47 protein-coding genes and 1 pseudogene are annotated in these 51,670 nt (G+C 45.0%); 36 read left to right on the forward strand and 12 right to left on the reverse strand.

The window, feature by feature from the left end:
• The 4 genes and pseudogenes from R7E29_RS10620 to R7E29_RS10635 form a co-directional block, all read left to right on the forward strand.
• Nucleotides 1-71: pseudogene (locus R7E29_RS10620) on the forward strand (elongation factor Tu); the annotation flags it as partial.
• 331 nt (nucleotides 72-402) lie between these two features.
• Nucleotides 403-591, forward strand: a complete 189-nt coding sequence (locus tag R7E29_RS10625) for a (2Fe-2S)-binding protein (protein WP_005381360.1) — start codon at nucleotides 403-405, stop codon at nucleotides 589-591.
• A 93-nt stretch (nucleotides 592-684) separates the two neighbouring features.
• The gene (bfr, locus tag R7E29_RS10630) at nucleotides 685-1,161 is read left to right on the forward strand and encodes a bacterioferritin (RefSeq protein ID WP_005381359.1); all 477 of its coding nucleotides are present in this window, start codon (nucleotides 685-687) and stop codon (nucleotides 1,159-1,161) included.
• Between the two features lie 206 nt (nucleotides 1,162-1,367).
• Nucleotides 1,368-2,645 carry a malic enzyme-like NAD(P)-binding protein gene (locus tag R7E29_RS10635; RefSeq protein ID WP_005381358.1) on the forward strand — a complete coding sequence of 426 codons (1,278 nt, stop codon included), beginning with the start codon at nucleotides 1,368-1,370 and terminating at the stop codon, nucleotides 2,643-2,645.
• A 112-nt stretch (nucleotides 2,646-2,757) separates the two neighbouring features.
• Here the strand turns inward: R7E29_RS10635 and metJ are convergent, their stop codons facing one another.
• On the reverse strand, nucleotides 2,758-3,078 hold the full coding sequence (metJ, locus tag R7E29_RS10640; protein WP_005381353.1) for a met regulon transcriptional regulator MetJ: 321 nt from the start codon (nucleotides 3,076-3,078) through the stop codon (nucleotides 2,758-2,760).
• A 225-nt stretch (nucleotides 3,079-3,303) separates the two neighbouring features.
• Between metJ and R7E29_RS10645 the strand changes: the two genes are divergently transcribed.
• From R7E29_RS10645 to metF, 3 genes are all read left to right on the forward strand, one after another.
• Entirely contained in the window at nucleotides 3,304-4,464 is a 1,161-nt protein-coding gene (locus tag R7E29_RS10645) for an O-succinylhomoserine (thiol)-lyase (RefSeq protein WP_213886935.1), read from the forward strand.
• 15 nt (nucleotides 4,465-4,479) lie between these two features.
• On the forward strand, nucleotides 4,480-6,888 hold the full coding sequence (locus R7E29_RS10650; RefSeq protein WP_213906792.1) for a bifunctional aspartate kinase/homoserine dehydrogenase II: 2,409 nt from the start codon (nucleotides 4,480-4,482) through the stop codon (nucleotides 6,886-6,888).
• Between the two features lie 262 nt (nucleotides 6,889-7,150).
• On the forward strand, nucleotides 7,151-8,053 hold the full coding sequence (metF, locus tag R7E29_RS10655; protein ID WP_005381345.1) for a methylenetetrahydrofolate reductase: 903 nt from the start codon (nucleotides 7,151-7,153) through the stop codon (nucleotides 8,051-8,053).
• A gap of 70 nt (nucleotides 8,054-8,123) precedes the next feature.
• Here the strand turns inward: metF and R7E29_RS10660 are convergent, their stop codons facing one another.
• The 3 genes from R7E29_RS10660 to argE form a co-directional block, all read right to left on the reverse strand.
• The gene (locus tag R7E29_RS10660; protein ID WP_005382791.1) at nucleotides 8,124-8,663 is read right to left on the reverse strand and encodes a PadR family transcriptional regulator; all 540 of its coding nucleotides are present in this window, start codon (nucleotides 8,661-8,663) and stop codon (nucleotides 8,124-8,126) included.
• A 425-nt stretch (nucleotides 8,664-9,088) separates the two neighbouring features.
• Entirely contained in the window at nucleotides 9,089-11,722 is a 2,634-nt protein-coding gene (gene ppc / locus R7E29_RS10665; RefSeq protein ID WP_005381336.1) for a phosphoenolpyruvate carboxylase, read from the reverse strand.
• Between the two features lie 272 nt (nucleotides 11,723-11,994).
• The gene (argE, locus tag R7E29_RS10670) at nucleotides 11,995-13,131 is read right to left on the reverse strand and encodes an acetylornithine deacetylase (RefSeq protein ID WP_213906791.1); all 1,137 of its coding nucleotides are present in this window, start codon (nucleotides 13,129-13,131) and stop codon (nucleotides 11,995-11,997) included.
• 144 nt (nucleotides 13,132-13,275) lie between these two features.
• Between argE and argC the strand changes: the two genes are divergently transcribed.
• The 4 genes from argC (at nucleotide 13,276) to argH (ending at nucleotide 18,509) form a co-directional block, all read left to right on the forward strand.
• Nucleotides 13,276-14,280 carry an N-acetyl-gamma-glutamyl-phosphate reductase gene (gene argC / locus R7E29_RS10675; RefSeq protein WP_213906790.1) on the forward strand — a complete coding sequence of 335 codons (1,005 nt, stop codon included), beginning with the start codon at nucleotides 13,276-13,278 and terminating at the stop codon, nucleotides 14,278-14,280.
• A 21-nt stretch (nucleotides 14,281-14,301) separates the two neighbouring features.
• Complete coding sequence (gene argB / locus R7E29_RS10680; protein WP_005381333.1) at nucleotides 14,302-15,093, forward strand: acetylglutamate kinase; 792 nt, start codon at nucleotides 14,302-14,304, stop codon at nucleotides 15,091-15,093.
• 84 nt (nucleotides 15,094-15,177) lie between these two features.
• Nucleotides 15,178-16,392, forward strand: coding sequence for an argininosuccinate synthase (locus R7E29_RS10685; RefSeq protein ID WP_005381332.1), 1,215 nt, complete (start codon nucleotides 15,178-15,180; stop codon nucleotides 16,390-16,392).
• A gap of 242 nt (nucleotides 16,393-16,634) precedes the next feature.
• Nucleotides 16,635-18,509 (forward strand): argininosuccinate lyase, encoded by a 1,875-nt coding sequence (gene argH / locus R7E29_RS10690; protein WP_017633526.1) that lies wholly within the window; start codon nucleotides 16,635-16,637, stop codon nucleotides 18,507-18,509.
• Nucleotides 18,510-18,703: 194 nt separating this feature from the next.
• Here argH and R7E29_RS10695 read toward each other — a convergent pair whose 3' ends face one another.
• The 3 genes from R7E29_RS10695 to R7E29_RS10705 form a co-directional block, all read right to left on the reverse strand.
• Nucleotides 18,704-18,985 carry a DUF3624 domain-containing protein gene (locus R7E29_RS10695; protein ID WP_025768083.1) on the reverse strand — a complete coding sequence of 94 codons (282 nt, stop codon included), beginning with the start codon at nucleotides 18,983-18,985 and terminating at the stop codon, nucleotides 18,704-18,706.
• Nucleotides 18,986-19,357: 372 nt separating this feature from the next.
• Nucleotides 19,358-20,830: a dihydrolipoyl dehydrogenase gene (locus R7E29_RS10700; protein WP_054577260.1), complete on the reverse strand. Its 1,473-nt coding sequence runs from the start codon at nucleotides 20,828-20,830 to the stop codon at nucleotides 19,358-19,360.
• A 182-nt stretch (nucleotides 20,831-21,012) separates the two neighbouring features.
• Nucleotides 21,013-21,741 carry a redoxin family protein gene (locus tag R7E29_RS10705; RefSeq protein WP_005382781.1) on the reverse strand — a complete coding sequence of 243 codons (729 nt, stop codon included), beginning with the start codon at nucleotides 21,739-21,741 and terminating at the stop codon, nucleotides 21,013-21,015.
• 169 nt (nucleotides 21,742-21,910) lie between these two features.
• Here R7E29_RS10705 and oxyR point away from each other — a divergent pair, with 169 nt between their 5' ends.
• Complete coding sequence (oxyR, locus tag R7E29_RS10710) at nucleotides 21,911-22,822, forward strand: DNA-binding transcriptional regulator OxyR (protein WP_005381326.1); 912 nt, start codon at nucleotides 21,911-21,913, stop codon at nucleotides 22,820-22,822.
• A 53-nt stretch (nucleotides 22,823-22,875) separates the two neighbouring features.
• Here oxyR and R7E29_RS10715 read toward each other — a convergent pair whose 3' ends face one another.
• Nucleotides 22,876-25,437 carry a penicillin-binding protein 1A gene (locus R7E29_RS10715; RefSeq protein WP_005381325.1) on the reverse strand — a complete coding sequence of 854 codons (2,562 nt, stop codon included), beginning with the start codon at nucleotides 25,435-25,437 and terminating at the stop codon, nucleotides 22,876-22,878.
• Between the two features lie 144 nt (nucleotides 25,438-25,581).
• Here R7E29_RS10715 and pilM point away from each other — a divergent pair, with 144 nt between their 5' ends.
• From pilM to rplI, 14 genes are all read left to right on the forward strand, one after another.
• The gene (gene pilM, locus R7E29_RS10720) at nucleotides 25,582-26,598 is read left to right on the forward strand and encodes a type IV pilus biogenesis protein PilM (protein ID WP_017821733.1); all 1,017 of its coding nucleotides are present in this window, start codon (nucleotides 25,582-25,584) and stop codon (nucleotides 26,596-26,598) included.
• Nucleotides 26,582-27,157 carry a PilN domain-containing protein gene (locus tag R7E29_RS10725; RefSeq protein ID WP_054577259.1) on the forward strand — a complete coding sequence of 192 codons (576 nt, stop codon included), beginning with the start codon at nucleotides 26,582-26,584 and terminating at the stop codon, nucleotides 27,155-27,157. The genes pilM and R7E29_RS10725 overlap by 17 nt, the downstream gene beginning before the upstream one ends.
• On the forward strand, nucleotides 27,150-27,743 hold the full coding sequence (locus R7E29_RS10730; RefSeq protein WP_054577258.1) for a type 4a pilus biogenesis protein PilO: 594 nt from the start codon (nucleotides 27,150-27,152) through the stop codon (nucleotides 27,741-27,743). Before R7E29_RS10725 ends, R7E29_RS10730 begins: the two co-directional genes overlap by 8 nt.
• Complete coding sequence (locus R7E29_RS10735; protein WP_005382766.1) at nucleotides 27,733-28,248, forward strand: pilus assembly protein PilP; 516 nt, start codon at nucleotides 27,733-27,735, stop codon at nucleotides 28,246-28,248. The genes R7E29_RS10730 and R7E29_RS10735 overlap by 11 nt, the downstream gene beginning before the upstream one ends.
• A gap of 25 nt (nucleotides 28,249-28,273) precedes the next feature.
• A complete protein-coding gene (locus tag R7E29_RS10740) occupies nucleotides 28,274-30,019 on the forward strand; it encodes a type IV pilus secretin PilQ (RefSeq protein ID WP_054577257.1) in 1,746 nt (581 codons plus the stop codon).
• 187 nt (nucleotides 30,020-30,206) lie between these two features.
• Nucleotides 30,207-30,725, forward strand: coding sequence for a shikimate kinase AroK (gene aroK, locus R7E29_RS10745; protein ID WP_005381319.1), 519 nt, complete (start codon nucleotides 30,207-30,209; stop codon nucleotides 30,723-30,725).
• Nucleotides 30,726-30,757: 32 nt separating this feature from the next.
• Nucleotides 30,758-31,858 (forward strand): 3-dehydroquinate synthase, encoded by a 1,101-nt coding sequence (gene aroB / locus R7E29_RS10750; protein ID WP_005381318.1) that lies wholly within the window; start codon nucleotides 30,758-30,760, stop codon nucleotides 31,856-31,858.
• Between the two features lie 52 nt (nucleotides 31,859-31,910).
• The gene (locus R7E29_RS10755; RefSeq protein WP_033907307.1) at nucleotides 31,911-33,422 is read left to right on the forward strand and encodes an SPOR domain-containing protein; all 1,512 of its coding nucleotides are present in this window, start codon (nucleotides 31,911-31,913) and stop codon (nucleotides 33,420-33,422) included.
• 69 nt (nucleotides 33,423-33,491) lie between these two features.
• Nucleotides 33,492-34,331 (forward strand): Dam family site-specific DNA-(adenine-N6)-methyltransferase, encoded by an 840-nt coding sequence (locus R7E29_RS10760; protein WP_005382762.1) that lies wholly within the window; start codon nucleotides 33,492-33,494, stop codon nucleotides 34,329-34,331.
• Nucleotides 34,332-34,423: 92 nt separating this feature from the next.
• Nucleotides 34,424-35,095, forward strand: a complete 672-nt coding sequence (gene rpe, locus R7E29_RS10765; RefSeq protein WP_042523676.1) for a ribulose-phosphate 3-epimerase — start codon at nucleotides 34,424-34,426, stop codon at nucleotides 35,093-35,095.
• A 244-nt stretch (nucleotides 35,096-35,339) separates the two neighbouring features.
• Nucleotides 35,340-35,729, forward strand: a complete 390-nt coding sequence (gene rpsF, locus R7E29_RS10770) for a 30S ribosomal protein S6 (RefSeq protein WP_005381299.1) — start codon at nucleotides 35,340-35,342, stop codon at nucleotides 35,727-35,729.
• Between the two features lie 8 nt (nucleotides 35,730-35,737).
• On the forward strand, nucleotides 35,738-36,040 hold the full coding sequence (priB, locus tag R7E29_RS10775) for a primosomal replication protein N (RefSeq protein ID WP_005381298.1): 303 nt from the start codon (nucleotides 35,738-35,740) through the stop codon (nucleotides 36,038-36,040).
• 16 nt (nucleotides 36,041-36,056) lie between these two features.
• Nucleotides 36,057-36,284, forward strand: a complete 228-nt coding sequence (gene rpsR, locus R7E29_RS10780; RefSeq protein WP_000090472.1) for a 30S ribosomal protein S18 — start codon at nucleotides 36,057-36,059, stop codon at nucleotides 36,282-36,284.
• Between the two features lie 33 nt (nucleotides 36,285-36,317).
• On the forward strand, nucleotides 36,318-36,770 hold the full coding sequence (gene rplI / locus R7E29_RS10785; protein WP_005382760.1) for a 50S ribosomal protein L9: 453 nt from the start codon (nucleotides 36,318-36,320) through the stop codon (nucleotides 36,768-36,770).
• Between the two features lie 77 nt (nucleotides 36,771-36,847).
• Here the strand turns inward: rplI and R7E29_RS10790 are convergent, their stop codons facing one another.
• Complete coding sequence (locus tag R7E29_RS10790; RefSeq protein WP_005381276.1) at nucleotides 36,848-37,612, reverse strand: DUF481 domain-containing protein; 765 nt, start codon at nucleotides 37,610-37,612, stop codon at nucleotides 36,848-36,850.
• A gap of 221 nt (nucleotides 37,613-37,833) precedes the next feature.
• On the opposite strand from R7E29_RS10790, the gene R7E29_RS10795 reads away from it, so the two are divergent.
• Both R7E29_RS10795 and alr read left to right on the forward strand, forming a co-directional pair.
• Entirely contained in the window at nucleotides 37,834-39,234 is a 1,401-nt protein-coding gene (locus R7E29_RS10795; RefSeq protein WP_005382759.1) for a replicative DNA helicase, read from the forward strand.
• Between the two features lie 13 nt (nucleotides 39,235-39,247).
• The gene (gene alr / locus R7E29_RS10800) at nucleotides 39,248-40,324 is read left to right on the forward strand and encodes an alanine racemase (protein WP_031780779.1); all 1,077 of its coding nucleotides are present in this window, start codon (nucleotides 39,248-39,250) and stop codon (nucleotides 40,322-40,324) included.
• Nucleotides 40,325-40,362: 38 nt separating this feature from the next.
• Here the strand turns inward: alr and R7E29_RS10805 are convergent, their stop codons facing one another.
• Complete coding sequence (locus R7E29_RS10805; RefSeq protein WP_042523680.1) at nucleotides 40,363-40,782, reverse strand: secondary thiamine-phosphate synthase enzyme YjbQ; 420 nt, start codon at nucleotides 40,780-40,782, stop codon at nucleotides 40,363-40,365.
• 306 nt (nucleotides 40,783-41,088) lie between these two features.
• Between R7E29_RS10805 and pgi the strand changes: the two genes are divergently transcribed.
• A complete protein-coding gene (gene pgi, locus R7E29_RS10810; RefSeq protein WP_005381270.1) occupies nucleotides 41,089-42,741 on the forward strand; it encodes a glucose-6-phosphate isomerase in 1,653 nt (550 codons plus the stop codon).
• Between the two features lie 100 nt (nucleotides 42,742-42,841).
• On the opposite strand, the gene R7E29_RS10815 is transcribed toward pgi, so the two are convergent.
• Nucleotides 42,842-43,303, reverse strand: coding sequence for a chemotaxis protein CheX (locus tag R7E29_RS10815; protein WP_005381269.1), 462 nt, complete (start codon nucleotides 43,301-43,303; stop codon nucleotides 42,842-42,844).
• Between the two features lie 9 nt (nucleotides 43,304-43,312).
• A complete protein-coding gene (gene zur / locus R7E29_RS10820) occupies nucleotides 43,313-43,777 on the reverse strand; it encodes a zinc uptake transcriptional repressor Zur (protein ID WP_005381268.1) in 465 nt (154 codons plus the stop codon).
• A 321-nt stretch (nucleotides 43,778-44,098) separates the two neighbouring features.
• Here zur and dusA point away from each other — a divergent pair, with 321 nt between their 5' ends.
• The 7 genes from dusA (at nucleotide 44,099) to R7E29_RS10855 (ending at nucleotide 51,102) form a co-directional block, all read left to right on the forward strand.
• The gene (gene dusA / locus R7E29_RS10825) at nucleotides 44,099-45,079 is read left to right on the forward strand and encodes a tRNA dihydrouridine(20/20a) synthase DusA (RefSeq protein ID WP_017821727.1); all 981 of its coding nucleotides are present in this window, start codon (nucleotides 44,099-44,101) and stop codon (nucleotides 45,077-45,079) included.
• 164 nt (nucleotides 45,080-45,243) lie between these two features.
• Entirely contained in the window at nucleotides 45,244-45,459 is a 216-nt protein-coding gene (gene pspG / locus R7E29_RS10830; RefSeq protein ID WP_005381266.1) for an envelope stress response protein PspG, read from the forward strand.
• Nucleotides 45,460-45,557: 98 nt separating this feature from the next.
• Entirely contained in the window at nucleotides 45,558-46,217 is a 660-nt protein-coding gene (locus tag R7E29_RS10835; protein WP_005381265.1) for a TIGR04219 family outer membrane beta-barrel protein, read from the forward strand.
• Nucleotides 46,218-46,374: 157 nt separating this feature from the next.
• Complete coding sequence (locus R7E29_RS10840; protein WP_005381264.1) at nucleotides 46,375-46,605, forward strand: hypothetical protein; 231 nt, start codon at nucleotides 46,375-46,377, stop codon at nucleotides 46,603-46,605.
• A 117-nt stretch (nucleotides 46,606-46,722) separates the two neighbouring features.
• Nucleotides 46,723-48,594, forward strand: coding sequence for an assimilatory sulfite reductase (NADPH) flavoprotein subunit (locus tag R7E29_RS10845; protein ID WP_005381262.1), 1,872 nt, complete (start codon nucleotides 46,723-46,725; stop codon nucleotides 48,592-48,594).
• Nucleotides 48,594-50,330 (forward strand): assimilatory sulfite reductase (NADPH) hemoprotein subunit, encoded by a 1,737-nt coding sequence (cysI, locus tag R7E29_RS10850; RefSeq protein WP_005382750.1) that lies wholly within the window; start codon nucleotides 48,594-48,596, stop codon nucleotides 50,328-50,330. Before R7E29_RS10845 ends, cysI begins: the two co-directional genes overlap by 1 nt.
• A complete protein-coding gene (locus tag R7E29_RS10855; protein WP_005382748.1) occupies nucleotides 50,323-51,102 on the forward strand; it encodes a phosphoadenylyl-sulfate reductase in 780 nt (259 codons plus the stop codon). The genes cysI and R7E29_RS10855 overlap by 8 nt, the downstream gene beginning before the upstream one ends.
• Nucleotides 51,103-51,670: the final 568 nt, after the last annotated feature.

Consider the following 51,670-nt stretch of genomic DNA (forward strand, 5'->3'; position numbering starts at 1 on the left):
GTCTACGTTTCGCGATCCGTGAAGGTGGCCGTACAGTAGGTGCTGGTGTTGTTGCTAAGATCTTCGACTAATTCATAACGAATTAAACGAAATCTTGCACTGTTCTTCTTTTTGAAGAAAGCGCATCGAAAAGGGAAGCTTAGGCTTCCCTTTTTCATTTTTAGATTACATTTAGTTATAAGTGTTGAAATAAAAGACGTCACTTTTTCGATTTAAAAACAGAGTTTTACCGACTTTATTTCTTAACGCTTTTACTCACCCCTCTTAACCCTTTGATCTTTTCCTGCAGCGGTAAAATCGTTATAACCAAATATTCTGAGCGGACACCATAATGCGACTGGTAACAAGAACTATTCTTGTTTATATTGTTTGTCACAGATTAGTTTTATAGGTTTTTTGAGTATGTACGTTTGTCTTTGCCATGGTGTCTCCGACAAAAAAATCAGGAAGTTGGCGATAGATGAAGGCGTAACAGATATTAAAGGAATCAAAAAGTGCACGGCATTGGGCAGCCAATGTGGTAAGTGCATCAGACAGGCCAAGGAAATTTTAGCGGAAACTAGTTACACGGAATTTAAACAAGCCAGCTAATTGCTGTAAGTATGCAGTAATTATTTGCCTTACATTTTGACACCTTCTCATTTGCTTCTACATTTAAATGAAGCCAAAGAGGAGGGTTTTGTCATGAAAGGCGATCCAATCATCATTCAACATCTCAATAAAGTGCTCGGTAACGAGCTCGTCGCTATTAATCAGTATTTTCTTCATGCCCGAATGTATAAAGACTGGGGCTTAAAGCACCTAGCAGACAAGGAATATCACGAATCTATCGATGAGATGAAGCATGCCGATCATCTAATTGAGCGTATTTTGTTCCTTGAAGGCTTACCGAACCTACAAGATTTAGGTAAGTTGATGATTGGTGAAGATACCAAGGAAATGCTCGAGTGTGACTTAAAGCTTGAAATGGCGGCTATTCCAGATTTAAAAGATGCGATTGCCTACGCTGAAGACATTCGAGATTATGTGTCTCGAGATTTATTCCAAGACATTCTTGAAGATGAAGAAGAACATGTTGATTGGCTAGAGACGCAACTTGGCTTGATTGAAATGTCTGGTATTGAGAATTATCTCCAAGCGCAATACGTGGACGAAGAGTAACGATACTTTCTAAGTTTGCATACTCCAATAATAGTAAGAAGAAAGAGCACCTGACTCGAAAATCGGGTGCTTAACCCCGTTATCTGGTCTAATCTCTTTTATTATCGGCTTTTTAAGGATATTGCTCGCAATCTTGCCTATGAAGTTTGATTTCTATCCGATAGAATTTATGCCCCCTTACCTAAAAATAAAAAAGAGAAACGTCCATGTCTGAAGACAACCACCAAGCAGCCACTCCAGAAGAAGAACATCGCCAAAAAGCATTGGATTACCATGCTTATCCAACTCCAGGAAAGATTGCTGTCGAACTGACAAAGCCTGCGGAAACGGCGGGTGATCTTGCCCTTGCATATAGCCCTGGTGTTGCAGAGCCAGTGCGTGAAATCGCACAAAACCCGGATAACGTGTACAAGTACACTGCAAAAGGGAACATGGTTGCTGTTATTTCTAACGGTACCGCTATTCTAGGTCTAGGTAACCTAGGTCCACTTGCATCTAAGCCAGTGATGGAAGGTAAAGCGTTACTGTTTAAGCGTTTTGCAGGTCTTGACTCTATTGATATTGAAGTTAAGCACCGCACGATCGATGAATTTGTTGATACTGTTGCGAGCATTGCAGACACTTTTGGCGGTATCAACCTTGAAGATATTAAAGCACCAGACTGTTTTGAGATTGAAAAGCGTCTGATTGAACGTTGTGATGTACCAGTATTCCACGATGATCAACATGGTACTGCTATTGTAACGGCAGCGGGTATGCTGAATGCAATCGAACTTCAAGGTAAGAAACTTGAAGATTCAACAATTGTTTGTCTTGGCGCTGGCGCTGCCGCTGTAGCGTGTATGGAGCTTCTGATCAAATGCGGCGCAATGCGCGAAAAAATCTACATGCTAGATCGCAAAGGTGTGATTCACACTCGTCGTGATGATCTTAATGAATATAAGCAGCTATTTGCGAACAATACAGATAAGCGCACACTAGAAGACGTGATTGAAGGTGCAGATCTGTTCCTAGGTGTATCTGGTCCAAACCTATTGCCAGCGGAAGCGTTGAAGTTGATGGCAGATAAGCCAATCGTATTCGCATGTTCTAACCCGGATCCTGAAATCAAGCCGGAACTTGCTCACGCAGTTCGTGATGACTTGATCATGGGTACTGGCCGTAGTGATTATCCTAACCAAGTTAACAACGTATTGTGTTTCCCATTCATTTTCCGCGGTGCTCTTGATGTGCGTGCAAGTGAAATCAATGATGAAATGAAACTTGCAGCCGTTGAGGCGATTCGTGAGCTAGCAAAAGAGCCTGTACCTGAAGCCGTATTGAAGGCTGCAGGTGTTGATAAGCTAGAGTTTGGTGCGGACTATATTATTCCAAAACCAATGGATTCACGTTTGCTACCACGTGTTGCAAAAGCGGTCGCTCAGGCGGCGGTTAATTCAGGTGTAGCTCGTATCGAGATGCCTGAAAACTACATGGCAGAGTAATATATCTTTCAGATGTGATACACAAAAATGGGACGCTATTGCGTCCCATTTTTTATGTCATTCATTTGGCTCGAGGCAAGAGTTATTACCTGAAACCTCTTATCAGGCTTTTTTATTCTTCGTCGAATGACTCAAATTCGATGCCCATTTCCGTCATCAGCGCTTTTACTTCTGTTGGAATATCATCAGGACGGTCTTTACGAAGGTCTTCATCTGTCGGAAGTGGCTGACCTGTGTACGCGTGCAAAAATGCCTCGCATAGCAATTCGCTATTGGTTGCATGGCGTAAGTTATTGATCTGACGGCGAGTACGCTCATCAGTTAGCACCTTTAAAACTTTTAGCGGGATAGAGACGGTAATTTTTTTTACTTGTTCGCTTTTTTTGCCGTGCTCTGCATATGGGCTAATGTATTCGCCATTCCAGTCAGCCATTGCACACCTTCATTTATGTAATCGGTTAAAAATAATTTAGGTGCTGATTTTAGCTGCATTTACCGCCATAAGCAAAGACATATAGACGTCTAGAAGTGTTGACGTCTCATTTTTTGACGAGTAAAGTGAACATAACAGCAAAGGAAGCGTGTTGATCACTTTATGTTACTCATTAGATATAGCGCATTCCTATTTAGAAGTCATTACCCGTGAAAGGATACACCCATGAGCACTCGCAAACTTGCGACCATTGCAGTACGCACTGGTATTGAATCAGACAGCCAATATCATGCTGTCGTTCCACCTATTTATCTTTCCACTAACTATGGTTTTCCTGCTTTTGGTGAAGTGCCCAAGTATGATTACACACGATCTGGTAATCCAAACCGCGGACTGTTGGAAAGTGCGCTATCTGAACTTGAGTCTGGAAAAGGAGCGGTTGTTACTAACTGCGGTACGTCGGCATTAAATTTATGGGTTTCCGCTTTTCTCGGCCCAGATGATCTCATTATTGCTCCTCACGATTGTTATGGCGGCACCTATCGTCTTTTTAATACCCGAGCTAGCAAAGGCGATTTTAAGGTTCAGTTTGTCGATCAATCAGACGAACAGGCTTTAGATGCTGCATTGGCACAAAAACCAAAACTCATTTTGCTAGAAACTCCGTCAAACCCTCTGGTTCGCGTAGTGGATATTGCAGCTACTTGTGAAAAAGCGAAACAAATCGGCGCGTTAGTTGCGGTGGACAATACCTTTTTGACACCCGTGTACCAAAAACCTTTAGAGCTAGGTGCGGATTTTGTTATCCACTCCACAACAAAGTACATCAACGGTCATTCGGACGTAATTGGTGGAGTAATCATCACCAACACAGAAGCGCATGCAGAAGAGCTTGCATGGTGGGGTAATTGTATTGGTGCAACGGGCACACCTTTCGATAGTTACATGACACTGCGAGGTATTCGTACGCTTGCTGCTCGTATGAGAGTACATGAAGAGAGCTCACAGCAGGTACTAGCTTACCTACAGAAACAAGCGTTAGTTAAAACTATCTATCATCCAAGCCTGCCGGAACATCCAGGTCACGACATTGCTAAAAAGCAGCAAACGGGCTTTGGCTCTATGTTGAGTTTTGAGTTTGCTGGTTCGTTTGAGCAGTTAAAGGTGTTTGTGAAAGAGCTCCAACTGTTTTCATTAGCAGAGTCATTAGGTGGTGTAGAAAGTTTGATTTGCCACCCAGCATCCATGACGCACCGTGCAATGGGTGAGGAGGCGCTGGCGGAGGCTGGGGTCTCTCATCAACTATTGCGTTTGTCTGTCGGTTTGGAAGATGCACAAGACCTCATCACAGATTTAGAACAAGCGTTCGCTAAAGCTACCCAGTAATAGGAGACGATAACAATGACTGTACAACGTCAGCTGCATAAGTTTGGTGGCAGTAGCTTAGCAAACCCAGAATGCTACTTACGCGTTGTGGGTATTCTCAAGGAGTATTCGACAGAAAATGATCTTGTGGTCGTCTCTGCTGCAGGAAAAACCACTAACCGCTTGATTGAGTTTTTGGAAGGGTTAAGTAAAGATGGCCGAATTGCGCATGAAGCGCTTCAAAGCTTGAGACAGTTCCAAACTGAGCTAATAGAAAGCTTGTTGGAGAGTGAAGCAAAAGAAGAGCTGTTAGCTTTATTACATGATGAGTTCAGTACTCTCTCGGAGCTGACTGCACCACTCACTAATGCGCAAAAAGCCGCGGTACTGGGGCACGGAGAAGTATGGTCTGCTCGCCTATTGGCCGCGTTATTATCTCAACGTTCTATCCCTGCGGTTGCACAAGATGCACGAGCGTTTTTACGTGCAGAAGCGGGAACTCAACCAGAGGTTGATCGCGCTCGTTCATACCCTTTAATTAAAGAGATCCTCGCGCAGCATAACCATAAACGTGTGGTAATTACTGGCTTTATGGCTCAGAACGAGGCAGGAGAAACCATCCTACTTGGTCGTAACGGCTCTGACTATTCTGCAACGGTCATAGGCGCGCTTGCTGAAGTCAGTACTGTCACGATTTGGAGTGATGTTGCTGGTGTTTATAGTGCCGATCCACGTTTGGTGTCTGACGCTTGTTTATTACCGTTACTTCGATTGGATGAAGCCAGTGAACTTGCTCGCTTAGCTGCCCCAGTGCTACACAGTCGTACGCTTCAGCCTGTGGCGCAAAGTACCATGGACCTTAATCTCAAGTGTAGCTATCTGCCAGAGTCGGGTTCTACTCGTATTGAGCGTGTATTGGCATCTGGTCGTGGCGCTAAAATTATTACTTCACTGGATGATGTTTTATTGGTGCAGTTGTCTTTCATGCATGGGCACGACTTCGAAAAAACACAGAGTGATGTATTACAAGCGTTGCAGCGCGCGCAATTAGAGCCACTGGCATTTGAAGCTCAATCCGATCAGCACACGCTATGCTTGGCTTACACCGCAGAAATCGCCGGTGGTGCATTGAAACACTTGCAAGAGCTTGCGGTAGAGGCAGAAATTAAGCTAAAAGAAGGTTACTCGCTCTTAGCTGCGGTAGGTGCAGGCGTTACGAAAAACGCCAATCATTGCTTTGGCTTTTATCAGAAGCTAAAGCACTCTCCGGTAGAATTTATCTCTGAAACAGACTCAGGACTGAGCCTAGTCGCTGTTTTGCGCCGTACTGATACCGAGGCGTTGGTTCAAACGATTCATAGCCAGTTGTTCCAAGCGCAAAAACGCGTGGCAGTGGCTTTATGTGGCAAGGGTAATATTGGTTCTAGTTGGTTAAATTTATTTGCGACGCAAAAAAGTGAGCTCGAAAAACGTCATGGTATGAGCTTTGATCTTGTCGCGGTTGTGGATAGCCAAACCTATTGGTTCGATGAGCAAGGTATTGAGGCGGCGAGTGTTGCTGAACGATTTGATGATGAAAGCATAGCAAACAATGGGGATTGGCTGGCACGTTTGGGAGCACTTAAAAGCTATGATGAAGCCGTCGTGCTTGATGTTACCGCGAGTAAAGAGTTAGCTCAGCGCTACGTAGAAATCGCACAGCAAGGCATTCATTTGATTTCCGCTAACAAAGTGGCCGGTTCCGCAGATAGTCAGTACTACCATCAGGTTCAAGATGCATTCGCTAAAATTGGTCGTCATTGGCTATACAACGCAACGGTTGGTGCTGGGTTACCGATAAACCATACCGTGCGAGATCTTCGTGAAAGTGGGGATGAAATCGTCGCTCTATCGGGGATTTTCTCGGGGACGTTATCATGGCTGTTCCAACAGTTTGATGGTTCTGTGCCATTTAATGATTTAGTCGATCTTGCTTGGCAGCAAGGGTTAACCGAACCTGACCCTCGTTCTGATTTAGATGGCTCCGATGTAATGCGTAAGTTAGTCATCTTGGCTCGAGAATCGGGCCTAGATATAGAACCAGACAGCGTTAAAGTTGAGTCTTTGGTGCCAGAAGAATTAAGAGAACTGAGCTTAGATGATTTCTTCGATAATGGAGCATTGTTGAGTGAAATACTTCAAGAGCGTCTGACAAAAGCACAGAGAAACGATCAAGTGCTTCGCTATGTGGCGCGTTTAGAAAAAAATGGTAAAGCAACGGTGGGAGTCGAAGCGTTATCTCGTGAGCACGCGCTCGCCAACTTATTGCCATGCGATAACATTTTTGCCATAGAGAGCAAGTGGTACAAAGATAACCCTCTGGTCATTCGAGGACCAGGCGCAGGCAGAGAAGTGACAGCCGGCGCTATTCAATCCGACCTCAACCGATTGGCTGGTTTATTTTAAAGTTGCGATTGACCTAAAAACCCTGGAATTAATCCAGGGTTTTTTATTCCCCTATCAGTGCCATACTGAAGTCATAACCCGTGCAAAATGGCGAGATGATGCTCAAGTAGAAACTTGAACTATCTTCATTATTAACTTGAGAAAAATTCATAATTACAAGGTTGACATTAAATCGTATTCAATACATTCTGTAGACATATAGACGTCTAAACGTCGATTTTAAGGATTTGTTTTCGTGGCGGAGTGCCGCAGGGAGAGTAAGATGGGATATACGCACGCAGGCCATATCGACGCCTTGAACCAGAATATTGCTGAGTTATCAGATAACATCAATGTATCGTTTGAGTTTTTTCCGCCAAGCAGCGCTAAGATGGAAGAAACACTTTGGAATTCAGTGCACCGTCTTAAAACGCTTCAACCTAAATTTGTTTCTGTGACTTACGGTGCGAACTCCGGCGAGCGTGACAGAACACACTCCATCATTAAAGAAATTAAAGCAACAACCGGATTGGTTGCCGCTCCCCATCTCACTTGTATTGATGCGACTCGTGAAGAGTTGATTAATATTGCCGATGATTATTGGAACAATGGTATTGAAAATATCGTCGCTCTGCGTGGTGATATTCCTCCAGGTGGCGGTGCGCCTGATATGTATGCCTCGGATTTGGTTGAGCTGCTGAAATCACGCCACGATTTCGATATCTCCGTTGCTGCATTCCCTGAGGTTCACCCTGAAGCTAAAAGCGCTCAGTCTGACTTATTGAACCTAAAACGTAAGGTAGATGCAGGTGCAAACCGTGCTATTACTCAGTTCTTTTTTGACGTTGAGTCTTACCTGCGATTCCGTGACCGTTGTGTCGCAGCAGGAATTGACGTAGAAATTGTGCCAGGAATTTTGCCTGTATCGAACTTTAAGCAAGCTTCTCGCTTTGCGGCACAGAACAACGTGAAAGTACCAGGATGGATGAGCAAACAATTCGATGGTTTGGATGATGATCCGGTGACTCGCCAGCTTGTAGGAGCTAGCCAAGCTATTGATATGGTGCGTGTACTGAGTCGTGAAGGGGTTAAGGACTTTCACTTCTACACACTAAACCGTGCAGAGATGACTTACGCGTTATGCCATACGTTGGGTGTTCGTCCTCGCGCAGTAGTCGGTGCGTAAATCTGGTTTCAAAAAGATAAAAGGCTTGCCAAGTGGCAAGCCTTTTTCGTTTTATCAAAGCAAAAGGAGTTTAACCAATCACTTCAAGTTCAGTTAGAACTTCTTCTGCCCAAGTGATCCAAGTTTCACGTAACAGAAGGTTACGGCGAAGCGTTAGACGTTCTAGGCGAGCTTGTTTATCTAAAGTTGACGGCGTTGCGTAGTAAGCCGCTTCAATTTCTTTGTAGTGAGAAACCAGTTTGCGAGACTCTTCAACTAGCTCGGCGAGTTGGTCACGGAATGGAGCTGCAGGTTGAACGGCACATGCCATCAATTTCGCTGAAAACTCATCACGAACTGTTGGGTGTGCAGTTGGTTGATCAAACCACTCTCCTAAAGCGCTGCGACCAGCGTCTGTAATGGAGTAAACCTTGCGGTCTGGTTTGCCTTCTTGGGGTTCTAATACGCAAGTAACCAGTTCTTTCTCAGCCATTTTGTTGAGTTCACGGTACACCTGTTGGTGGCTTGCTTTCCAGAAGTAACCGATGCTAGCAGAGAATTCTTTAGTGATATCGTAACCGGTTGCGTCGCGAGTGCTAAGAACAGTTAAGATTACGTGTGGTAATGACATGTCTTCAATCCAAATGGTCAATAAACTTGTAAACAAGCTACTTATACTTTCAGCTGCGCTCTTACTGGCACTTGAGTTTTTTAATGTATAAGTAGCACCAACAATGTTGGTCCTGTCACCTTAAAGCCGTTTATCACCTAGAGAGATGGGGAGTCCCATCAAGGCTGGAGCAGGTATGATTGGATTTATGAGCTCTCAGCAGGCAAGTAGTATATAAATAATAAGCATGAAGTGGAATAGTAGGACAAAATTACCCTAAAAAACTAACATAATAATCAATAGTGTTAACTTGTGGTTTTTTATTCTTTTGTTTTGGTATTTTTGGGGTCTTTAGTGGTTTATTTGACTACTTTTGTTTTGGTGCGATTATCCTGTGATAAAAAAAAGCTGAGCATTTGCCCAGCTTTTTATTAAAAATGAAACGATTAGCCTGTGTTACGCATACCTGCAGCAATACCAGCAATCGTCACCATCAACGCTTCTTCCAAGTTTGCAGAAGCTTCTTCGGTTTGACGCGTGCGGTATAGCAGCTCTGCTTGTAGCATATTCAATGGCTCAACGTAGATATTGCGTAAGCGAATAGACTCGAGTCCCCAAGGGTCATGCTGCATCAAGTTTTCATTGTTCTCTACATTCAGTACCGCTTTGATGTCTTCTTGAAGCTGAGCACGAAGCTTTTCACCGAGTGGACGGAGCGACTCATCCACCAATCGCTCATCGTAGTAGCGAGAAATATCAATATTACACTTCGAGTACACCATTTCCAGCATGCCGAGACGAGTTGAGAAAAATGGCCATTCGCGGCACATCTCTTCGAGCAATGCTTGGTGGCCTTTATCGATCGAGTATTGAATCGCTTCACCTGCGCCTAGCCATGCAGGAAGTACCAAACGGTTTTGACTCCATGAGAAGATCCACGGGATTGCACGTAAGCTTTCTACTCCGCCCTTAGGGTTGCGTTTTGCAGGACGAGAACCAAGTGGCAACTTGCCGAGTTCGAGTTCTGGTGTTGCTTGGCGGAAGTAAGGCACGAAATCTGGCTCGCCACGAACCACATTTCGGTAAGACTCACAGCTTACTTCTGATAGCACTTCCATCAAGTCGCGCCATTCTTGTTTTGGCTCTGGTGGCGGTAACAAGTTGGCTTCCAGAATCGCACTTGCATATAGGTTAAAGCTGTTTACTGCGACATCTGGGAGTCCCAGTTTAAAGCGGATCATCTCGCCTTGCTCTGTTACACGTAAACCGCCTTTCAAGCTTTTTGGTGGTTGCGACAAAAGCGCAGCATGCGCAGGTGCGCCACCGCGACCGACTGTGCCCCCACGACCATGGAATAGAGTTAGCTCAACGCCTTCTTCCTCAGCCACTTTAACTAACGATTCCATCGCATGATACTGAGCCCAACCAGCAGACATAACACCTGCATCTTTCGCTGAGTCAGAGTAACCAATCATGACCATCTGGTGGTTTTGGATAAAACCACGGTAAAGGTCAATCCCCATAAGCTGCTTGATGACCGATTCCGCGTTGTTCAAATCGTCTAGCGTTTCGAACAGAGGACACACATCCATGCGGTAAGGGCAACCAGCTTCTTGTAGCAGTAGATGAACGGCTAGTACGTCAGAGGCGGTACGTGCCATTGAAATAACGTAAGCGCCAAACGCTTCACGCGGTTGTGCTGCAACAATCTTGCAGGTATCCAAAACCTCTTTGACGGGTTCAGACGGTTCCCAATCACGAGGGAGAAGCGGACGTTTAGATGCCAGCTCGTTAGTTAGAAAAGCAATCTTATCTTGCTCACTCCATTGTTCGTAATCACCAATACCTAAGTAGCGAGTCAGTTCAGACAAGACGTCTGAGTGACGCGTGCTCTCTTGGCGGATATCAAGACGTACAAGATGGATACCAAATGCTTTTACGCGGCGTAGTGTATCCAGTAGTGAGCCGTTGGCTATTACACCCATGCCACATTCGTTTAGTGACTGGTAGCAGGCATACAGCGGTTCCCAAAGTTGCTCGACTTTTTGCAGTGGTGCTTTCACGGCCAGTTTTTGACCGTGGATCTTAGCATCGAGAATATCTTTGGTTTCATTGAGCAGAGTGCGTAATTGCTTTAGGATCGCACGGTATGGTTCGTGCTGATCTTCGCCAGCAAGCTCACGGACTTGATCGTTTGAAACTGTCATAGACAGCTCGCTGATCAACTCGTTGATGTCATTGAGATAAAGATCGGCGGCTTTCCAACGAGACAATAGTAAGACTTCACGCGTAACGTTGTGAGTAACAAACGGGTTACCGTCACGGTCACCGCCCATCCAAGAGGAGAAGTGCACTGGGCGAGCATCAATGGGTAAACCTTCTCCAAGGTAAGATTTTAGACGGTCATTCATCTCACGTAGGAAGTCCGGTACTGCTTCCCATAGCGAGTTTTCAACGACCGCAAAGCCCCACTTTGCTTCATCCAACGGAGTAGGGCGTTGTTGTCGAATCACGTCTGAATGCCAGCCTTGGGCAATCAGTTGCTCTAGGCGGCGTTCGGTTTTTCTGCGCTCTTTAGAAGAAAGATCGCTTAGCTCCAACTTTGATAAGCACTCGTTTATCTTGACCAGTTTGTTGATCATCGTACGGCGCGTAATTTCTGTTGGGTGAGCCGTCAATACCAATTCAATATTTAGATCACGAACCGCTTGGGCAGTGTCCAGTTTGCTCACATCGTTTTGTACCAGTTTAGAAAACAGCGAGTTAATCGCGTCTGGTTCACAAATGTGCTCTTCACAATGGCGTGAAATCGTGTGGTATTGCTCAGCGATATTGGTGAGGTTTAGAAATTGGTTAAACGCGCGAGTAACGGGCGTTAGCTGCTCATCAGGTAGATGTTTGATTTCTTCGATCAAGCTGTCCCTGTCTGCTTGATTCCCTGCTTGAGCTGATTTGGATAATTTACGAATGGTTTCCACTTTCTCGAAGATTTCTTCGCCATGGGCATCGCGAATGGTGTTACCCAATAAGTGGCCTAACATGCGCACATTACTTTTGAGTGCGGCGTATTTCTCGTTCATTGTCGTCCTGCCTCGTAAAAAAACTACATCCATTGTCCTTGTTAAGACTCCAATCTAGCGAAAAGCACCAGTTATAGTCAAATAAAGCAGACTAAGTTTGCAATTATTCCGCTGTCTCCTGATTTAGAGCAAATTTACGGCAGCCATAGAGTAAGAAGTGAAAATTAATTACAAAATAACAAGTTAAATAAGTGTTAAGACTAGCGCTGAATTGTGAAGATAAAAAGATGCAGCTCAATCGAGCTGCACAGACTTTCGAGCTTAAACGCGTATTAACAGCAGTACTTGACCATTGCCTTTGAAAGCACATCAATTGTGGGGTCGATAAAGTCGAAGGATAGAAACTCATCCGGTTGATGGGCTTGGTCGATTGACCCAGGGCCGAGCACCAAGGTTGGACACAACTGTTGTAGAAATGGTGCTTCAGTACAGTAGTTCACGGTTTCTGAACTGGTTTGGCAGATCTCTTCAACACCACCAATAAATGGGTGGTCATGTTGGCATTCGTAACCCGGAATAGGCTCATGCAATGGAATAACCTCCAGTCTCCCAGGCCATTTCGCTTCGACTTCTTTTAATGCTCCGCGCAACATGTTCTCTAAACCATCAAGGCTAATGCCAGGAAGAGGACGCACGTCGTAATGCAGCTCACAGCAACCACAAATACGGTTAGCGCTGTCACCACCGTGAATGTGTCCAAGGTTTAGGGTAGGGCTTGGAATGGCAAAACCCGGATGGTGATATTCTTTAATCAATTTGTCACGCAGTTGCATCATGGCGAACATGACTTCATGCATGATCTCAATAGCGTTAACGCCAAGCGCTGGGTCCGATGAGTGACCGGACTTGCCTGTTACGCGAATGGCATTTGCCACATGCCCTTTATGACCTCGAATTGGTACAAGGCTGGTGGGTTCACCAATGATGCAGTAATCCGGCTTAAATGGGGCGTTTGCTGTGAAATGTCGCGCGCCCAACATGGTGGTCTCTTCGTCACAAGTGGCTAATACGTAGAGTGGTTTGCTCTGCTTGCTCCAATCGACTTTCTTCACTGCTTCATAAATAAAGGCGAAAAAGCCTTTCATGTCTGCTGTGCCTAAACCGTAGAAGCGGTTGTCTTTTTCCGTCAGTTTATGCGGATCGAAATTCCATCGCCCTTGATCGAATGGCACGGTATCACTATGGCCAGCAAGTAAAAGGCCACCTTCACCCTCACCCATACGTGCGATCATATTGTGCTTGCCTGGCTCGACTTCGATCACTTCAACGCTAAAACCCAGATCTTTAAACCAAGATGCGAGTTTTTCGATGACTTTTGTATTGCCCTGATCCCAGCTCGGATCCGTGGAGCTGATAGAAGAGGTGCTGATGAGTCCTTCATAGACCTCTAGAAAAGTTGGTAATTGCATGGATTCTTCAAATCTCCTGTTGACAGACAGACCACAAAAATGTAAAACACATATTAAATCATATTTAATGAATAAAAAATCAAAATAAAGCAGAAATTAAATATGAATAGTCATTTGAGCCTTTAAGTATATGGATGTCACACAATGCTAAAAACCACGATTATTGGAGCCAGCGGTTACACCGGTGCAGAGTTAGCGTTAATGGTTAATAAACACCCACAACTCACGCTATCAGGTTTATACGTTTCCGCCAACAGTGTTGATGCGGGAAAGAGCATCGCGCAGCTACACGGTAAGCTAGCGGGCATCATTGATATGCCAGTTTTACCACTAACGGATCCACTGCAAATCGCTCAAGAATCGGACGTGGTGTTTTTGGCAACGGCTCACGAAGTCAGCCATGATTTAGCCCCAACTTTCTTGGCGACAGGCTGTCAGGTATTCGATTTATCGGGTGCATTCCGTGTGAAAAGTGAAGGCTTTTACGACACTTTTTATGGCTTCGCACATCAACATAACAACTGGCTAGATAAAGCAGCATACGGCTTAGCAGAGTGGAACCAAGAGCAGATTAAAACTACTCCTTTGATTGCGGTGGCAGGTTGTTACCCAACCGCTTCACAGCTTGCAATCAAACCTTTATTAGAACATGCGTTGCTCGATACCAACCAATGGCCAGTGATCAACGCAACCAGTGGTGTATCAGGTGCAGGGCGTAAAGCCTCCATGGTTAACAGCTTCTGTGAAGTGAGCTTGCAACCTTATGGTGTATTTAACCATCGTCACCAGCCAGAGATTGCTCAGCACTTGGGTTGCGATGTGATTTTTACTCCGCACCTCGGCAACTTTAAACGCGGCATTCTTGCCACTATCACCATGAAGCTTGCGCAAGGTGTGACAGAAGCACAAGTGGCACAGGCGTTTGAACAAGCTTATCAAGGCAAGCCTGCGGTGCGTCTTAAAGGCGACGGTATTCCACGTATTCAGGATGTCGAAAATACCCCTTTCTGTGATATCGGCTGGAAGGTACAAGGCGAACACATCATTGTGATTTCAGCTATCGACAACCTACTTAAAGGTGCATCGAGTCAAGCGATGCAATGTCTCAATATTCATTACGGTTACCCAGAACTGACAGCGTTGCTGTAGTCGTTGAAAGAGGGAAATGCGATGACGCAAACCAATCAAGCTCCTTTAGTCATTAAGCTAGGTGGTGCAGCTCTATCATGCACTCAAACCTTAAGCCAACTTTTTGGTGCCATTGCGGCTTACCAAAAATCGGCACAGCGACAAATCGCCATCGTTCATGGCGGTGGCTACCTAGTTGATGAGTTGATGGCAAAGCTTCAGCTTGAAACCGTTAAGAAAAACGGTTTACGCGTAACGCCTTACGATCAAATTCCTGTGATTGCAGGCGCGCTTGCAGGCACTGCGAATAAGTTACTTCAAGGTCAAGCGATTGCGGACGGTCTTAACGCTGTGGGCCTTAGCCTTGCGGATGGTGGTTTGTGTCTTGTTGAAGAACTTGACCCAGAACTCGGCGCGGTAGGCAAAGCATCACCGGGTGACTCAGCACTATTACAAGCGGTGCTAAACACAGGTGCACTGCCGATCATCAGTTCAATTGGTTTAACCAAAGATGGCCAGATGATGAATGTGAATGCTGATCAAGCAGCAGTCGCGGTTGCGGGCGCATTAGATGCGGAGTTAGTCCTGTTATCAGACGTGAGTGGTGTATTAGATGGAAAAGGCCATTTGATCAAAACCCTGTCAGAGCAGCAAGCTAACTCGTTGATCGATGGACATGTGATCACCGATGGCATGATCGTCAAAGTTAAAGCTGCTTTGGAGGCCGCCAATGATCTTGGCCGTCCAATTGAAGTCGCGACCTGGCGTTACCCAGAAAAATTAGCACAGTTATTCGCTGGTGAAAGTATTGGTACTCAATTCTTGCCTCAATAAGCATCAGCAAAAGAATTCAATATTAGGAAGTCGTAGTTGGCACTGACCGCCGAGCGCAGCGCCAGTTAAGTTTGGAGAAAAAACATGAGCAAAGTGAACGTAAATAAAGTGGTAGTCGCATACTCAGGCGGTCTAGATACTTCAGTAATCATCCCGTGGCTAAAAGAGAACTACGACTGTGAAGTAGTGGCTTTCGTTGCCGATGTTGGTCAAGGTGCCGAAGAGCTAGAAGGCATTGAAGCGAAAGCAAAAGCCTCTGGTGCTTCTGAGTGCTACATCGCTGACTTGAAAGAAGAAATGGTCGCAGACTACATTTACCCAACGCTAAAAACCGGCGCGTACTACGAAGGTAAGTACCTGCTAGGTACATCAATGGCGCGTCCAATCATTGCCAAAGCGCAGGTTGAAGTGGCACGTAAAGTGGGCGCGGACGCTCTGTGTCATGGCTGTACAGGTAAAGGTAACGACCAAGTACGTTTTGAAGGCGCATTCGCAGCACTAGCACCGGACTTACAAGTGATTGCACCTTGGCGTGAGTGGGACCTAGTGAGCCGTGAAGAGTGTTTGGATTACCTAGCTGAGCGTAATATTCCTTGCTCTGCGTCTCTTACTAAGATCTATTCACGTGATGCAAACGCATGGCACATTTCGACGGAAGGCGGCGTTTTAGAAGATACGTGGAACGCACCAAACGAAGACTGCTGGGTGTGGACTGTCGACCCAGAGCAAGCGCCAAATGAAGCGGAATACGTCACGCTGAAAGTAGAAAAAGGTGAAGTGGTCGAAGTTGATGGTGAAGTGATGACACCATACAACGCACTGGTTTACCTAAACGAGAAGGGCGCTAAGCACGGTGTTGGCCGTATCGATATCGTGGAAAACCGTCTTGTTGGGATGAAGTCTCGTGGTTGTTATGAAACACCGGGAGGCACCATCATGATGGAAGCGCTGCGTGCTGTAGAGCAGCTTGTGCTAGACAAATCATCATTCGAATTCCGTGAGGAGCTAGGTCTAAAAGCGTCTCACCTTGTATACGATGGCCGTTGGTTTACGCCACTATGTAAATCCATCCTTGCCGCTTCAGAAGAGCTAGCGCAAGACGTTAACGGTGAAGTGGTTGTTAAGCTCTACAAAGGTCAAGCGACAGTGACGCAAAAACGTTCTGACAACAGCTTGTATTCAGAAGAGTTCGCGACTTTTGGTGAAGATGAAGTTTACGACCAAAGCCATGCAGGTGGGTTTATCCGTCTTTACTCGCTATCAAGCCGTATTCGTGCATTGAACAGCCAGAAGAAATAATCCCTTAACATCCATCTCGGATTGAATAAAGACCCGCCATTTATAGGCGGGTCTTTTGGTTTCTAAAAGCGGGTATCTAAAGTTGGTTTGAATATATATGTAAAAATATTGAATTTATACTTTATTTTTTATCGAAATTGCCGTAACGTTGACCCATAAGAAAAAGTGAGCAAATGACCATCAAATTGGTTACTACTCATTCGAGAACGTTAGAGTAAGCAATAGTCATCAGGAGAGACGCAATGGCATTATGGGGCGGAAGATTTACCCAAGCGGCAGACACCAGATTTAAAGAGTTCAATGATTCGTTGCGTTTTGACTACCGATTGGCTGAGCAAGACATCGTAGGTTCAATCGCATGGTCTAAAGCTCTGCTTTCTGTTGATGTGCTATCGGCAGAAGAACAGCAGAAACTGGAACTTGCTTTAAATGAGCTGAAGTTAGAAGTGATGGAAGACCCTCACCAAATTCTTCGCTCTGATGCAGAAGATATCCACTCTTGGGTTGAACAGCAGCTAATCAGTAAAGTGGGAGATTTAGGTAAAAAACTCCACACTGGGCGTTCTCGGAATGACCAAGTCGCCACAGACTTGAAACTTTGGTGTCGTCAGCAAGGTCAGCAATTATTGATTGCTTTAGATCGCCTACAAGCACAAATGGTCCATGTTGCTAAACAGCACCAAGGCACCGTATTGCCAGGCTATACTCATCTTCAGCGTGCTCAACCTGTAACCTTTGCTCACTGGTGCTTGGCTTATGTTGAAATGTTCGAGCGTGACTACTCTCGTCTGAATGATGCCTTACAGCGTCTCGACACTTGTCCACTTGGCTCGGGTGCGTTAGCGGGAACGGCTTATCCGATTGATCGCGAACAATTAGCACATAATCTCGGTTTCCACCGTGCTACGCGTAATTCACTCGATTCGGTTTCAGATCGTGATCATGTGATGGAACTGATGTCGGTGGCGTCGATTTCTATGCTTCACCTTTCTCGTCTTGCAGAAGATATGATCTTCTACAATTCAGGCGAGTCAAACTTCATTGAGTTAGCGGATACGGTGACATCTGGTTCGTCATTAATGCCACAGAAGAAAAACCCAGATGCACTTGAGTTGATCCGTGGTAAGACAGGGCGTGTCTATGGCGCATTATCGAGCATGATGATGACAGTTAAAGCCTTGCCATTGGCGTACAACAAAGACATGCAGGAAGATAAAGAAGGGTTGTTTGACGCTTTAGATACATGGAACGACTGCATGGAAATGGCAGCTCTGTGTTTTGACGGTATTAAAGTGAATGGCGAGCGCACACTAGAAGCGGCGAAACAAGGTTACGCAAACTCGACTGAGTTGGCTGATTACCTAGTGGCGAAAGGCATCCCATTCCGTGAAGCTCACCACATCGTCGGTGTCGCGGTCGTTGGTGCTATTGCTAAAGGCTGTGCGCTGGAAGAATTGTCTCTGCAAGAGCTAAAAGCCTTCTCTGAGGTGATTGAAGATGATGTGTATGACATTCTGACTATCGATTCGTGTTTGGAAAAGCGTTGTGCTTTGGGGGGTGTTTCGCCTCACCAGGTCGCTTACGCGGTAGAACAAGCGGATAAGCGCCTGAGCCAGCGTGACAGCTCGGCGGTGAAAGTGCGTCCTGCACGTTTGACGGACATTGAAACGTTGGAAGGTATGGTTGCTTACTGGGCGAACCTTGGTGAGAATCTTCCGCGCTCTCGTAATGAGCTCGTGAGAGATATTGGCTCTTTTGCGGTGGCTGAGCATCATGGTGAAGTGACGGGTTGCGCTTCTCTATATGTGTATGACTCAGGGTTGGCAGAAATACGCTCTCTTGGTATCGAAGCGGGCTGGCAAGGCCAAGGGCAGGGCAGTGCGATTGTGAACTATTTGGTTGAGAAAGCGCGCCAGATGGCGATCAAGAAAGTCTTTGTTCTAACGCGAACGCCTGAGTTCTTTATGAAGCAAAGCTTTTTACCTACATCGAAGTCATTACTGCCGGAGAAAGTTCTGAAAGATTGCGATCAGTGCCCACGTCAACATGCATGTGATGAGGTAGCGCTTGAGATCAATTTAATGGAGCAAGTGATCCAAAAAACGCATGTGGCATGAACTGAAGTTGTGGAGTGATTTTATTAGCATTCAATGACATAGTCATTTTCCTGTTTACTTACATCAGTATTCGCTAAAAAAATCGAAAAAATTTGGAACCTTTGAGAGGAAGCCCGGTCTATTAAAGTACCACTGCTTTTTCTTAGAAGAATCTAAGAGAGCCCCAGAACTGACATTGGTTTTGGGGCTTTTTTCTATCTGTCACTTTTCTCTTTTTTATTGGCCTTTTTTTGTCCCTTTCGACGTTGCCAAGGCAAGATGACAAAACGCATCCATAAGTGTAGAAACAACAAAACGTTGAAAGCGAAGCCGGCAAAGATCAAAGCGATCGACTCGATGCTTTGTGGATCATCTTTGAGCGTAAACCACCACACAATCCAACACAGTACAGAAAGTACCGTCAATTGATCCAAGCATCGTTGGCAACGTCCAAGTTTTTTCCAAAACCAATGTTCCTCGCAGCGGCGACAAGTCATAGTGTTTTCCAAACCATTAGTGTTGCTTCAGATTATATATCTAACTAAATGGTGGAAAGCGTTTCTTACACGGGCTTAGAGCGCCATGACACAACCAAAAATGGAAAGTTAGCTTTGTAAAAGCTTTGTGGCACGTAATTGATGTATGGTGTGCTGTCAGTCTTTAACAGGAAATATAATGATGTCGACAGAGTTGAAACTTGCGCTGAGTATCGCTGGTGGGTTCTTTATGATCGGTGTTGTCGCGATTTATATGGTCAGCCGCTATGCAATGATGGCAGCGTAAGAGAGATTTTATTGCGCCGAAGTAGCAAAGCAAAGCCTCGTTGATGACGAGGCTTTGCTTTATATTTAGATAGAAGCCTGAAAGCGTTAGCAGCCAGGGCCGCAGTCAAGACAATGTTTCACCATTTCTGGCCCTAAGTGTAGTTTTGCATTCAAATCACGTAGAGCGGTGCGGACGCCTTCTTCAATCACTGGGTGATAGAAGGGCATATCTAACATCTCAGAAATCGTCATCCTATTTTGGTGCGCCCATGCTAAAAGGTGAGCAAGATGCTCTGCATTCGGGCCCATCATTTCTGCACCTAAAAAACGTCCAGTGCCTTGCTCTCCGTAGACATGCAGAATGCCTTTATTACGAAGCATGACGCGCGAACGTCCTTGATTTTCAAACGAGACTTCACCGGTTGCGAAACATCCACATGTGCCTAGACGTGTTTCTAGTTGTTTATATGTTTCTCCAACCATAGCAATTTGAGGGTCGGAGAACACGGCTGAAATTGGTGAGCGACGCAGACCCGCACGAATATCTGGGAAACGGCCTGCGTTGTCTCCAGCAATACGGCCTTGGTCAGCGGCTTCGTGCAGCAGTGGAATTTGGTTACTTGCATCACCTGCGATGAAGATGCTCTCTACCGAAGTTTGCAATGTGTAGTGATCCGCCGTTGGTACGCCACGTTCATCGAGAGCCACATTGGTGTTCTCGATCGCCAGCTTATCGACGTTTGGACGACGACCCGTTGCAGCCAATACGTAATCGACAACGAAAGTTTCTAATTCGCCATCATGGTTGATGAATTGGATTTCGACCTTGTCTTCGCCGTCATTGTCTGACGAAGCAATGCGTTTCATGCTTTCGACTTTTACATCTGCATCAAGGTAGAACTCTTCCTTAAAGGCTTTATCTGCATACGCCATCACCTCTGGGTCTGTCAGTGGGCCCACTTGTCCTCCAATGCCAAAGAGCTTCACGTTTACTCCTAGGCGGTGTAAAGCCTGACCCAATTCAAGGCCGATGACTCCTGGGCCAAATACTGCCACGGACTCTGGTAAGTCATCCCAGTCAAATACATCATCGTTAATCACTAGGCGATCACCCAGTTCATTCCAAGCTGCCGGATATGCTGGACGAGATCCTGTCGCAATAACAATGCGCTGTGCGGTGACCTGAGTATGATCATCTATGATGAGAGTGTGGTCATCGGCAAACTTCGCGTAGCCCGATAGTTTGTCTTCAGCGGGAATATCATCGACACTTTCAAGCACAAAGCCAACAAAACGATCGCGTTCGCGCTTTACACGATCCATAACTTCTCGTCCGTTAATTCGTACTTCACCTTGCGGGTGTATCCCAAATCCAGGTGCTTTTTCGATTTGATGAACACTTTCTGCTGCCGCAATTAACAGCTTAGACGGCATGCATCCGACACGAGCACAGGTTGTTCCGTAGGGACCGCCCTCAATCATTACCACGCTGTTGGTATGAGCTTTTGCTGCTCGATAAGCACCAAGACCAGCCGTCCCGCCACCAATAACCGCTACGTCGACATTAACTTGTTTCATCGTGAACTCTCGCTTTTGTTTTAAGCCAAGCTAGCTACATTGAGCTTGGAGAGTGAATTGGATAGTTGAATCTGGATAAGTAGTCACCTTATTGGTAGATGACTACTTATCTAGACTAGTAGAAGAAGTGGTTTAGGGTTGGCCTCCGAGCCAAAAGGCACCGGAGACCGAGTATGGACAGCTTAGCCTAGATACGCTTCTAGCTCTTCGCTACCGCCGATGTGCTTGCCACCGATAAAGACTTGTGGAACAGTCGTGCGACCAGATATAGCTCGTAGACTAACTGTTGTTGCGTCTTTACCCAGAATCACTTCTTCATATTGAAGACCGTGGTCAATCAGATTTTGTTTCGCTTTCATACAGAAAGGGCAGCCTGGTTTAGTGAACACAGTGATGGATTCTTGCGTTTTGTAGTCAGGCGCTATGTAGTTCAGCATCGTATCTGCGTCTGACACCTTGAATGGGTCGCCTGGTTCGTTTGGCTCAATGAACATTTTTTCCACTACGCCATCTTTTACTAGCATGCTGTAACGCCATGAACGTTTGCCAAAGCCGATGTCGTTTTTATCCACTAACATACCCATGCCATCGGTGAATTCACCATTACCATCCGGGATGAAGGTAATGTTTTCTGCTTCTTGGTCTTGTTTCCATGCATTCATCACGAACGTATCATTGACCGAGACACAAATAATCTCATCCACTCCGTGCTCTTTAAATACAGGGAACAATTCGTTGTAACGAGGTAGATGGCTTGATGAACAGGTTGGAGTAAATGCACCCGGTAAGCTAAATACGATAACGGTCTTACCTTTAAATAGCTCATCGGTCGTTACATTCACCCAAGAGTCACCTTGACGAACTGGAAAAGTAACTTGAGGGACTTGTTGACCTTCTTTAGATACAAACATAATGATTTCCTTTAACTATTTTAAATTATGCGTATAGAGCTTAGCGTTTTTCGTCGCTCTGTTTCGTTTTGTTGAGCCCATTATTGTAAAAATCCTTTGATAGCTCTAATCGTTTGGTGTTATGGTTTTGATAGGTATTAGCTATTGTTAAAGAAGCGAAGCGTGAAGTATGAATATTCGAGATTTTGAGTACTTAGTTGCACTTGCGGAACATAAGCACTTTCGCAAAGCGGCAGAGGCATGTTTTGTTAGCCAGCCAACATTGAGTGGGCAAATTCGTAAACTAGAGGACGAACTCGGGACCACGCTTTTAGAGCGAAGCAGCCGACGTGTTTTGTTTACCGATTCAGGGTTACAGCTGGTGGAGCAGGCTAAACGCATCTTAAGTGAAGTGAAAACCTTCAGAGATATGGCAAGCGGTCAAAGCGGAGCCATGACTGGACCGATGCATATTGGTTTCATCCCGACGGTTGGGCCTTATCTACTACCCAAAATTCTGCCGCAGATAAAAGAAGCATTTCCTGAGCTGGAGCTATTTCTGCACGAAGCTCAAACACATCAATTAGTGCGTCAATTGGAAGAAGGCAAACTAGATTGCTTAGTTTTAGCTTCGGTTGATGAAACTGCGCCATTTAAAGAGATCGAAGTGTATCAAGAGCCATTAAGTGTCGCAGTGCCATGTGACCACGAGTGGGCCTCTCTCGACCATGTTGATATGTTGGAGCTGAATGGTAAAACCGTTTTAGCGTTGGGAGACGGCCACTGTCTGCGAGATCAAGCGTTAGGTTTTTGTTTTGCCGCTGGTGCAAAAGACGATGAGCGTTTTAAAGCCACCAGCTTGGAGACGTTACGCAATATGGTTGCTGCCGGTGCGGGGATTACGTTATTGCCTCAGCTTTCTATCCCTAATGAGAAGCAAAAAGATGGCGTATGCTACGTACCAGCTGTTAACCCAACACCCTCGCGTAATATCGTTCTCGTATATCGTCCGGGCTCACCATTACGAGCTAGGTTTGAAGCTTTAGCAGCGAAGATTAAAGAGGTGTTGGCTTCTTATCCATCATTGAATGCTGCAGCATAAGAAGCAGACATAAAAAAGGGAGAGCTTGATGCTCTCCCTTGTGCTTTTGTGATTTAGAACAGTTCTTCTGCGCCAGAGCCTGAAGAGTAAATACTATCTTCTAAACGGTCGCCAGCGTATTCGGTAGGCTCCGTGCCTTTTTCAAAGTATTCGAACATTGATGTGCTATCTACCTTGTGCGTTAGCATACCGCTGTTGCGATCAATACGAACTCGAATAATATCCTCTGGAATATTTTTACCTTGCTCCGGCGTCCCTTCTAGCGCAACACGCATGAAGTCAATCCAAGCAGGCTCTGCGGTTTTCGCACCCGACTCGGCACCAGAAATTTGGCCTTGCCCTAGGTTGCTGTTAACAGTGGTGCGGCCAAGTGCACGTGAGTGATCATCAAAGCCAACCCAAGCTATCGCAACGACACCAGGTCCATAGCCATTGTACCAAGCATCCTTGGAATCATTCGTTGTACCCGTTTTACCCCCGATATCACGACGACCAAGTTTTTGCGCGCGCCAGCCTGTACCATTCCAACCTGTGCCTTCACGCCAGTTACCGCCACCCCAAATGTTGCTGTACATCATCTCACGCATTAAGAATGCATTCTGTTCGGAGATAACTTGCGGTGCATATTGAGGTTCATCATTTTCAAGGGCATTGTCTGTTGCAAGGCCGTCAATTGCGACGTCTTGTTCGCCAAATTCATCAGCGTAGCGATTTTCTGGCTGCTCGCTCATTTGTGGACAATCCTTATGACAAACACTCTTTGGATTGGCTTTAAACAGTACTTCACCGAATGCATCTTCCACGCGTTCTACATAGAATGGTTCAACGTAATAACCACCGTTTGCAAACACAGAGTAACCTTGTGCCACTTTCATTGGTGTTAAGCTGCCAGCTCCGAGTGCGATGGTCTCAGAGCGTGGTACTTGGTTAATATCAAAACCGAAACGAGTAAGGTACTGACGTGTCTCCTCGAGGCCAACTTCACGGAGTGTACGTACTGCCATGACGTTTTTTGATTGAGCTAAGCCGAGGCGAAGACGCGTTGGACCACCATAAGTCGGTGGTGAGTTTTTTGGTCGCCAAGCTGAACCAGAACCTGCATCCCACTTGTTAATCGGCGCATCGTTAATCAAAGTGGCTAGAGTCAGTCCTTTGTCAATTGCTGCCGAGTAGATGAAAGGCTTGATACTTGAACCAACCTGACGCACTGACATGGTTGCACGGTTAAACTTGCTGTGAACAAAGTTGAAACCACCAACCAGCGACAATATCGCGCCATTTTCTGGGTTCATCGCAACAAACGCGGTGTTTGCTGTCGGCACTTGGCTCAGTTTCCAGCTCAGTGTTGTGTTGTCATCTTCATCGGTTTCACTTACTTCGCGAACCCAAACTTGTTGACCTGTCGCTAGCACATCATGCGCTGACTTTGGTGTTGAGCCTTGGCGGTTATCAGTAATGTACTTACGCGCCCAGTGCATTCCAGTCCAAGGGATGGTTTGCTCTTCATGGTTCTTAACCCATACTTGTGCCGTCTTATCATCGACTTTCGTCACAACCGCAGGGTAAAGGTCACCATAAGTTGGCTGTTTCTTCAGGTGCTTTTCTATTTGCTCATTGTCCCAGGCCGCTTCCCCTTCTTTCCAAAGCACACTTTCTGCACCACGGTAGCCATGACGTTCATCGTATGACAAGAGGTTATTTACCGCAGACGTATTTGCAGCATCTTGCAGTTTAGAATCCACAGTCATGTAGATATTCAAGCCAGAGGTGTAAGCTTCTTCTTCACCGTACTCTTTTACTGCCCATGCACGAGCCAACTCTGCTACGTAAGGTGCGGAAAGCTCAATCTCAGCGCTATGATAACGCGCCACGATAGGTTCATTGCGTGCTTCGTCATACTGCTCTTGTGTAATGTATTTCTCATCAAGCATTCGCATTAATACAACGTTACGGCGTTTTGTTGCGCGCTCAAGAGAGTAAATTGGGTTCATGGTTGATGGCGCTTTTGGCATACCAGCGAGTGTTGCAATCTCACTTAACGTCAATTCATCAAGGCTCTTACCAAAATACACTTGAGCGGCAGCACCAAAGCCATATGAGCGGTAACCAAGGAAGATTTTATTGACATAAAGCTCCATGATTTCTTGCTTACTTAAAAGCTGCTCAATATGGATAGCAATAAAAATCTCTTTAATCTTACGCATGATCTTCTTCTCATTAGATAAGAAGAAGTTACGAGCTAGCTGTTGCGTAATCGTACTTGCACCCTGTTTAGCCGAGCCTGAAACCGCAACAACAACAGCTGCACGAGTGATGCCGATAGGGTCGATACCAGGATGCTCGTAGAAACGGCTATCTTCGGTTGCGATGAGCGCGTGAATTAAGTCTTGAGGAATTTCGTCATAAGTAACAGGAATACGACGCTTTTCACCGAACTGTGCGATCAGCTTCCCGTCTTGACTAAACACCTTCATAGGTGTTTGTAATTCAACGTCTTTTAGAGTTGCAACATCTGGCAATTCAGGCTTCACATACTGATAGAAGCCAAATATTGTGGTGACTCCAAGAATTATGCAAATCAATGTTAAAAATAATAAACGCTTTATGAACTTCACCGGAGAATCCCTGATTGGTTGAGGCTGTGTAACGGCAAACCCTTGTACTCTTAGGTCAAAAATTTAGCACATAAGAGATATTAACTCTTATTTGGATGCTAATAACAACCTTTGCACGAAGAAATTTCGGAGCGAGAGTAAGAGATGGATAAGCTAATCGTTACCGGCATCGATATAGGCCATAACAGCCTCAAAGCCGTAGTACTTAAACCCACAGGCAACAATTACGCTCTGTTGGGTTACAAAGAAATATTACTAAAGGAAGGTATTGTCGCTGAAAATAACACCATAAATCATCAAGAAATTGTAAAGACCCTCAAGCAGATAAAAAAAGAACTGCCTTTTGGCGCTAAAAAAGTTGCGATTTCAGTTCCTGATAACTCGGTAATTAGCAAGAAACTGCAAATAGAACAAAATCTTGAAGAGAGTGAAGTTGAGTTTGCAGTGATACAAGCCTTTTCTCATCAATCGCCATTCCCTGTCGAAGAGCTGAGTTTAGACTTCGTTCGTCTTCGCGCTGAGGGCGGGCAGAGTGGCAGTGATAGCTATCAAGTGTTTGCGACAAGAAAAGATGTGGTAGAAGGCCGAGTCGATGCATTACAAAAGTCCGGACTAAAACCTGTTTTAGTGGACGTGCATTCGCAAAGCCTTGGTCATATCTGGAAGCTCACCGCCGATCGCTTTCCTGACAAAAACAAATACTGCTTACTCGATATTGGCACCTTATCGAGCTCCTTCACCATGTTTACCGAACAAGGTGAACTGTTTCACAAAGAGTTTGCTTACGGCACACGCGGAGCAAACAGCGCTTCTCCAGTCGATTTTCTGTCCGATGATGCTCAGGAGAAAACAGAGCTGTTTAACCGTCAAATCATAGAGCGAGTAAAGCGCCAGATGCAGCTCTATACCTCAATCAATGGCTCACAAAACATCAAGGGTATCTGGTTATCAGGGGAGGGGGCCTCCACTCCCATGCTCGCAGAAGAGTTGTCTCAACAATTGTCGTTAGAGTGTGAATTGCTAAATCCGCTAGGGCTATTCGAGATGAAGGTGTCTAAGCGTAAGCGTCGTGCTGTGGATTGGCAGCATTTCTCAACAGCAGCCGGACTGGCCGTTCGTGGCATTCATTGGCTAGGAGGCGCCCGTGCTTTATCGCATTAATTTACTTCCTTGGCGAGAGAATCAAAGAGAAGAGCACCGACGTCGTTTCATCAGTTTGGTCGCATTAGGCATGTTGGTCGCTGTTGGCATCCAGTGGGGTATTGGAAAGTTTTTTGAGTACCAACAAGATCAACAACAGGATCGGCTCGATTACCTCACTCACTACATTGCCGAACTCGACCAGCGTATTGAAGCAATGAAAATTGCAGAGCAAGAGCACAGCAAAATCCTCGAACGCCTAAAGGTCGTTGAAGGTTTACAAAACGGACGAAACAAAACGACCGAGTTCATGAACTTAATGCCTGCCGTTATCCCTGAAGGTGTATATGTCGACAAGATCAAAATGAATGATCTGGAAATTGAGATCTCTGGGATCTCTGATAGCACTCCAAAACTTGCCACGATGCTGGACAACATGGAGCGCTCGGCCAAGTTGAACGACGTAGAAATGCATTCCATCGTTCACGGCAAAGCCCGTTTTGGGAAAGAGTTTCAAACATTCAAAGTGTCTTTCATGTTCAAAGTAACGGAGAAGAAATTGGAGGCTCAACGTGGTTGATTGGCAGGATCTCGAAATCGATGAAATGGCCGAGTGGCCATTGTTGCCCCAGATTATAGTAATCGCGCTTCTGATCATGGTGATTCAAGGCTTAGGTTATTGGTTTTACCTTAAACCGAAAGAAGAACAGTTGAATCACTTGATCCAGCAGGAGCAGACACTCAAGGTGGCATTGAAGATCAAAGCGAACAAAGTGGCAGCGTTGCCTCAGCTTCAATCTCAATTGGATGAACTTACCACCCGTTACGAGTTATTGCTGCAGCAACTGCCTGCGCAAAAAGAGCTGGCTACAATGCTCGCTTCAGTGAATGAACTTGGCATCGACAATAAGCTGACTTTCACCCGAATCGACTGGGGCGAAAAACAATCAGAGCACTTCCTTTATCGTCTCCCTTTAAACATTGAGTTAACGGGTGACTTTCATGACATCGGCCATTTTTCTCAGGCGATAGCGACGCTACCTCGAATCATCACGTTTAAAGATGTGACTTGGCAACGTGTCAGCCAAGAGAGCGAAACTCTGCACTTTCGGGTGCGCGCTAACACCTATCAGTTTAAGCCGGAGGAGACGAAAAATGACAAGTAAGTCTTTGTTGCTGGTACTGATGGGTTCTCTATTGATGGGCTGCCAGGCGAATGATGAATCATTGACGGATTTTATTCGAGGAGTGGAAACACAGGCGCGTCGAGAGGTCGAGAAGCTTAAGCCCGCAGACAAGTATGTTGCAGTCACGTACGCACCGGAAGTACAGCGTGCACCCTTTGAATTGCCCAAAGAAGCCACCATCGCGACTCAGCCAGTTGCAAGAAAAGATTGTTGGCAACCGCCCTCAAGAAGGCGAACTGGAAAATTAGAAAAATTCCCATTAAGCCAATTACGTTTGAAAGGGGTCATGGGCATGGATAACACGGTTTCTGGCCTCGTTCAGGCTCCCAATGGCACCGTCTATAAAGTTAAGCCGGGTCAATACCTTGGACGCAATAATGGCAAAGTGACCCATGTCAGCCACTCCTATTTGTTGATTAATGAAACGTTGCCCGACGGCTTAGGATGTTGGCAAAAACGTAAAGTTAAGTTGGCTTTGAGATAGCCCCATTTATTTTTGATATTGAGTAATGAAAATGAGACAAGGATTAACACGTACACCAAGGATACTTACTGGGCTCTTCTCCTTATGGTTGTTTGTATTTTTAGCCCCTTTAGCGGCAGCTGAAGAAGTTTCGTCCAATGCCCTAAAAAGTATCGACTTTCGAACTAATAAAGATAAAGACGCCGTGATTGTCGTCGAATTGGCGTCACCGGCTGCGATTGTAGATATCAAGCGTGTACAGGAAGGGTTAAGTATCGATTTGCTTAACACTTCAGTAAAAGACGAGCAATTGTATCTCCTAGACGTGAAAGATTTTTCGACTGTGGTTGAGAGCGTAGAAGTGTTTCGCGACACCTCGACGACGCGCTTGGTTGCGAACATCAATGAAGAATACATGCATGATTACCGTTTAACGGGGCGTTTTTTGGAAATCAAAGTAGCGAAGATCAAACCCAATGAGAAAGCCCCAGATAAAAGCATTTTAGAAAGAGAAGGTAAGCTTATTTCGATTAACTTCCAAGATATTCCTGTGCGAAATGTTTTGCAGCTTATTGCTGATTACAACCAATTTAATTTGGTTGTCTCCGACTCTGTCGAAGGCAACCTCACGCTTCGTCTTGATGGTGTCCCTTGGCAGCAAGTGCTGGATATTATTTTGCAAATTAAGGGGTTAGATAAGCGTGTCGATGGCAACGTGATTTTAGTTGCTCCGACTGATGAGCTGGACTTGCGTGAGAAGCAGCAGTTAGAAAAACAAAAACTGACGGAAGAAATGGGAGAGCTTTCATCTGAAATCATCAAAGTTAATTTTGCTAAAGCATCAGACATTGCGGAGATGATCAATGGTGAAGGAAATATCAGCATGCTGTCAGAGCGCGGCAGTATGACCATTGATGAGCGAACTAACTCGTTATTGATTAGAGAGTTACCTGAAAACATCGAGGTGATTCGAGAAATTATTGAGTCTTTGGATATTCCAGTTAAACAGGTTCAAATTGAGGCGCGTATTGTGACCATAAATGAAGGTAACATGGACGAGCTAGGTATTCGTTGGGGTTTTACGTCTATTAATGGCAGTAATACAGTGGGCGGTTCTATTGAGAACAACCTTGCCACGATCGGTCTCTATAATGGAGAAGGGGGTGATGACGGTGGTGACGGTGATGGAGTAGGGATCGATGACTTCCTAAATGTAAACTTAGCTGCAACCAGCCCGAATGCGACCAGTCTTGCTTTCCAAGTAGCGAAGTTAGGATCAGACACACTACTTGATTTGGAACTTTCTGCGCTGCAACAAGAGTCTAAAGCTGAGATTATCTCGAGCCCACGTTTGATCACTACCAATAAGAAGCCTGCCTATATCGAACAAGGTACAGAGATTCCTTATCTTGAGTCATCATCAAGTGGTGCAACGACGGTGACGTTCAAAAAGGCGGTATTAAGTTTGAAGGTGACCCCGCAAATCACACCGGATAACCGCTTAGTGTTGGATTTAAGTGTCACGCAAGATAGACCAGGACAAGTCGTGAAGACAGGCACTGGTGAAGCTGTTGCGATTGATACTCAACGTATCGGGACGCAAGTGTTAGTGAATAACGGTGAAACGGTCGTTCTTGGTGGTATTTTTCAGCACAGCATTACTAACTCGGTGGACAAAGTGCCTTTGTTGGGCGACCTGCCGCTATTAGGTGCGCTTTTTCGTCGAAGTTATGAAAATGTTGGTAAAAGTGAGCTGTTAATTTTCGTCACGCCTAAGGTGGTGATTCAGTAGTTCTGTCTCGGGAAAAACTGATTAAATCAAAAATAAAGTTGCAATAGTGGCACCATGCTTGGATAATTTCGGGTCTTATCACGAATTATCTGTGAGGAACTGGTGCCACAAGCCTTGTAGAACAGCAGTTTAGCTGTGTTTTCTTGTGGCGATCTTATTGAATCAATGTTGTAAATTACTGCTAAACATGGCTGAGAAACGTAATATTTTCCTTGTTGGCCCAATGGGCGCCGGCAAAAGTACAATTGGTAGACATCTAGCACAGCAACTGCATATGGAGTTTGTTGACTCCGATACAGTGATCGAAGAGCGCACTGGTGCAGACATCTCTTGGGTTTTTGATGTAGAAGGTGAAGAAGGCTTCCGCAAGCGTGAAGAAGCGGTACTTGAAGACCTAACACAAGAGCAAGGCATCGTGCTTGCGACTGGCGGTGGCTCTGTTAAGAGCAAAGAAAACCGCAATCGTCTTTCGGCACGTGGTGTTGTTGTTTACTTAGAAACGACGATTGAAAAGCAACTTGCGCGTACAAACCGCGACAAGAAGCGTCCTTTACTTCAAACGGATAACCCTCGCGAAGTACTGGAGCAATTAGCTGAAGAACGTAATCCTTTATATGAAGAAGTAGCGGATTACACTGTTCGCACTGACGATCAAAGTGCAAAAGTGGTAGCCAACCAGATCGTAAAAATGCTAGAAGAGAGATAAGTCTTTATCTTTTTTTTAATTGGAGCAAACCGATGGAACGGATTACGGTCAACCTAGCTGAGCGTAGCTACCCAATCTCTATTGGCGCCGGGTTATTTGAGGACCCGGCGTACCTCTCTCAAGTTCTCTCAAACAAAAATGCAAAACAAAAAGTTGTTGTGATCAGTAATGTCACAGTGGCGCCTTTGTATGCAGACAAAATTTTAAAGCAACTCGAGCAGCTCGGCTGTAGTGCATCCTTGTTAGAATTGCCTGACGGTGAACAGTACAAAAACTTGGATGTATTTAATCAAGTAATGAACTTCTTACTGGAAGGGAGTTATGCTCGTGATGTTGTGATCATCGCGTTAGGTGGTGGTGTTATTGGCGACCTTGTGGGTTTTGCGTCTGCCTGTTACCAGCGTGGGGTCGACTTTATTCAAATACCGACCACATTACTATCCCAAGTGGACTCTTCGGTTGGTGGAAAAACCGCGGTTAACCATCCGTTGGGTAAGAACATGATAGGTGCGTTTTACCAACCTAAAGCCGTGATCATTGATACGAACTGCCTGTCGACGTTGCCTGAACGTGAGTTCGCTGCGGGTATCGCCGAAGTCATTAAGTACGGCATTATTTACGATGCAGATTTTTTTGTATGGTTAGAAGACAATCTTGAACGCTTGTATGCGTTGGATGAAGAAGCACTAACTTATGCGATCGCACGTTGCTGTGAAATAAAAGCGGAAGTGGTGGCTCAGGATGAGAAAGAATCGGGCATCCGTGCTTTGCTTAACTTAGGTCACACCTTTGGTCATGCGATTGAAGCGGAACTTGGCTATGGCAATTGGCTGCATGGTGAAGCGGTATCTTCCGGCACTGTTATGGCGGCCAAAACGTCGCATCTACGCGGTCTGATCTCGGAAGAGCAATTTGAGCGTATTGTTGCGATTTTGCGTCGTGCAAAACTGCCTGTGCATACTCCAGACAGTATGAATTTCGATGACTTCATCAAGCACATGATGCGAGATAAGAAAGTCCTCTCTGGTCAATTACGATTGGTTTTGCCTACAGGCATTGGCACTGCCGAGGTAATTGCTGATACGACGCAAGACGTACTCAAGCAGGCAATAGACTTCGGTCGCGATATTTAACCTTGTAATGGCGCCTTTGGGCGTCATTCTTGTAGTGTATTAAGGTTATTAGATGAGTGTTGCTCACGTACTGGAATTAGATTCTCAAATCGAGTTGCTTGATAGATTAGGTCTACTGACTAACTTTGGTTCCAATCTCATTGCGATTAATGGTCATGATGGGTACGGGAAATCTTGGTTAGCGCAGCGATACCTTGAAGTGGGTGCCAGTAACAAGAATCAATGTTTGTTACTTTGTCATTCTAATCAAGACGATGTGCAGCATCGCGTCCTTATTTTGAGTCAACTGGTTTCAGACGCATTGTTTAATCAGCAAGAGCCTTTACTTGATAGCCTTGAAAGGCTTTTAGGTGATGAGGCGTGTGACATTGCAATTGTTGTAGATGATGCGCATTTATTGAGTGAGACACTTATCTCTGAGCTTTGGATGCTGGTCTTAGAGGCGCACCATAAGCCAAATTGGACCATCAATGTCTTACTGTTTACACAGTCTGGACGTTTAGACGGTTTGCTAGCACGTCTCAGTTATGGACAAGAGATAAAGCCTGTTGAGCTTGATATTGATATGTTGTCCGAAGTGGAAGCTCGTCGTTTCTTTGAGTCACTTGTTGCGCGCTACGTCGATGATGAGTCTGAGAAACGGGTTCGAGATGCATTTAAAAAAGTCGACCCAGTACCGGGTGACATCATGGCGTTAGGAGAGATGAAAGTGGAAAAAAGGATCATTATCCGCTCGATTGTCGGTTCACCCCTGAATATTGCGTTGGTGGTATTAGTCTTACTGTTGCTTGCTGCTGGTGGCTATTGGTGGATGCTTAGTCAACCAAGTCCTGATGATAAAGCGCAGCAAATTGCTGGCAGTTTAGAGCAAACGGCTATTCCAACTTTTGAAGAGTCAGGAGTCAGTGCAGCGCAGTCTTCACTGCAACCTGTAACCGATGGCTCTAGCAGTCTTGATAAGTCTGGTGCGGTTGATGATTCTGATTCATTACCGCCAGCTGTGACAGAAGAAGTAGCGAGCGTAGGCAGTGATGACAATCAACAAAGAGTGGTGATTGAGTCGAATGTGGTCGATGCATTGCTTGAAGGTAAAGCTGATTCAGCAGACACAAAAGCGATTGATGATGTCGTAGGTACTGAGAAGACAGAAACCGCCGATGAAACTAGCTCCCCTTTGATTAAAGTCGTAAAACCGAATCAAGATATGACGCAAGCACCTGCTCAGTCAGAAGAGGGTGAGGCAAACCAACCTGTTGTGAAGTTTTCATTTGCTCGTGAAGAACTAAAAGCGCTATCGCCAAGAGCTTATACTTTACAACTCGCAGCTATGACCTCAATGGAAGATGTACAATCCTTTCTCAATGAGCATCAACTGAATAATCAAGTGCGAATTTATCCTACCGTTCGTAATGACACCGAGTGGTATATCATCACATATCAAGATTATCCGACAATTCAAATGGCTCGTGATGCCGTCGCAAGCTTGCCAGATTCGGTTAAGTCGGTGAGTCCTTGGGCAAAATCACTCCGTCAGGTTCACCGTGAAATTGAACGAGTGAAATAAACCTGAGCTTCCCTGAAAAATATGTTACATTCCGCAGCCTTAATTTTTGGTCGATAGATAGAGCAGTAGATGAAAAAGCAACGAGCCTTTCTTAAATGGGCAGGAGGAAAATACGGACTGGTTGAAGACATCCAACGTCATTTGCCGCCGGCTCGAAAGCTAGTTGAACCTTTTGTTGGTGCGGGCTCAGTGTTTCTGAATACCGATTATGACCATTATCTACTTGCAGATATCAATCCAGATTTGATCAATCTGTACAACCTGCTGAAAGAACGCCCTGAAGAGTATATCTCTGAAGCGAAGCGTTGGTTTGTCGCTGAGAACAACCGCAAAGAAGCCTACCTACACATTCGCGCTGAGTTTAATAAAACCGATGACGTGATGTACCGCTCTTTAGCGTTTTTGTACATGAACCGCTTTGGTTTTAATGGCCTATGCCGTTACAACAAAAAAGGTGGCTTCAATGTACCGTTTGGCTCTTACAAAAAGCCGTATTTCCCTGAGGCGGAATTGGAGTTTTTTGCAGAAAAAGCCAAAAAAGCTACGTTCGTTTGTGAAGGTTATCCTGAAACATTTCGTCGTGCGCGCAAAGGGAGCGTCGTGTATTGCGATCCACCTTATGCGCCGCTTTCAAATACGGCAAATTTCACCTCATACGCAGGTAATGGTTTCACGTTGGACGACCAAGCTGCATTAGCCGACATTGCTGAAAGAACAGCGACTGAACGTGGCATTCCTGTGTTGATTTCTAACCACGACACTACCTTGACACGTCGGTTGTATCACGGTGCGGATCTTAATGTGGTAAAAGTAAAGCGTACCATTAGCCGTAATGGTAACGGTCGTAATAAAGTTGATGAGCTACTTGCACTTTTTCATGCCCCAGACATGGATAAATCAAGCTCTTAATTCTCACACTATTATATCTAAATAGTGGATCTCCCCACTGGCTTCGGTAGAATTGCGCGCAGATTGTTTGCTCATTACTACTGAGGTCAGGTATGAAAGATTTTCTTATTGCTCCATCCATTTTATCGGCAGATTTTGCTCGTCTCGGTGAAGATGTAGAAAAAGTACTCGCAGCGGGTGCGGATGTGGTGCATTTCGACGTTATGGATAACCACTATGTACCAAACCTGACTTTTGGTGCGCCTGTGTGTAAAGCACTACGCGATTATGGCATCACAGCGCCAATCGATGTTCACCTAATGGTGAAACCCGTTGACCGTATTATTCCTGATTTCGCAAAAGCGGGTGCGTCGATGATTACGTTCCATGTAGAAGCTTCTGATCATGTAGACCGTACACTGCAGTTAATTAAAGAGCACGGCTGTCAGGCTGGTGTGGTACTAAACCCAGCAACGCCACTTGCAAGTCTTGAATTTATTATGGATAAAGTCGACATGATTCTACTGATGTCGGTAAACCCTGGTTTTGGTGGCCAATCATTCATTCCTCATACACTAGATAAACTGCGTGCCGTTCGTAAGATGATTGACGAGTCTGGTCGTGATATCCGCTTAGAAATCGATGGCGGTGTGAAGGTTGACAACATTCGTGAAATTGCAGAAGCGGGCGCAGACATGTTTGTCGCAGGCTCGGCGATTTTCGGTGAGCCAGATTACAAACAAGTGATCGATCAAATGCGCGCTGAACTGGCTGAAGTTAACTAAGCACCGATAAGCCAGCGCAATAACACACTGATTTTAAAGGCTGCCATGTTGTTGGCAGCCTTTGTGTTTTCTAGTATTAGAAGAAATTAAATATCCGCTGCGATGAGCAAATAATCACTTGCCTATTTTACGCCCTTTCTGTACTATTCGTGCTCCTTAAACTCAGTCAATTATCTTTAGTTCCTTGCTTCCTCTGGACGACTGAGCCATTTGTGGAAGCTGAATAATCCGTAAGGAGCAACCAATGCGTCATTACGAAATCGTATTCATGGTGCACCCAGATCAAAGCGAGCAAGTTGCTGGCATGATCGAGCGTTACACTGGTTCAATCACTGAAGCTGGCGGTAAAATCCACCGTCTAGAAGACTGGGGCCGTCGTCAACTGGCTTACCCAATCAACAAGCTTCACAAAGCTCACTACGTTCTTATGAACGTTGAAGCTGACCAAGCTGTAATTGATGAGCTAGAAACTGCTTTCCGTTTCAACGATGCAGTTCTACGTAACATGATCATGCGTACTAAAGCAGCGATCACTGAGCAATCTATCATGCTTAAGCAAAAAGAAGAGCGTGCTCCACGTCGTGAAGAGCGTTCTGAAGCTAAGCCTGAAGCTAAGTCAGAAGCTGCTGAGTAAGTTTTCTTATGGCCAATCGAATGGAGCTGAGCGGCACCATTGCCAAACCGCCCATTCGTAGTAAAAGCCCTGGTGGCATTGAACACTGTCGGTTTTGGCTGGAGCATCGCTCTACTATTATCGAAGCTGACTTACCTCGACAAGTTTATTGTCGTATGCCGGTAGTCGTCAGCGGGCTTGGGTCACAAGCACTAACTCAGAATTTAGTTCAAGGCAGTAACATTAAGGTAAGTGGTTTTGTCACTTATCAAACCGGCCGAAATGGCGTGGGAAAATTAGTGTTACACGCCGACAACATTACTCAAATTTAAGATCAGGAGATAGCCCATGGCTCGTTTCTTCCGTCGTCGTAAATTCTGCCGTTTCACTGCAGAAGGCGTACAAGAGATTGATTACAAAGACGTAGCAACTCTTAAAAACTACATCACTGAAGCTGGTAAAATCGTACCTAGCCGTATCACTGGTACAAGCGCTAAGTACCAGCGTCAACTAGCACGTGCTATCAAGCGTTCACGCTACCTAGCTCTACTACCGTACACTGACAAGCATCAGTAATCGGTTCATTTTATTAAGAAAGAGGATTAAGCAATGCAAGTTATTCTACTTGATAAAATTGGTAACCTAGGTGGTCTTGGCGATACTGCAAACGTTAAATCTGGCTACGCTCGTAACTTCCTTATCCCACAAGGTAAAGCAGTTATGGCAACTAAAGCTAACGTTGAAATGTTTGAAGCTCGTCGTGCTGAACTAGAAGCTAAAGTTGCTGAGCAACTAGCTGCTGCAGAAGCTCGCGCAGAGAAAGTTAACGCTCTAGAAGCGGTAGTTATCGCTTCTAAAGCTGGTGACGAAGGCAAACTATTCGGTTCTATCGGTACTCGTGACATCGCTGACGCTATCACAGCTGCAGGCGTTGAAGTTGCTAAGAGCGAAGTTCGCCTTCCTGAAGGTGCTCTACGTAACACTGGTGAGTTCGAGATCAGCGTTCAACTTCACTCTGAAGTTTTCGCGACAGTTAACCTACAAGTTGTTGCTGCTGAGTAATTCAGTATCAAGACGAAATACTAAAAAGCACCTCCTTGGAGGTGCTTTTTTTATTTCTAAAACTGAGAGAAAAAGGGTTAAAAAGCGAAAAGTAAATTAACGGAAAATACGCTGTCTGCTTTGCTTAAGCCTTCAGGCACTTTATCGTGATACTGACGAGAGTGCGCCAGTTTCAGTGCAATATCTTCAGTAATATCATTGGTTACACTGAGTTCACTATCAGTACGTGTGTTACTTCTACCTGTTACCAACGTAATATCAGCTGCGAAACTTAAATTATCCAACGCATGCCAAGTTGTGTTGATATTTCCTCGAAAAATGCCTTCTCTAACGATATCGGGAAAGACAATATCGTCATCATCTATTTCGTCTAAGTTTGGCTCTTGATAGCGAAAACCAGGGCCTACCTCTACCTCTAAAATGAAGTTCTCAGTGTAGGAGAACTGGTAACCCAAACCACCTGACAACGTATAGTCTTTAAAATAAGCACTGTAGCGAGAATCCACTCCTTTAAAGCTGCCATACAAATATGTCTTAGGGCCTAACTTGTAGTCACTCTGTAGGGAGTAGGTGGATGAGCGTTTGTCTTCTTCACCGTCTTTGTACAAGTTGTAGTACTTCCATTCACCATTAGAACGGTGTCGACCTGACGTATATTCAGCACTCAAACGAGCATTCAGGGAACGAGAGTCCGTGTTACCTGTGTGAGCTTGATAGCCGAACTCCACCTCGGTTTTTAGTGGGTCGGGTACATCAATATTTTGCTCTGGCTGTACTGATTCGTCAGCATACGATGCACTAGCGCACAGTAGGCTAAAGCTAAGTAACCAGTATCGGGACACATCAACCTCGAACGTAATCAAAAAGGAGGGGCATGATACTGATACAGATATTTGGTTGGGTCAATGGTAGGTTAATTTTTATTAGAGCTAGGCGGAAGAACCAGGCTATTACCCGGGTGGTTCACATGATGATTTCTTAACAAGTAATTGTCGCTTCGGGGAAGCATCTCAGTTAGGTTAAGGTTATAATCGTGGGTCAATAGTAGTTATCGAGCAAAGTCATGGCGGAAAACAGAAATCGCAAACCTTCAGACAGTCAGGTCGACGCAATTAAAGTGCCACCTCACTCACTAGAAGCCGAGCAATCAGTAATTGGTGGTCTTTTACTGGATAATGAACGTTGGGACACCGTTGCCGAACGTGTTGTGAGCAGTGATTTCTATAGTCGTCCACACCGCCTGATTTTTGAAGGTGTAAAAACCATTCTTGAAGCGGGTAAACCTCTCGATCTTATTACTTTATCGGAATATCTAGAGCGTCACGAGTTGTTAGAAGATGTAGGCGGTTTTGCTTACCTCGCTGACTTGGCGAAGAATACGCCAAGTGCAGCTAACATCAATGCGTATGCTGATATTGTCGCTGAGCGTGCGATTGTTCGTGGCCTTATTGGTGTCGCGAATGAAATTGCGGACGCGGGCTATGACCCTCAAGGTCGCAGTTCTGAAGATTTAATAGACATGGCGGAGAGTAAAGTTTTTGCTATCGCCGAGTCTCGAACTAGTGAAAACGAAGGACCACAAAACGTCGACAACATCCTCGAAAAGACGTTAGAACGTATCGAGTTGTTGTATAAAACGCCACAAGATGGTGTTACGGGGGTCGATACCGGTTTCACCGATCTCAATAAGAAAACCGCAGGTTTGCAAGGCTCTGATTTGGTGATTGTCGCAGCGCGTCCATCGATGGGTAAAACGACCTTTGCGATGAACTTGTGTGAAAATGCGGCCATGCAACAAGAAAAGCCCGTACTTATTTTCTCGTTAGAGATGCCAGCTGAACAGTTGATGATGCGTATGTTGGCCTCTTTGTCTCGTGTAGACCAAACCAAGATCCGTACGGGTCAGCTAGATGACGAAGATTGGGCGCGTATTTCTTCTACTATGGGTATCCTGATGCAGAAGAAAAATATGTACATTGATGATAGCTCTGGTCTAACTCCGACCGAAGTGCGTTCGCGCGCTCGCCGTATCGCTCGTGAACATGGCGGTCTGTCGATGATCATGGTCGACTACCTTCAGTTGATGCGCGTGCCTTCGTTAACCGATAACCGCACTCTTGAGATTGCTGAGATCTCGCGCTCTCTTAAGGCGCTGGCAAAAGAGCTAAATGTGCCTGTTGTGGCACTGTCGCAGCTAAACCGTTCCCTAGAGCAACGTGCGGATAAACGACCAGTAAACTCGGACTTGCGTGAATCCGGTTCCATCGAGCAGGATGCTGACTTGATCATGTTCATCTACCGTGATGAGGTTTATCACCCAGATAGTCCGTACAAAGGTACGGCCGAAATCATTATTGGTAAACAGCGTAACGGTCCTATCGGCTCTGTTCGCCTCACTTTCCAAGGTCAACATTCGCGTTTCGACAACTACGCGGGTCCTGCATTCGATATTGATGATGAGTAATCCCATGAGCTATATGAAAGCGGCCAAGGCGTGCATTGATTTGTCTGCGTTGCAGCACAACTTACAGCGCGTAAAAGCTCAAGCGCCACAAAGTAAAGTGATGGCTGTCGTCAAGGCCAATGGTTATGGTCACGGATTACGTCATGTTGCAAAACATGCTAACCATGCGGATGCGTTTGGTGTGGCTCGTATTGAAGAAGCATTGCAACTGCGCGCTTGTGGAGTAGTAAAGCCGATTCTATTGCTAGAAGGTTTTTACTCTCCTGGTGACTTACCTGTTCTTGTGACGAACAACATCCAAACCGTGGTGCACTGTGAAGAGCAGCTTATCGCCTTGGAGCAAGCAGACCTTGAAACTCCGGTTGTCGTGTGGCTGAAGATTGACAGTGGCATGCACCGCCTTGGGGTTCGTCCTGAACAATATGACGAGTTTGTAACGCGGCTAAAGGAGTGTCCAAATGTAGCGAAACCGTTGCGTTACATGAGCCACTTTGGCTGTGCAGATGAGCTGGATAGCGATATTACCCCACAACAGATTGAGCGGTTTAAATCGTTGACTTCTGGTTGCCAAGGGGAACGTTCACTGGCGGCATCTGCGGGGTTATTGGCATGGCCTCAAAGCCATTTAGATTGGGTTCGTCCGGGTATTATCATGTATGGTGTGTCGCCATTCGATGACAAAACGGCGCAAGATCTTGGGTATCAACCTGTTATGACACTTAAATCCCACCTTATTGCGGTACGTGAAGTGAAGAAGGGCGAAAGTGTTGGCTACGGTGGTATTTGGACCAGTGAGCGAGATACAAAAGTGGGTGTCATCGCTGTAGGGTATGGCGACGGTTACCCAAGAAGTGCTCCAAACGGTACGCCGGTGTGGGTTAATGGCCGTAAAGTACCTATTGCAGGTCGAGTTTCCATGGATATGCTGACGGTCGACTTGGGACCAGACGCAACGGATAAAGTCAGCGACGAAGCGATTCTTTGGGGGAAAGAGCTCCCAGTAGAAGAAGTGGCGGGTCACATTGGTACGATTGCGTATGAACTCGTGACTAAGCTAACGCCTCGCGTCGAGATGGAATACTCAAAATAAACAATGAAAGGCTAACCCAAGGTTAGCCTTTGTTTTATCTACTCACCGTTAATCGTAGCAATAACGCGGCGGCCGCCACCAAAGTCTCGATGCTCACCCAAGTAAATACCTTGCCATGTTCCTAAAGCTAATCGACCATTTTGGATTGGTACCGTCACACTACTGCCAAGCAGTGATGCTTTAATATGTGCCGGCATGTCGTCGTCACCTTCATAGGTGTGCTGATAATAAGGAGCACGCTCTGGCACAAACTTATTGAAGTGCGCTTCCATGTCCATACGCACGGTTGGATCAGCATTCTCATTTAAGGTCAAACTGGCGGAGGTGTGCTGAATAAATAAGTGTAATAAACCTACTGAAAGTTCGTTTATTTGTGGTAATTGTTGTTCAATTTCATCAGTTATCAGGTGAAAACCGCGGCATCTCGCTTTTAATTGCAGTGTTTTTTGTGCCCACATACGTGTTCCTTTGGAAATTTATAAATTGGCGTCTATCCTATTCCAATTAGAGCCTGTCATTAGTAAATGATATGATTCTTGTCATCGTAAATGAATTGTTCAATTTCAGGGCAGGGAACGTGACCTAACTCAATGTGAGTGTAAAAGCTCTCGGTCATAATTGGCGCCTGAAAAAAAATTACAAAGACTTGTTTTGTGGCAATTTGCCCAAACATCTAATTTATATTCTATTTGCTAAATCGGGGATTCCACAGTTTTCGCTAGACTGTAAGGAATGGAACCTACTGTAACATCGGGATAAAGACCATGTTGAAAAATATCAATCCAACGCAAACACAAGCTTGGAAAGCGCTAACGGCGCATTTCGAATCTGCACAAGATATGGATCTTAAAGAGCTGTTTGCTCAAGACGCAGCGCGTTTCGACAAATACTCTGCACGTTTCGGCTCAGACATCCTAGTCGATTACTCAAAGAACCTCATCAATGAGGAAACTCTGAAGCACCTGTTTGCTCTTGCGAAAGAGACCGAGCTGAAATCTGCAATTGAAGCGATGTTCAGTGGTGAAGCGATCAACCAAACAGAAGGTCGCGCTGTTCTTCACACTGCACTACGTAACCGCGCTAATACTCCAGTTATGGTAGATGGCGAAGACGTAATGCCAGCAGTGAACGCGGTTCTAGAAAAAATGAAATCATTCACTGAGCGCGTTATCGGCGGTGAATGGAAAGGTTACACAGGCAAAGCAATTACCGATATTGTGAACATCGGTATCGGCGGTTCTGACCTTGGCCCTTACATGGTGACGGAAGCTCTAGCGCCATACAAAAATCATCTAAACCTTCACTTCGTATCTAACGTTGATGGTACACACATCGTTGAAACGTTGAAGAAAGTTAACCCAGAAACGACGTTATTCTTGATCGCGTCTAAGACGTTTACAACACAAGAAACCATGACTAACGCGCACACTGCTCGTGATTGGTTCCTAGAATCGGCGGGTGATCAGGCTCATGTGGCTAAGCACTTTGCTGCGCTTTCAACAAACGCGACAGCCGTGTCTGAATTTGGTATCGATACAGCGAACATGTTTGAATTCTGGGACTGGGTTGGTGGCCGTTACTCACTATGGTCTGCGATCGGTCTATCAATTGCACTAGCAGTAGGTTTCGACAACTTCGTTGAGCTGCTTGATGGCGCTCACGAGATGGACAAGCACTTTGTATCAACAGATCTAGAAAGCAACATCCCTGTGATCCTTGCGCTTATCGGTATTTGGTACAACAACTTCCACGGTGCGGAATCAGAAGCTATTCTGCCTTACGATCAGTACATGCACCGTTTCGCGGCGTACTTCCAGCAAGGTAACATGGAATCAAACGGTAAATACGTTGACCGTGACGGCAATGCTGTAACTTACCAAACTGGCCCAATCATTTGGGGTGAACCAGGTACCAACGGTCAGCACGCGTTCTACCAGCTAATTCACCAAGGTACTAAGCTTATCCCATGTGACTTCATTGCACCTGCAATTAGCCACAACCCAGCTAGCGATCATCACCAAAAACTGATGTCTAACTTCTTCGCGCAAACTGAAGCTCTAGCGTTTGGTAAAAATGAAGAAACCGTAAAAGAAGAGTTGGTGAAAGTAGGTAAGAATGCTGAAGAAGTGGCAGCGATTGCGCCATTCAAAGTGTTTGAAGGTAACCGTCCAACAAACTCTATTCTAGTGAAGCAAATCACGCCTCGTACGCTAGGTAACTTGATCGCAATGTACGAACACAAAATTTTCGTACAAGGTGTTATCTGGAATATCTTCAGCTTTGACCAGTGGGGCGTGGAGCTAGGTAAACAACTGGCTAACCAAATCCTACCTGAGCTTGCAGACGAGTCTCAAATCAGCTCGCATGACAGCTCAACAAACGGTCTAATCAACGCATTTAAAGCGTTCAAAGCTTAATGTTTGAATAGATAAAGAAAAGGGTCAGCAAATGCTGACCTTTTTATTGCCTGAGGCAAAAACAAAATAGGTTGGCCAGTGCCAACCTATTTTTTCTCTTTTATTCGAAGCAAATTTCGATAAAGGCATTTCCCCATTGGGAAGAGAAAGGCATGATAATAATTGAGCCTTCACACTTGTGGCGAATCGTATGACCTCGGCCCGAAACCACAACCGGTGTTGCCATATCAAAGTCAAAACCACTTTCCGCCAGAATGCGTTTCGCACCACCAGTAACCATGTTGGTGATCTCACCCACCATATCGGTCACTTCTTCATTGAGCCCATTTGGACGTTCACCAAGCATGTTCTGCATGATTTCTAGGGCGAGTGCTTCATCAAAGGTGATCGACATTGAACCACGAGTTTGTGGGCCTACCATACCAATCAGACCAGAAACGTCACCTCGTGCGATCTCATCTTTTTTGATTCGCGGTTTTTGTGGCTTCAGCTCAAGAGAAGCCATAGTTTTTAGCACGTTCATTAAAGAAGCTAAAAACGGGTTTACAAATTCAGCGCGCATAACGTTCTTCTATACTTTTTCTTTCGTCTCGGAGGAACAGGCCTGGCATTCACCATGAGTTTCAATAACTTGGTTGGTCAGTTTGAATCCATGCTTCTCGGCGTTTTCGGCTAACAAGGATATCAGCGTCTCATCTTCGAGTTCAACGACATCACCACATTTATCGCAAATTAGTAATTGGAAAAAGTGCTGCTGAGTATTGAAAGAACAACAAGTAATAAAGCTATTTGTCGATTCCACTCGGTGGATGAAGCCTTGCTCTAGGAGAAAATCTAATGCTCGATAAACAGTGGGCGGCTTAGCCTGAGGCTCACTCTCTTTTAGTTGCTCCAATAGCTCATACGCACTTGAGGCGCGGCGATTAGAACAAATGAGTTCAAATACGCGTCGGCGTTGCGGAGTCAGTCGTACTCCACGCTCTGCGCAGATACTTTCAATTTGTTCAATGATTGTTGGGTTCAAACCTTTCACCATAACTATCGGACGTGCTCTATGATAAATCATTTCTATACGAAGTTCGTTTAGAAATGCTTCATTTTACCCACTATCAGAACGAAAATCATGAATTAAAGCAAGTCGGTGGTGGTGTGAAGGCGGAATAATCATCACAGAATGAATCAACGAATGACAGATTCGTATTACTTCTGCGTATTCCTAAGCACTTGGCTAGTCAGCCAACCAAATCATTCTCGCTGAAACTAGCACCCAGAGGTGCTTGGGTATACAATACCCGACTTATTTTTTGAGCGTACTGCTGCGCTCGACCTTGGCAACATAAAAACGGGTGTTTATATCATGACTCATTCTTGCAGGCTCTCCGTAGCACCAATGTTAGATTGGACTGATCGTCATTGTCGCTACTTCCATCGCTTAATGACCAAAGAAACCCTGTTGTACACTGAAATGGTGACGACAGGTGCGATCATTCATGGAAAAGGAGATTTCCTGGCTTATAACGAAGAAGAGCATCCGTTAGCCCTTCAACTTGGTGGTTCAAACCCAGCAGATTTGGCTACGTGTGCCAAGCTAGCGCAAGAGCGTGGCTACGATGAGATTAACCTAAATGTGGGGTGTCCATCTGACCGCGTACAAAACGGTCGATTTGGTGCTTGCCTAATGGCTGAACCGCAGTTAGTTGCGGATTGTGTCGCAGCAATGAAAGACGTGGTCGATATCCCTGTAACAGTCAAGACTCGCATTGGTATTGATGATCAAGACTCTTACGAATTCCTAACGGATTTCGTTTCTATTGTTTCAGAAAAGGGTGGCTGCGAGCAGTTCACTATCCACGCACGTAAAGCATGGTTAAGTGGTCTAAGCCCAAAAGAAAACCGTGAGATCCCACCATTGGATTACCCACGCGCTTACCAATTGAAGCAAGACTTCTCACACCTAACGATTGCGATTAACGGTGGCGTGAAATCATTAGAAGAAGCAAAAGCACATCTTCAGCATCTTGACGGTGTGATGATTGGTCGTGAAGCATACCAAAGCCCATATTTACTGGCATCGGTAGATCAAGAGTTGTTTGGCTCTAATGCTCCAGTGAAGAAACGCAGCGAAATTGTTGAAGAGATGTATCCATACATTGAAGCGCAATTAGCGAAAGGTGCGTACCTTGGTCATATTACCCGCCACATGTTAGGTTTGTTCCAAAGCATGCCCGGTGCTCGTCAATGGCGTCGTCATATCAGTGAAAATGCGCACAAACCAGGTTCTGGTCTAGAAGTATTGCAAGACGCGCTAGCTAAGATTCCAAAAGAATTGAATGTGTAAAATTCGCCAGTGAATGGCTAAAATTACCAACTAAAGAATGATAAAGCCAGAGTGCAGAAATGTCTCTGGCTTTGTTTTTTTATTAAAAATCATAATCTTAACTTCGTTTCTGTAAGTTGGTATGGAAACTGCTCTGTTTATTGAAAACAAATGGAGAAGTGATTATGTTGGAGCTAATCTTTATTTTAGTCTTTGCGGCGACCTTGTTGGTTACGGGTATCACAATGATGACCGTATTCGCAGCAACTGGTATTGCGTTAGTTGTGATGTTTTTACTGGGAATGGTTGGAGCGGTACTTAAACTATTACCATGGTTAATCGTGATTGCATTGGGTATTTGGTTCTTCAAGAATTACGTCGCTCAGCCCCGCTATAAATAATGAGTAACATCATTTAGTTGATGGAGAGGCGTGAGAATATGGTATATTTCCTCTCACGTCCTCTACGTGAATATCAGCTATCTCGGAGTAAATACTACATGACAAATAAAGCGAACATCGCTTTAACGGCATTATCGTTGGCAGTATCTTTTCCTGTTTTTGCAGAGTACTCTGTATCGACAAAAGTCGGCGCAGAGGTATGGGCTGCCGACACTAAAGTTAATGAAGTGAGACGAGATAGCAGTACCGCAGGCACTTTTTACGCGGCGATTGAACATGATGTTAAATACGTCCCTAATGCGCGCCTTCGTTACTCAAGTGTTGATGCGGATTACATGGGGTTCGATAAGCTCGATTTAACCTTGTATTACCACGTTCTAGAGCATGATTTATTGCACTTTGATGCGGGTCTCACGTTTAGTAATTTAAGTGACACTAAATACATTGATGCTGGCTCAAGCAGGCGTGTAGAAGAATTTGATGAGCTGATTTGGGCTTGGTATGGTTACGCAGAAATTCAAGTTCCGGATACAAACTTTGATGTGATTGGTGAGATAAACTTTGGTGACAACAAAGGTATCAAAAGCACCGATTTCATGGCAGGTGTTCAATACAATGTACCGCTCGAAAAAGCTCGACTGGCTTTTCGTGGAGGTTACCGTGTGATTGATTTAGAGTCCGATAAATTCATGTCGGATCTAGGGAAAGAGTTTATTTTTGCTAACGGCTTCTTTGTGAGTGCGGAATACGCGTTCTAAACTCAGCCATGTTAGATATTCGATTTACTTAAAACGTCGCTTTATAAGCGGCGTTTTTTTATATCACTTCATTATATCTAATCGAAATTTCTCCCTATTTGGCTGACTTAGACCATGCTTACCTAGGAGCAATGTGAAAGTTAAAACAGGGATAGCGATGACAATAAATGAACTAAGACATCTATTCCGTGAAAATCAGCTTATCGAAGCGATTATTGAGCCTGCAATCCAAGAGGGTGGTTGGGTTGTAGAGTTCAGACATGCGCGCGGTGGTTTTGTTTTTCTAACGGACAGTCACGGCGAAGAATGTCTTTATGAAGATTTGGATACTGCGTCAAAATCGGCAATGGCAGTAGGCTTTCAACAAGTCCGCATTGAAGATCGATGAGCAAAAAGTAAGCCGTTCTTACTTCCAAAAAGTTATAAAACATTCACTTCTATTCTTTCTTGTTATTAAGGAGAGTGGGTACTCTATCGTCACGCAATGAATAGGGATGTCGTGATAATGTCTTTTCAAAAGAATGAGTATTCTCACAAGAATGTGTCTGAAGATAATAATGGGCAAGGAGGAAATCCTCCAATCGCAAGCCCTCTGAATGACCAACAAATTAGCTCACTCCAACAAACTGTCTCTGAGTTGTCTTCACAGCAACTTGCTTGGGTCAGTGGGTATTTTTGGGGATTAGCTCAAAATCAACCAAACACAGCGGTAACGCCAATTGCACAAGCAACGGCAGCCGTATCAGCGAAGCCAGCAGGTAAGTTGAGTATTATTTTTGCTTCCCAAACGGGCAATGCTAAAGGTGTTGCTGAAGCTCTGGAACAGGAAGCAAAAGCAGAAGGAATTGCAGTCGAACTTTTTGATGCAAGCGATTACAAAGGTAAAAACTTAGCCAAAGAAACGCATGTCATTATTGTGGCATCGACTAACGGCGAAGGCGAAGCGCCAGACAATGCCATTGAGCTACATGAGTTTTTGCAATCGAAGAAGGCTCCTAAGCTGCCAAACCTGCAATATGGTGTTATTGCATTGGGAGATTCTAGCTACGAGTTCTTCTGTCAGACCGGTAAAGACTTCGACACTTACCTATCAAAGCTAGGCGCGACTCCATTTATCGAGCGTCTTGATTGCGATGTGGATTATGAAGCCCCCGCAACTGAATGGCGTAAGAATGCGTTAGACAAGGTAAAAGATACACTTTCTTCTGGCTCTGAAGCGGATGTGGTTCAACTTCCTGTGGGTCAAGCTGCGACTGCGCACTCTCCTTACAATAAACAAAATCCGTACACTGCGACGTTACTGACCAGTCAAAAAATCACGGGCCGTGACTCTGGAAAAGACGTTCGCCATATAGAAATCGACTTAGAAGGCTCGGGTTTAACGTATCAGCCAGGTGATGCACTAGGTGTGTGGTTTGAAAATAGCTCGGAACTTGCAAATGCCATTCTTGGTAAGGTCGGTTTGTCTGGGGTTGAGACTGTTGACGTTGATGGTGAAAGCTTGTCAATCCACAGTGCTCTCGTGAGTAAATATGAAATCACAACATCTAACCCACAGCTCATCACAAAGTTTGCCGAGTTATCCGGTAGCAAGAAGCTACAAAAGTTAGTTGAAGATAAAGATAAGCTTCGCGAGTACTCTGCAAATACTCAAATCGTTGATGTACTGGCAGAAAAGAAAACCAAGTTAACCGCAGATGAATTGATTGGTTTGCTTCGTCGTCTTACTCCACGCCTTTACTCTATTGCATCAAGCCAAGAAGAGGTCGATGAAGAAGTACACCTAACGGTTGCTTTGGTTGAGTACGAACAAAACGACGAAAAACGATATGGTGGAGCGTCTAGTTTCTTAGCACAGCGTCTCGAAGAGGGAGATGAAGTTAAAGTATTTGTTGAGCATAACAACAACTTTAAACTGCCGGAAGATGATAGCACTCCAATTATCATGGTTGGTCCTGGCACAGGGATCGCACCATTCCGAAGCTTTATTCAGGAACGTGAAAACCGTGATGCTGAAGGCAAAAACTGGTTGTTCTTTGGTGATCGCACGTTCACTCAAGACTTCTTATACCAAGTGGAATGGCAAAAGTATCTCAAGTCAGGAGTACTAAGCCGATTGGATGTTGCCTTTAGTCGTGACCAAGTAGAAAAGGTTTACGTACAACATCGCATCTTAGAAAACGCAGCTCAAGTGTGGCAGTGGATCCAAGAAGGCGCTTATATCTATGTCTGCGGTGATGCAACGCGTATGGCAAAAGATGTGCACGACGCATTGGTTATCGTTGCTGAACAAGAAGGCAAGATGCCGCGTGACGATGCAGAACAATTTATTAATGACCTACGTAAAGCGAAACGTTATCAGAGGGATGTTTACTAATGACTTTTTCTACGGACAATAATAAGCAGGTTGTATTAGGTGAAGAGTTAGGGCCGCTATCTGATAACGAGCGCCTGAAGCGAGAAAGCAACTTATTACGTGGCACTATTGAGCAAGATTTACAGGACCGTATTACAGGTGGCTTTACTGCCGACAACTTCCAGTTAATTCGTTTCCACGGTATGTATCAACAAGACGATCGTGATATCCGTAATGAACGCACAAAGCAAAAACTGGAACCATTACATAATGTGATGCTTCGTGCTCGTATGCCTGGAGGCATCATCACGCCAACGCAATGGTTAGCGATCGACAAGTTCGCAACGGAGCACTCTTTATATGGAAGTATTCGTCTGACGACTCGCCAAACGTTCCAGTTTCATGGGGTATTAAAACCGAATATTAAGTTGATGCATCAAACGCTCAACAGTATTGGCATTGATTCGATTGCAACCGCGGGTGATGTAAACCGTAACGTGTTGTGTACCACTAACCCAGTGGAGTCAGAGTTACACCAAGAAGCTTACGAATGGGCGAAGAAGATCAGTGAGCATCTATTACCAAAGACGCGCGCTTATGCAGAGATTTGGCTAGACGGTGAAAAAGTAGAAAGCACAGAAGAAGACGAACCGATTCTAGGCAAGAACTACTTACCACGTAAGTTTAAAACCACAGTGGTTATCCCACCGCAAAATGACGTAGATGTACACGCTAACGATCTCAACTTCGTAGCGATTGCAGATAACGGCAAGCTGGTTGGTTTTAACGTCCTGGTCGGCGGCGGCTTAGCGATGACGCATGGCGATACATCAACTTATCCGCGCCGCGCTGACGACTTTGGCTTTATTCCGCTGGACAAGACACTTGATGTTGCCGCAGCTGTAGTAACAACTCAGCGCGACTGGGGTAACCGTTCAAACCGTAAGAACGCAAAAACCAAATACACATTGGATCGTGTAGGTAGCGATGTCTTTAAAGCGGAAGTCGAGAAACGTGCTGGTGTTAAGTTTGAGCAAAGCCGTCCATATGAATTCACAGAACGTGGTGACCGTATTGGCTGGGTAGAAGGAATTGATGGTAAATATCATTTAGCGCTTTTCATCGAAAATGGTCGCTTATTAGACTTTCCAGGTAAACCACTTAAGACGGGTGTTGCTGAAATTGCCAAAATCCACAAAGGCGATTTCCGCATGACAGCAAACCAAAACCTAATTGTTGCGGGTGTACCTAAAAACGAAAAAGCGAAGATTGAAAAGATCGCTCGTGAACATGGCTTAATGGACGACGGCGTAAGTGAACAGCGTAAGAACTCAATGGCTTGTGTTGCTTTTCCAACTTGTCCGCTAGCGATGGCAGAAGCTGAACGTTTCCTTCCTCAGTTTGTTACTGATGTTGAGGGGATTCTGGAGAAGCACAACCTACCAGAAAATGACAACATCATTTTGCGTGTAACTGGGTGTCCAAATGGTTGTGGTCGCGCAATGTTGGCTGAAATTGGTCTAGTTGGCAAAGCGCCGGGTCGTTACAACTTGCACCTAGGTGGTAACCGTGCCGGTACTCGAGTACCAAAAATGTATAAAGAGAACATCACGGATAAGCAAATCTTAGAAGAGATTGATCTGCTGGTGGCCCGATGGTCGAAAGAGCGTGAAGAAGGCGAAGCCTTTGGCGATTTCACTATTCGTGCTGGCATTATCCAAGAAGTGCTCGTATCAAAGAGGGACTTTCATGCTTGATTCTGTAGCATCCAAGCTGGAGCTCACAGAGTTACTGACATTAACAAAGACGGAGCAAATCCTCCGTCTTGCTCAAATTAATGTCGAGCTCGAAAAGCTTTCAGCACAAGAGAGAGTAGCGTGGGCTTTAGATAATCTAGAAGGCGAGTTCGCGGTTTCTTCTAGTTTTGGTATTCAAGCCGCGGTTATGCTTCATTTAGTTACTCGCGCCAAAGCGGACATCCCCGTCATTCTAACCGATACTGGTTACCTGTTTGCTGAGACGTACCGATTTATCGATGAGCTGACAGATGCTCTCAACCTAAATTTAAAAGTTTATCGAGCCAAAGAAAGTGCGAATTGGCAAGAAGCTCGATATGGAAAATTATGGGAGCAGGGCGTAGAGGGAATTGAAAAATACAACAAGCTCAATAAAGTTGAGCCGATGCGTCGAGCGTTAAAAGAACTTAATGTTGGAACGTGGTTCTCTGGATTGCGTCGAGAGCAAAGTAAATCTCGTGCAGGTTTACCGATTCTATCAATTCAGAACGGTGTGTTTAAATTTCTACCAGTAATTGATTGGACTAATAAAGACGTTCATTACTACTTAGAACAACACGGCCTTAAATACCACCCATTGTGGGATGAAGGTTACCTTTCAGTTGGTGATACACATACCACTCGTAAATGGGAGCCGGGAATGTCAGAGGAAGAAACTCGATTCTTTGGCTTAAAGCGAGAATGTGGCCTACACGAAGATGATGGCTCTGAACAAGATGGGTCTGGCATATAGCCATAATGCTCTTTAAATAGAGTTTAGGTTAAGTTTAATAAAGATAGCTGCAATAAAGCAGCTTTCTTTATTTATGGTACTTGAAAAAACACGCCTCAAAGAACAACTCTGTGGATAAGTTGTGTGAGAGTTTGGGGTAAAGTTGAATAAATAAAGGTTTGATCGAAAACTCATCGTTTAACCATTATTTTTGCAATTTTTGAAAAATAACACTTGCCAATGTGAGCGCGATCTCTATAATGCCTCCTCGTCGACAGGGCAAGGCCTCACAAGGGGTTAAGCGAAGTTGATAAGGCTGAAAAGAAAAACGAAATAATTTGAAGAAAGTGTTTGACACAATAAATTATCTCGCTAGAATGGCCGCCTCTTCCGAAGTGATGTCAATCACAAAGAAGAGTTGCTCTTTAACAATATAGACCTATCAATCTGTGTGGGCACTCGTTGATGATAATCCAATTAGATACCTCGGTATCAAATTAGGTTTCAATGAAACGAAGTGACCATTGAATCGAAAGATTCAGCACAGTCAATTCAAACATTACTTATGTAATGTTCAGTATTCATTGAG

This window comes from Vibrio sp. Vb1729 (genome assembly GCF_033338655.1).
Lineage (GTDB): Bacteria > Pseudomonadota > Gammaproteobacteria > Enterobacterales > Vibrionaceae > Vibrio > Vibrio alginolyticus.

Coding starts and splice junctions, on each gene's coding strand:
- R7E29_RS10625 (WP_005381360.1), top strand. CDS start 403: ATGTACGTTTGTCTTTGCCATGGTGTCTCCGACAAAAAAATCAGGAAG.
- bfr (WP_005381359.1), top strand. CDS start 685: ATGAAAGGCGATCCAATCATCATTCAACATCTCAATAAAGTGCTCGGT.
- R7E29_RS10635 (WP_005381358.1), top strand. CDS start 1,368: ATGTCTGAAGACAACCACCAAGCAGCCACTCCAGAAGAAGAACATCGC.
- metJ (WP_005381353.1), bottom strand. CDS start 3,078: ATGGCTGACTGGAATGGCGAATACATTAGCCCATATGCAGAGCACGGC.
- R7E29_RS10645 (WP_213886935.1), top strand. CDS start 3,304: ATGAGCACTCGCAAACTTGCGACCATTGCAGTACGCACTGGTATTGAA.
- R7E29_RS10650 (WP_213906792.1), top strand. CDS start 4,480: ATGACTGTACAACGTCAGCTGCATAAGTTTGGTGGCAGTAGCTTAGCA.
- metF (WP_005381345.1), top strand. CDS start 7,151: ATGGGATATACGCACGCAGGCCATATCGACGCCTTGAACCAGAATATT.
- R7E29_RS10660 (WP_005382791.1), bottom strand. CDS start 8,663: ATGTCATTACCACACGTAATCTTAACTGTTCTTAGCACTCGCGACGCA.
- ppc (WP_005381336.1), bottom strand. CDS start 11,722: ATGAACGAGAAATACGCCGCACTCAAAAGTAATGTGCGCATGTTAGGC.
- argE (WP_213906791.1), bottom strand. CDS start 13,131: ATGCAATTACCAACTTTTCTAGAGGTCTATGAAGGACTCATCAGCACC.
- argC (WP_213906790.1), top strand. CDS start 13,276: ATGCTAAAAACCACGATTATTGGAGCCAGCGGTTACACCGGTGCAGAG.
- argB (WP_005381333.1), top strand. CDS start 14,302: ATGACGCAAACCAATCAAGCTCCTTTAGTCATTAAGCTAGGTGGTGCA.
- R7E29_RS10685 (WP_005381332.1), top strand. CDS start 15,178: ATGAGCAAAGTGAACGTAAATAAAGTGGTAGTCGCATACTCAGGCGGT.
- argH (WP_017633526.1), top strand. CDS start 16,635: ATGGCATTATGGGGCGGAAGATTTACCCAAGCGGCAGACACCAGATTT.
- R7E29_RS10695 (WP_025768083.1), bottom strand. CDS start 18,985: ATGACTTGTCGCCGCTGCGAGGAACATTGGTTTTGGAAAAAACTTGGA.
- R7E29_RS10700 (WP_054577260.1), bottom strand. CDS start 20,830: ATGAAACAAGTTAATGTCGACGTAGCGGTTATTGGTGGCGGGACGGCT.
- R7E29_RS10705 (WP_005382781.1), bottom strand. CDS start 21,741: ATGTTTGTATCTAAAGAAGGTCAACAAGTCCCTCAAGTTACTTTTCCA.
- oxyR (WP_005381326.1), top strand. CDS start 21,911: ATGAATATTCGAGATTTTGAGTACTTAGTTGCACTTGCGGAACATAAG.
- pilM (WP_017821733.1), top strand. CDS start 25,582: ATGGATAAGCTAATCGTTACCGGCATCGATATAGGCCATAACAGCCTC.
- R7E29_RS10735 (WP_005382766.1), top strand. CDS start 27,733: ATGACAAGTAAGTCTTTGTTGCTGGTACTGATGGGTTCTCTATTGATG.
- R7E29_RS10740 (WP_054577257.1), top strand. CDS start 28,274: ATGAAAATGAGACAAGGATTAACACGTACACCAAGGATACTTACTGGG.
- aroK (WP_005381319.1), top strand. CDS start 30,207: ATGGCTGAGAAACGTAATATTTTCCTTGTTGGCCCAATGGGCGCCGGC.
- aroB (WP_005381318.1), top strand. CDS start 30,758: ATGGAACGGATTACGGTCAACCTAGCTGAGCGTAGCTACCCAATCTCT.
- R7E29_RS10755 (WP_033907307.1), top strand. CDS start 31,911: ATGAGTGTTGCTCACGTACTGGAATTAGATTCTCAAATCGAGTTGCTT.
- R7E29_RS10760 (WP_005382762.1), top strand. CDS start 33,492: ATGAAAAAGCAACGAGCCTTTCTTAAATGGGCAGGAGGAAAATACGGA.
- rpe (WP_042523676.1), top strand. CDS start 34,424: ATGAAAGATTTTCTTATTGCTCCATCCATTTTATCGGCAGATTTTGCT.
- rpsF (WP_005381299.1), top strand. CDS start 35,340: ATGCGTCATTACGAAATCGTATTCATGGTGCACCCAGATCAAAGCGAG.
- priB (WP_005381298.1), top strand. CDS start 35,738: ATGGCCAATCGAATGGAGCTGAGCGGCACCATTGCCAAACCGCCCATT.
- rpsR (WP_000090472.1), top strand. CDS start 36,057: ATGGCTCGTTTCTTCCGTCGTCGTAAATTCTGCCGTTTCACTGCAGAA.
- rplI (WP_005382760.1), top strand. CDS start 36,318: ATGCAAGTTATTCTACTTGATAAAATTGGTAACCTAGGTGGTCTTGGC.
- R7E29_RS10795 (WP_005382759.1), top strand. CDS start 37,834: ATGGCGGAAAACAGAAATCGCAAACCTTCAGACAGTCAGGTCGACGCA.
- alr (WP_031780779.1), top strand. CDS start 39,248: ATGAAAGCGGCCAAGGCGTGCATTGATTTGTCTGCGTTGCAGCACAAC.
- R7E29_RS10805 (WP_042523680.1), bottom strand. CDS start 40,782: ATGTGGGCACAAAAAACACTGCAATTAAAAGCGAGATGCCGCGGTTTT.
- pgi (WP_005381270.1), top strand. CDS start 41,089: ATGTTGAAAAATATCAATCCAACGCAAACACAAGCTTGGAAAGCGCTA.
- R7E29_RS10815 (WP_005381269.1), bottom strand. CDS start 43,303: ATGCGCGCTGAATTTGTAAACCCGTTTTTAGCTTCTTTAATGAACGTG.
- zur (WP_005381268.1), bottom strand. CDS start 43,777: ATGGTGAAAGGTTTGAACCCAACAATCATTGAACAAATTGAAAGTATC.
- dusA (WP_017821727.1), top strand. CDS start 44,099: ATGACTCATTCTTGCAGGCTCTCCGTAGCACCAATGTTAGATTGGACT.
- pspG (WP_005381266.1), top strand. CDS start 45,244: ATGTTGGAGCTAATCTTTATTTTAGTCTTTGCGGCGACCTTGTTGGTT.
- R7E29_RS10835 (WP_005381265.1), top strand. CDS start 45,558: ATGACAAATAAAGCGAACATCGCTTTAACGGCATTATCGTTGGCAGTA.
- R7E29_RS10840 (WP_005381264.1), top strand. CDS start 46,375: ATGACAATAAATGAACTAAGACATCTATTCCGTGAAAATCAGCTTATC.
- R7E29_RS10845 (WP_005381262.1), top strand. CDS start 46,723: ATGTCTTTTCAAAAGAATGAGTATTCTCACAAGAATGTGTCTGAAGAT.
- cysI (WP_005382750.1), top strand. CDS start 48,594: ATGACTTTTTCTACGGACAATAATAAGCAGGTTGTATTAGGTGAAGAG.
- R7E29_RS10855 (WP_005382748.1), top strand. CDS start 50,323: ATGCTTGATTCTGTAGCATCCAAGCTGGAGCTCACAGAGTTACTGACA.